The sequence below is a fragment of the Pseudescherichia sp. L3 genome (genome assembly GCF_024656065.1).
Taxonomy (GTDB): Bacteria; Pseudomonadota; Gammaproteobacteria; order Enterobacterales; family Enterobacteriaceae; genus Pseudescherichia.
The window spans coordinates 1-56778 of the sequence record NZ_JANKYC010000006.1 but is presented as its reverse complement, the minus strand read 5'-3'; the positions used below and the strand labels follow the sequence as shown (position 1 = coordinate 56778).

Genomic DNA, 56778 nt, shown 5'->3' with positions numbered 1-56778 from the left:
TCTGGGGCAATGTAGAGCAGGCGGATCTGGCCGCTGCGACAGCCCGCCATAATGCCCTGCTGCTCCTCCCGGCTCTGGGTGGAGTTGAGGCAGGCGGCCGCCACACCGTTCGCCAGCAGCTGATCGACCTGATCTTTCATCAGTGATATCAGCGGCGATACCACCACCGTCAGACCGCTTTGTACCAGCGCCGGAATTTGATAGCAGAGGGATTTCCCGCCGCCGGTCGGCATGACCACCAGACAGTCGCGCCCAGCGAGCACGGTCTCAATGATGGTCTGCTGGCCCGGACGGAACTGCTGGTAGCCGAAGGTGTCCCGCAAAACCTGCCCTGCCCCCGACTCCAGATTCAATACTTCCGCCTGCGCCACGTTAACCCCATCTGCCTTCAAAAAATGACTCTGCCTTAAAAAAGATCGTTAAGCATAACGCCCACGCCTACGCGTGTCTGGTTAAAGTTGTAATCAATTAATGATTCACCGTAACCGCTGTAAACCTGGGTATACAGACGCACGTGCCTCGTGACTGGATAGCTCAGACCCAGCTCGGCGCCGCCGTAGCCGGTGTTCCAGTTGTACTGTCCTTTAGCACTCAGAATGGCTTCACCCAGTTGGTAACCGACCTTGAGCTGGTAGTAGCCCATATACTTGGTGATATCCGGATTATCGTCGGTGTCGCCCACCACAAACCACGGTTTTACCTCTACCAGCCAGTTAGTATTCTGCGCCATCAGGCGGCTATAGATGCGGTTCCAGCTGCGGGAGGTCGGATCGGAGCGGCCGTTAGAGTCGTGATTGTACCCGAACTCGACGTCGCGCAGCGTCCAGCCTGCCAGTTCATAGTCGGTAGCGAAGCCGAGGAACAGCTGCGGCTCGTAGTTGGTTTCACGAAACGGCGAAGATTCATCGCTGTTAGAGAGCTGCCACCAGGACTTCTGCGTATAGGACGCGCCCAGCACCGAGTTTGGCCCAATGATACCGCGCCAGAACGGGAATGCCAGGCTGAGCTGGAATTTTACCTCATCTTTGCGCGCGTTATCGGACCAGTTGTAGGTGTTGATCGCCTCTTTGTTGAGATCGCTGGTCACCGTATAGAGCAGATAGTTAGACTCATACGGATAGAGCGTAAAGGGGTTATCGTGCTCCTGTAACATATTCGCGATGATGCTGCCGCGTACCGCTGGCGCATCGTGTACTGCTTTAACCGTGGCTTCCTGCGCTAATACTGTAAAAGGCAGTGCGATGGCTGACAAAAACCAGGGCAGATACGTCCGCATCGGTTTTGCTCTCCTGACCAAAATTGTTGAGATGGGTAATATTCAGACACCTATTTTACATCTTTCTATAAACGCTGCGCAGCTATCGTTTCCGAAAGTGGAAAACAACAATTAAGAAGCATAAAATCAACAACTCATTAACTACCGGACGCATAAAATAATGTCAGCCGTTCTTACCGCCGAAGAAGCGTTACAGCTGGTGGGCGAAATTTTTGTTTATCACATGCCGTTTAACCGCGCGCTGGGCCTGGAGCTGGATCGCTATGAAAAATCCTTCGCCCAACTCAGCTTTAACAACCAGCCGATGATGGTTGGCAACTGGGCGCAAAGTATTCTTCACGGCGGCGTCATCGCCTCTGCGCTGGATGTTGCGGCAGGGCTGGTCTGCGTCGGCAGCACGCTCACTCGCCATGACACCATTGCTGAAGAAGAGCTGCGTACGCGCCTCGCAAAGATGGGTACCATCGATCTACGCGTCGACTATCTGCGTCCTGGGCGGGGCAATCGCTTTACCGCGACCAGCAGCCTGTTGCGGGCGGGTAATAAAGTTGCCGTGGCCCGGGTTGAGCTGCATAACGAAGAGCAGCTCTATATCGCCAGCGCCACGGCAACCTACATGGTAGGTTGAGACGGTGAAATCGTTTAACATGCTGTTACTTTTTGATGACGGATTTGGATGTTCCGATGGATGCTAAGCAGACGCGGCAGGGTGTATTACTCGCTCTTGCCGCTTATTTTATTTGGGGTATCGCACCGGCGTACTTCAAGCTAATCGACTATGTTCCCGCCAACGAGATCTTTACCCACCGCGTTATCTGGTCGTTCTTTTTTATGGTGGCGCTGATCAGCGTGAGCCGCCAGTGGTCACGGCTGAAAAACCTGCTGCGCACGCCGAAGAAGATCCTGCTGCTGGCCCTCTCGGCACTCTTGATTGGCGGTAACTGGCTGCTGTTTATCTGGGCGGTCAATAACCATCACATGCTGGAAGCCAGCCTCGGCTACTTTATCAACCCGCTGGTCAATATTGTGCTGGGTATGATCTTCCTCGGCGAACGCTTTCGTCGCATGCAGTGGCTGGCGGTGATCCTTGCCGGCTGCGGCGTGCTGGTGCAGCTCTGGACCTTTGGCTCACTGCCGATCATCGCCCTGGCGCTGGCGTTCAGCTTTGCCTTCTACGGCCTGGTGCGTAAGAAAATTGCCGTCGATGCCCAGACCGGTATGCTGATCGAGACCCTGTGGCTGCTGCCGGTCGCCGCCGTCTGGCTGTTCGGCATCGCTGACAGCCCAACCAGCCATATGGGCAGTAACCCCTGGTCGCTCAACGTGCTGCTGATGGCAGCGGGCGTGGTAACCACCATCCCACTGCTCTGCTTTACCGGCGCAGCCACCCGTCTGCGCCTCTCGACGCTCGGCTTTTTCCAGTACATCGGCCCGACGCTGATGTTCCTGCTGGCGGTCACCTTCTACGGTGAAATACCGGGCATGGACAAGATGGTGACCTTTGGCTTCATCTGGGTAGCGCTGGCCGTATTCGTGATGGATGCTCTCTACACCCAGCGCCGGATGCGTAAAATATAACCTGTCTTCCCCTCTTCACAGGAAGAGGGGAAGGCGCTTTCAACGTCATTTTATCCCTACCAAAGTTCGTAGTTCACAATTAACAAACACTTCTCGTTTTAATACTATCCTTAATACCTTTCAGACAAAGCGTTATTACATGCTCTATAAACTATTCGTTCCTACTAATAGTGGTAGGATTTCACGCGGCCTCTATATCGCGGCCTTTTTAGTTATTAATATCCTCGCGCTATTTTTATATGCCGAGGTCGAAAACGCTATGGTACTCATAGCGGCAACACTTTTCTTTCAGTACCTTGTGATTAACCTTAATTGCTGCCGACTGCGTGACAGCGGCTTCAAAAAAATAGTGTGGTATGTCTTACTTACCATTGTCGTATTTATCGTTGCTCTGTTAGCCGACATGAATGAAGAGTATGACGTGACAGGCAGCGGCTTTAGGATCTATGTGGCGTGGTATTTTATCTGCTTTATTGCGCTGATTTTGGCCCCCACAGAGGGAAAGGATCCTGCACCACATAGCGATACTCATAGCAAGGAATAACATTATGAAACACGACTATATGAACGACCCTTCCATTAGTGATAAATGGAAATTCCGCTTCTCATTTCTGGACAAAAACGGTGTGCCGGGCTTCTGGGGAAATACCCCTGAATGGAAAGCGGCTTATAAGAAGTTGACCTTTGGCCAGCGCCTGAAAGTGGCAATGAACTTTTATGCCCTCTTTTTCTCTGTCATCTATTTGCTGATTCTGGGTCTGTGGAAAAAAGCAGTCGTCGTAATCTTATTACAAATTTTAGTCGGCTTTATTGTGTTCCTGACCGATTTTGGCTGGCTGGGATCGGTGGTGTCGTTATGGGTCGCCTTCCGCACCAACATTTGGTATTACCAGAAAGTAGTGCTTAAACAGCAGGACTGGGGCCTCTAAGAGAGTTACGGCGGTTCAGCGTGAACCGCCGTGACATTTACAGCCAGTTTTTACGTTTGAAGTAGAGATAGGGTGCCAGCCCGGCGAGCATCATAAAGACGATCGCGCCCGGATAGCCGAAGCTCCAGTGCAGCTCTGGCATAAACTCAAAGTTCATCCCGTAGCTGGAAGCCACCAGCGTCGGCGGCAGGAACACCACCGAGACCACCGAGAAGATCTTGATGATTCGGTTCTGCTCGATATTGATAAAGCCCATCGCCGCCTGCATCAGGAAGTTGACCTTCTGAAACAGGGATTCATTATGCGGCAGCAGGGATTCGATATCGCGTAGGATCTCCCGAGCCTGCTCCAGCTGACTGCCCGGCAGACGCGCCTTACGTACCAGGAAGTTAAGGGCACGTTGGGTATCCATCAGGCACAAACGCACCTTCCAGCCGATATCCTCCTGCTCCGCCAGCGCAGAGAGCGCTTCGTCATACTCATCGCCCTGCTGGCCTTCCATAATGACGCGGCTCAGCTTCTCCAGATCGCTGTAGATGTTCTCGATCTCGTCCGCCAGCTGTTCGATTTTGGTCTCAAAGAGATCGAGCAGCAGCTCGTAGGCGTTACCGTCAACCATCGCCTGGCTGCGGGCGCGCATCCGATAGAGGCGGAATGCCGGCAGTTCACGCTCGCGCAGGGTAAACAGGCGACCGTCACGAATGGTGAACGCCACCGTCGAGTTACCGGCGTGATCCTCTGCATCTTCAAAAAAGAAGAAGGAGTGGATATGCAGCCCGTCCTCATCCTCAAAGAAACGCGCGGAGGCTTCGATATCCTCCAGCTCAGGACGCGTCGCAAGGCTCTGGCCAAGATCCGTCTGCACACGGTTACGTTCATCATCGTCCGGCTCGACCAGATCCACCCACACGGCATCGATCAGGGTAGGTGCCTCTTCAACCTCGAGACGGGTCAGACGGTTATTTTCCAGTTGAAATGCGCTCAACATGACCGGGACTCCCAATACAAAAATTATCGGACAGTTCGGTGGGCACACAGAAACAAATTGGGTTTCAGACCATTAAACAGCCTGACTCAGCGCGACGGGAATTATTGTCGCTGACAACCACTAAGGCCATCAGCGCGAGGAGATAGCCTTAGGAGTTGTTCCTGAATGACAGGGAATTGAGCCAGCATCTACTGGGTGTGTCCAAGGCGAATGTCCTCTTAGCGTGATCGTGCGCGCATGTTACGCCAGCTAAAATATGGCGTCAACACGCAACGGAACGCTGAAGAGCAATAATTGGCCTTCAGCGTTTAAGGGTAGCAGAGTATTACAAAATAATGATATTTTTCTGAACGTTACACTTCTTCCAGCCGCGCATAAGCGGCTACCAGCCATTTGATCCCCTGGCCCTGGAAGGCCACCTGCAGACGGCTGTGCTCACCGCTGCCCTCAAGGTTGACGATGGTGCCTTCACCAAATTTCGGATGACGCACCCGCTGACCGAGCTTGTAGCCAGAGTCGTTCTGCGTCACCGGTGTCCCCATACGCTGATGGTTCACCGGGCGGCTGATGCTGGCGCGCAGGCGCACCTCTTCCACACAGTTTTCCGGCAGCTCGCCGATAAAGCGTGATGGACGGTGGTAAACCTCTTTGCCATACAGACGGCGGGTTTCAGCATAGGTCAGCGTCAGCTTCTGCATGGCACGGGTCACGCCGACGTAGGCCAGACGGCGCTCCTCCTCCAGCCTGCCGCCCTCATCAAGGGACATCTGGCTGGGGAACATCCCCTCTTCCATGCCGACGATAAAGACCTGCGGAAACTCCAGACCCTTCGCCGAGTGCAGGGTCATCAGCTGCACCGCATCCTGCCAGGTATCGGCCTGCCCCTCGCCCGCTTCCAGCGCCGCGTGGGAGAGAAACGCCTGCAGCGGCATCAGATCTGCGTCTTCGTCGTTGTAGCTAAACTGGCGCGTTGCCGTCACCAGCTCCTCTAAGTTTTCGATACGTGCCTGGCCCTTTTCGCCTTTCTCCTGCTCGTACATCATCCACAGGCCGGAGTCTTTGATCACCCGATCGGTCTGCACGTGCAGCGGCATATCGGCTGTCTCCTGGGCCAGGGCGTCGATGAGCTCAAGGAAACGCTGGAGCGCATTGGCGGCGCGGCCGGCCAGCGCCCGCTCCTGCAACAGCTCCCGGCTGGCCTGCCACAGAGTCAGCTGGCGATCGCGCGACGCCTGGCGCACCACGTCCAGGGTGCGATCGCCAATGCCGCGCGTCGGCGTATTCACCACGCGCTCAAAGGCCGCATCGTCGTTGCGATTGGCAATCAGGCGCAGATAGGAGAGGGAATCTTTGATCTCCTGGCGTTCGAAGAAGCGCATGCCGCCATAGATACGGTACGGCATACTTACCTGCAGCAGCGCCTCTTCCAGCACGCGCGACTGGGCGTTGCTGCGGTAGAGGATCGCGCACTGCTCCAGCGCGCCGCCGCTCTCTTGCCAGGTCTTGATGCGATTCACCACGAAGCGTGCCTCGTCGAGTTCGTTGAACGCGCAGTAGAGCGAAATCAGCTCGCCGTCGAGGCCATCGGTCCAGAGCTTTTTCCCGAGGCGACCGTTGTTGTTCTCAATCAGGGCGTTAGCCGCGCTGAGAATGTTACTGGTCGAGCGGTAGTTCTGCTCCAGGCGGATGGTCTCTGCGCCGGGGAAGTCGTTGAGGAAGCGCTGGATGTTTTCAACCTGTGCGCCGCGCCAGCCATAGATAGACTGGTCGTCGTCGCCCACGATCATCACCTTGCCGGTATCCCCCGCCAGCAGACGGATCCAGGCGTATTGAATATTGTTGGTATCCTGGAATTCATCCACAAGGATGTTGGTAAAGCGCTCGCGGTAGTGGTTGAGAATATGCGGCTTGTTGAGCCACAGCTCGTGAGCGCGCAGCAGCAGCTCGGCGAAGTCCACCAGCCCGGCGCGATCGCACGCCTCCTGGTAGGCCTGATAGACCTTCTGCCAGGTCTGCTCAACCGGGTTACCAAAGCTCTGAATATGGTGCGGGCGGATGCCTTCGTCTTTCTGGCCGTTGATGTACCACATCGCCTGCCGCGGCGGCCACTGCTTCTCGTCGAGGTTCATGGCCTTGATCAGACGACGCAGCAGGCGCAGCTGATCCTCGCTGTCGAGGATCTGAAAATCCTGCGGCAGGTTGGCGTCCAGATGATGGGCGCGCAGCAAGCGGTGCGCCAGCCCGTGGAAGGTACCGACCCACATGCCGCCCTGGGTGTTGCCCATCAGCTGGCCGATACGGTGGCGCATCTCTGCCGCCGCTTTGTTGGTAAAGGTCACGGCCATAATCGAGTACGGCGAGCAGTTCTCTACGCTCAGCAGCCAGGCGATACGGTGAACCAGCACGCGCGTCTTACCGCTGCCTGCGCCCGCCAGCACCAGCATGTTGCTGCGCGACGCGGCTACGGCGTCACGCTGTTTGTCATTAAGGCTGTCGAGCAGGTAAGAAACGTCCATTGGCACCGCCGGGAGAGAGGGGCCGTACAGACCCCTGTTAATATATACAGATTATCTGGTGATTATATCAGCGAGGTCAGAGATGCCAACCGGGAAATTTCAACGTGGGGTAATAAGCGACTGTCGGTCGCGGTCAGCAGGCTAACGCCTTCCGGTTTGATCCAGCAGGCCTGCATCCCGCAGCGGATCGCGCCCGCCACGTCGGTGGTGAGGTCATCGCCCACGTGCAGGATCTCGCCCAGCGGCAGGGAGAGCTTCTCCGCCGCCCGATGATACATATCCTGATGCGGCTTCGAACGCCCGTCCGGGCCAGCGCGCAGGACAAACTCAAAGTAGTCGCCGAGGCCAAAGCGCTCCGGCTGCGCATTACCGTTGGTGATCGCTACCAGCGGCCACTTTTTGGCCAGCGCCGCCAGCGTATCGTGCGTCGCCTGCGGGACGTCGATCCGGCTGCGCCAGATAGCAAAGTTTGCCATCGCCGCCGTGGCCCCCTCTTGCGCCTCTTCCGCGCTCAGGCCAGCATCCAGCATGGCGCGCTCTACCGACCGCCGCCGCCACTCTGTGACGTCATGGTAGATATCCGGCTCGCTTTCACGCAGCGCCTGCCGCAGCCGATGGAAATCGGTATTCTGCAGATGGTTAAGCGAGGGGTGATAGTTTTGCACAAAGGTCAGCGACTCGTGCTCGGTCCGCAGGATCACCTCACGGTTATCGTACAGGGTGTCATCAAGGTCAAAGGTCAGGGCCGAGATCTGACCCAGTGGACGATAAAAACGCATTATTTCCCCCGTTTGGCGCGTGGATGCGCCGCGTCGTACACCGAGGCAAGGTGTTGAAAATCAAGATGGGTATAGATTTGCGTGGTGGATAAGTTCGCGTGGCCCAGCAGCTCCTGCACGCCGCGCAGGTCGCCGCTCGACTCCAGCATGTGGGTGGCAAAGGAGTGGCGCAGCTTATGCGGATGCACGTGGCTGTTCAGCCCCTGCTTAATGCCCCACTCGGCAAACCGCTTCTGCACGTTGCGCGCCGAAATACGCTTGCCGAGCTTCGACAGAAACAGCGCGTCTTCATCCGTACCAAACAGCCCGCGCAGATCCAGCCAGTGTTCAACCCAGATGACCGCGTTGCGGCCTATCGGCAGACGACGCTCCTTGCTGCCTTTGCCCAGCACCCACACCTCACCGGTGTCGAGATCGAGATGGCGGATGTCCAGGTTTACCAGCTCAGACAGACGCAGACCCGCGCCGTACATCACCTCCAGCATCGCCCGGTCGCGCACGGCCAGCGGATCGTTAAGATCGATATTCAGCAGACGGTTAACGTCATCAACGTCGATATTTTTCGGCAGGTGGCGCGGCGCTTTCGGGGCAGATATCCCCTTCGCCGGGTTGGCCACCAGCTCGCCCTGGCTCACCAGCCAGTCAAAAAAGCTGCGCAGGGCCGAGAGCCGCAGCGCAAGGCTTGCTGCGCCCAGACCCTTACGTCGGCTCTTCACCGCAAAGCTGCGCACTACAGCGGCATCGCATTCCGGCCAGCTCTTCACGCCGCTCTCGTCCGCCAGCGTAATAATGGCAGCGAGCTGGCGCTCATAGTTCAGCAGAGTGATGGGACTCAGCTGCCGCTCAACGCTCAGGTAGCGCAGAAAACGGGCGACCAGCGGCTGCAGCGGCGAGTCGATCATATGCGTTCAATCCAGCGCGCCAGCAGCTCCGGCAGCATGGCCGCCACCTCTTGCAGCAGCTGGGTGCCCTGATCCGGGTGGTAGTGGGTCACATCCCGGCTACTGAAAATAATCACGCCGAGATCGCCGTCGCGGCCCATCATGGAGAGCGCCACGGAGCCGATAGCACGTGCCTCGGGCAGCAGCAGCAGCAGCTCAGGTCCGTTAAGCGGCCCCAGATAGTGGTTCTCATGGCCCAGGCGCTGAATACGCAGCGGCTCAAACGCCTGCCGGCTCAGCGCCAGATGGGTAAAGTCAGAGGGCGCGCCGATGCGCCAGCGATCGGAGAACAGACGGATGCTGGCACCGGCCAGACCCATCTCTTTTGCCCAGCGCTGGAAACGCACCAGCAGATCCTCAAGGCTGCTGGCCGAAGCCATCTGCCCCTGCAGACGCAGCAGGCAGGAGAAGAGATCTTCATTACTGCTCGCCTGCTCCATCAGCAGGGTCATGTTCTCTTCCAGCAGGTTAATATGATTGCGCGCGCGCATCATCTGCCACTCAACCAGCGATACCGCGCCACGCACCGGGTGCGGGACCTCGATCATCTGGACCGCATGGGCATTGCGAATAAAAAACTCAGGATTGCGCAGCAGGTAATCCACGACCTCACGATCGGTTAGTTCGGCCAGGGCCGCCTGCTGCTCTTCCTCAATGTGCTTCATAGATGAATAAATCCGTCGTAGACGTGTGTTGCCGGGCCGGTCATAAACAGCGGCTGGCCCGGACCCTTCCAGGCAATATCAAGACGGCCGCCTGGAAGCTCCACGCGTACCTCTTCTGCCAGTAAACCTTGCTGGATCCCTACGGCCACTGCCGCACAGGCACCGCTGCCGCAGGCCTGGGTTTCGCCCGCGCCGCGTTCAAAGACGCGCAGGCGAATATGTTCGCGCTTAACGACCTGCATAAAGCCGATATTGGCGCGCTCCGGGAAGCGCTCGTGGCTCTCCAGCACCGGACCCAGGGTTTCAACCGGGGCGGTGTCAACATTGTCCACCTGAATCACGCAGTGCGGATTCCCCATCGAAACGACGCCGCACAGAATGGTCTGTTCAGCGACGCGCATGATATAGGTTTTTTCCGCTTTGTTCGCACGGAACGGCACGGCAGAGGGATCAAAATTGGGCTCGCCCATATTCACCCGTACCAGCTCATCTTCCGTGACGCTCAGCACCATACGCCCGTTGGCGGTGCTGACGCGGATATCACGCTTGTTGGTCAGCCCTTTCAGACGGACAAAACGGGCGAAGCAGCGTGCACCGTTGCCGCACTGCGACACTTCGCTGCCATCGGCGTTGTAGATCCGGTAGTGAAAGTCGAGATCCGGATCGTAAGGCGGCTCGACGATCAGCAGCTGATCGAAGCCAACGCCCAGATGGCGATCCGCCAGCCGGCGGATCAGCTCTGGCGAAAAGAAGACATTCTGCGTTACCGCGTCGACGACCATAAAGTCGTTGCCAAGGCCATGCATTTTAGAGAACTGCATCATTGACTCCATTGCACAGAAACAGAATGTTACCGTCAGTAAATCACCTGGGTTGGGCCATCGGCGGTCCCGCGATCGTTACGCGTCGGCGTGCCCGTCTGGGCCGGGTTATCCACTTTCTTGGTTGGCGGCGGAGCAGATTTGTCAGCGGGCGGGAAATAGAGAGGTCCCTTCAAACCGCAGCCCGTCAGGCTAAAGAGGGTCAGAAGTACCGCCAGCGAACGAAAAACGTTTTTCATTATGGTTGCCTGTAAGTTCATGCTTTATGTTTTCTATCATCGCAGGAGAGGGCACAAAAGCAAGAGTTTGCACGCCGCCTGCAATGGGAATTATTTCGCGTTATACTGCCGCCATCACGATCAGAAGGAAAAAAAATGAACGACTCTGAGTTTCACCGCCTTGCCGATGGCCTGTGGCAGAACATTGAAGAGCGCCTGGATAGCTGGGACGGCGACAGCGATATCGACTGCGAGATCAACGGTGGCGTGCTGACCCTAACCTTTGAAAACGGCAGCAAAATCATCATTAACCGTCAGGAGCCACTGCACCAGGTGTGGCTGGCAACGAAACAGGGCGGCTACCACTTCGACCTGAAAGGCGACGCGTGGATCTGCGATCGCACCGGCGACGAGTTTTGGGATGTGCTGGAGCAGGCAGCAACGCAGCAGGCCGGGGAGCCGGTGAGCTTCCGTTAATAACGGTTACGCGCCCTCGTAGGCCCGGTAAGCGCAGCGCCACCGGGCGTTACCTTAAGAGAACTGTCCTCAGGAAAAATAGTGCTGCAGCAGTGGCGCGTCGCTGTTTGGACTGGCCGGCGGCACTACGCCAATCGCCTGGTTGCGGAACGGGATCACCTGCGCACGCCCGTCAACTTTTACAATCTGATAGAACTGCGGCAAATTGAAGTTGATAAAGCTGGAGCCGTAGGTAAAGCGATCGTGGGATGAAGAGTAGAAGCGGCTTACGTCGCGCACCAGCTCCTCTTTGCTGCCCTCGCAGTGGTGATACACCTCTGCCCGGTTGCTCTCGTCCAGGATATAAATATTAAAGCCCGCCTCGTCACCCGACTCTTCAAAGAAGAACTGGATAATCCCTTCGCTGGCAAACCCATCCACCACCGGCGGCAGTTTGACCTGATTGGTCTCTACCTGCACCGACAGGCCGTGCAGCTTGTTGTGGGAGATCGCGCCATAGAACTCAATAGCATTCTCCAGCTTCTGCACCGAGACGTTCAGACGCTCAAAGAAGAGGCCCCACGTCTGCCCGGCGACGCGTAGCGCTTTAAAGCGTCCGGTCTCCTGGCGGGTGCTGGAGAGGCGCAGTTCGATACACTCTGACACCAGCTGCTGCACGCGAGTACGAATCAATCCACGCAGGTGTTGGCTATAGCAGAACACCTCCACGCTATCCGGCGGCGCGGCGTCCTGATGCATCTTGCCGAGAATCGTCTTCAGCGCCTCGATCATCGCCTGCTCGCCGTTAAAGTGCAGGGTACGCACCTCGTTCCACGAGTTGCGATAGAGCAGATCAACGCTGCCTACCAGACAGTTTTGCTGCTCGCCGAAGCTAAACACGTCCAGCTTGCGGAAGTCAAAATGGACCACCTGATTGCGGAACGCCGCCGTCGGGTCGTACTCCAGATTCACAATGATCGCCAGGTGACGAATTTCACACGGACTGTAGAGCGCCTTCGGCGTCGGTGCAGGCAGACGTAGCGGGAAGTGGTGCGACACGTCGGCCACCATCTCCTGCAGCTTCGCCAGATCGACAATGCCGTTGCCCTTAATAAACAGATGCGTGCGCGACGTCAGCAGGCCGTTAAACCATGCCCACGCCACCAGCTTGTTCAGATAGCGGTTATACTCCAGCGGCTGCTGGCTGATAATCGAATCCATGCTCGGGGCGCGGTTATAGAGATACCAGCCAGAGCGGTTGGCCCGGCCAGGCGGCACATGAATAAAGGTCAGATTCGGCTCAGAGAGATCCGGCGAAATCTGCGGGTTGACCAGCGTCACTTTCCCCGGCAGCGCTTCAAACGCGGCATACAGCTTACGGGTCAGGACGCCGATATCCTGCGGACTGGCGGAGACGCTAAGATTGTTACGGCGTGCAAAGCGGATCAGGTTACGATAGCTCTGCATCATGGCATCAAGCAGTTCGTTATGCGCCTCGCGCACCTGCCCGATTTTCCAGTTGGCACGGTTATCGAGCATGGCGAGACGCGCTTCGTCCCAGCCCCACTCCTTCACCAGCGAGCTCACCACTTCGCGTCGCCAGCCAACGCAGGCGCGCTCGCGGCTCAGCTTTTCACACACTTTTAGGTAAAAACAGCGACGCACCAGATCAAGGCGCGTGAAGTCTTCGATCGCCGTCAGATAGTGAGTGACCCGCTCCAGCATCATGCAGTAGTGATCGAGCCCAAAGGAGACGATCTCCCCGTCGTGCAGCCGCTGTTTGATATCTTTTGCCAGCAGGCGCGTGTTCGGGTACTCCCAGGAGTAGGCCTCCAGCAGCAGCGTTTTCAGCACCGCTTTATAAGGAGAGTCGATACTTTTATAGAGCTGCCACAGGCTAGCCCCGAAGTACTCCTCCGCCGACAGCGAGCTCAGCCCGCCGAGATCCAACCATTCGTTTGGCGTCAGCACGCCCTGGGCATACAGCGACATCACATAGTCGTCGTAGTTGGCCTCTTCATCGCCGGGAACCATATTCCACAGAATACGTTTCCCCGCCAGCCGTACGGCGGTACGGTAGAACTCATCAAGCAGTAGGATGTGCTGAGTAGAGCCGCAGTCCTCCCCGCCGAGGCTGCCGCTTTCGTTATGGCGGAAGCGGTTTTCGTCGATCAGGAAGAAGCTCACCTCTACGCCGAGCGAGGCGGCCCAGCTCTCCAGCAGGCTGCATTTACGTTGTAATAGCTGGCGCTCATCGCTGTCGAGCCACGACTGATGACACACCCAGATATCAAGATCGGAAGAGCTGCTCTGTCCGACCGATGAGGTGCTGCCCATAGTATAGAGGCCAGTGATCGGCAGTTCGCCCTTAAGCGACTCCTGCACCGGCAGGCCGCGACTTAGCTCCAGCTCGTTAAGGTAGTGGAGCTGGTTTTCATCGGGCGTGTAGAGGCAGATGCCACAGGGAACGCTACCTTCAAGGTAACCCGGCATCAGCGGATGATGATAATGCAACAATGTAGGCAGCAGACTGTATACCTGCTGGAAAGCAGGCCCCATAGCGGCCAACGCGCGATCGACACGCAGTTGGTTTATGGCATCCAGTCTCTGTTTCAGAGTCTCAATATAGAGGTACAAGACGTATCGCCTGATGTTTTAAACCTTTCCGTAGCGCCATGCTGACAGCAACGTCGGCAATCGCGGTCCGGTTCAGATTTTTAGTATTACAAAGATACCCGTCACCCTTTTTCGTCCTTATGATTATGTGAGGACAGACGAAAAAATGGTCTAAAACGTGATCAATTTAACACCTTGCCGATTGACCGTAAAGAAAGATGCGCTACATACAAGTGTAGCATCGTTCGTTACGTGTAAATCTCAGAATACGGCCACTTCGCCCTCCTGCGCAATCACCCGTGAAAACTGACACCCTAAGACAACAGTGTTAGGATGGTCAATGGACGACAATGACGGTAACAAGCATGCCAGACACTATTTTAAGAATCGCCACACGCCAAAGCCCTCTTGCGCTCTGGCAGGCACACTATGTTCAGCAGCGCCTGATGGCCTGCCATCCAGGGCTCAACGTTGAGCTGGTGCCGATGGTTACGCGTGGCGATGTGATCCTCGATACCCCCCTCGCGAAAGTCGGCGGTAAAGGGCTGTTCGTTAAAGAGTTGGAGCTGGCCCTGATTGAGAACCGCGCCGATCTGGCCGTCCACTCGATGAAAGATGTGCCGGTTGAATTCCCGCAAGGGCTAGGCCTGGTCACCATCTGCGAGCGGGAAGATCCCCGCGATGCCTTTGTCTCTAATCACTACGAGAGCCTGGACGCCCTGCCTGCGGGCAGCGTGGTTGGCACGTCAAGTTTACGCCGCCAGTGTCAGCTGGCCGAACGCCGCCCGGATCTGCAGATCCGTTCGCTACGCGGCAACGTCGGCACCCGGCTGGGCAAGCTCGATAACGGCGACTACGACGCCATCATTCTTGCCGTTGCCGGGCTCAAACGTCTCGATCTCGAATCGCGCATTCGCGTGGCGCTGCCGCCGGAGCTCTCTCTGCCCGCCGTGGGCCAGGGTGCGGTAGGCATTGAATGCCGTCTGAACGATGAGCGCACCCGCGCGCTGCTGGCACCGCTTAACCATGATGATACGGCGCTGCGCGTCAAAGCCGAGCGGGCCATGAACATGCGGCTGGAAGGTGGCTGCCAGGTGCCTATCGGCAGCTATGCTGAACTGGTCGGCGGAGAGATCTGGCTGCGAGCGCTGGTGGGTGCACCGGATGGTTCGGTGATGGTTCGGGGCGAACGCCGTGGCAAGCCGGAAGAGGCGGAGCAGCTGGGCGTGTCTCTCGCTGAAGAGCTGCTGGCTAACGGCGCGCGTGAAATCCTGGCCGAGGTCTATAACGGAGAAGCGCCTGCATGAGTATCCTGGTCACCCGCCCCTCTCCCGCCGGGGAGGAATTAGTGAGCCGTCTGCGCGCACTGGGCAAGGTGGCCTGGAGCTTTCCGCTGATCGAATTTACCCCTGGCCGGGAGCTGGCTACGCTGCCCGACCGCCTTGCCGCATTTTCTGCTAACGACCTTATCTTTGTGCTGTCGCAGCATGCGGTGGCATTTGCTCACGCGCATCTCCAGCATCACGGCCTCCACTGGCCGCTTGCGCCCCGCTATTTTGCCATTGGGCGTACTACCGCCCTGGCACTTCATACCGTAAGCGGCATCAATGTACGCTATCCGTTGGATCGGGAAATTAGCGAAGTGTTGCTACAATTACCTGAATTACAAAATATTGCAGGTAAGCGTGCAATGCTGTTACGTGGCAACGGTGGACGCGAGCTGTTAGGCGACACGCTGGCGGCACGCGGTGCTGATGTTACATTTTGTGAATGTTATCAACGTAGTGCGAAGTATTATGACGGCGCGGAAGAGGCAATGCGCTGGCAGGCTCGCGGCGTCACCACCCTTGTGGTGACCAGCGGCGAGATGCTCCAGCAGCTTTTCTCATTGATTCCAGCCTGGTATCGCGAAAACTGGTTACTTCGCTGCCGTCTTTTGGTGGTAAGCGAACGTCTGGCGCACCTCGCCCGGGATCTGGGCTGGCAGGATATTCAGGTCGCTGATAACGCTGACAACGATGCGCTGCTGCGCGCATTACAATAACTCTCATAATGGGAAGCCATAATGACGGAACAAGAAAACACCTCTGCCGGGGTTGAAGAGACCAGGGAGGCCGTGGAGATGACGCCACAGCCAGAAAAAACTGAGAAGAGAGATCGCGCCATTAAGACCAGTCTCGCGCTGAGCGCGATTGCCATCGCCATTGCGCTGGCGGCGGGCGTAGGGCTTTATGGCTGGGTGAAACAGCAGACCTCAACGCAGTCCGCTAACAGCGACGCGCTGGTGAGCCAAATTACCGCCCTGCAAAAAGCGCAGGAGACGCAAAAAACGCAGTTTGAAGGCATTATCAAGCAGCAGAGCGATGCCCTGGCCGCCGCAGAGCGCCAGCAGGCCGAGCAGAACAAGCAGCTTGATGAGCTATCGCAGAAGGTCGCGACCATCTCCGGAACCGACGCCAAAACCTGGCTGCTGGCCCAGGCCGATTTCCTGGTGAAGCTGGCCGGTCGTAAGCTGTGGAGCGATGGCGACGTCACTACCGCTGCCGCGCTGCTGAAAAGCGCCGACGCGAGCCTGGCCGATATGAACGATCCCAGCCTGATCGCCGCCCGCCGCGCTATTACCGACGACGTGGCCAGCCTCTCCGGCGTGGCACAGGTGGATTACGATGGTATCATCCTCAAGGTTAACCAGCTCTCCAACCAGATCGACAATCTGCGCCTGGCGGATAACAACGACGACGATGCGCCGATGGATAACGACAGCAGCGAGCTCTCCAGTTCGCTGAGCGAGTGGCGGGTAAACCTGCAAAAGAGCTGGCACAACTTTATGGACAGCTTTATTACCGTTCGCCGCCGCGATGAGACCGCGGTCCCGCTGCTCGCTCCGAACCAGGATATCTACCTGCGCGAGAACATCCGCTCTCGTCTGCTGGTTGCCGCGCAGGCCGTGCCGCGTCATCAGGAAGAGACCTACAAGCAGGCGTTGGATAACGTCTCCAGCTGGGTACGCGCGTACTACGATACCGATGATGCGAGCACCAAAGCGTTCCTTGAAGAGGTCGATAAGCTCAGCCAGCAAAATATCACCATGGAGCTGCCGGATTCGCTGCAAAGCCAGCCGATTCTGGAGAAGCTGATGCAGACGCGCGTGCGTAACCTGCTGGCACAGCCAGTGGCAGCGGCGAATGAAGCTCCGCCAGCTCCGGCGGCGAATGAAGCAGCGCCTGCCGCTGCGCCGCAGCAGGGGGAATAATCATGCTAAAAGTATTGCTCCTCTTTGCACTGCTGCTTGCCGGGATCGTTGTCGGGCCTATGGTCGCCGGGCATCAGGGCTATGTGCTGATCCAGACCGATACCTACAATATTGAAACCAGCGTCACGGGTTTGGTGATTATCCTGATCCTCGCCATGGTGGTGCTGTTTGCCGTTGAGTGGCTGCTGCGCCGTATTTTCCATACCGGTGCGCGCACCCGCGGTTGGTTCACAGGCCGCAAACGCCGCCGCGCCCGCAAGCAGACCGAGCAGGCGCTGTTGAAGCTGGCTGAGGGTGATTATCAGCAGGTTGAAAAGCTGATGGCGAAGAACGCCGATCACGCCGAACAGCCGATGGTCAACTATCTGCTGGCCGCCGAGGCTGCCCAGCAGCGCGGCGATGAGGCCCGGGCTAATCAGCATTTGCAGCGCGCTACCGAGCTTGCTGGCCACGATCCAATTCCGGTTGAGATCACGCGCGTGCGTCTGCAGCTGGCGCGTAACGAAAACCACGCGGCGCGCCACGGCGTTGATAACCTGCTTGAGATTACGCCTCGCCACCCGGAAGTGCTGCGTCTGGCCGAGCAGGCCTATATTCGTACTGGAGCCTGGAATTCGCTGCTGGACTGTCTCCCCTCCATGGCGAAAGCGGGCGTCGGTGACGAAGCCCACCGCGAGGCGCTGGCCCAGCAGGCGTGGATTGGCATGATGGATCAGGCGCGGGCCGAAGGAGGCAGCGACGGCCTGAAGACCTGGTGGAAGCACCAGAGCCGCAAGACCCGTCATCAGGTTGCGCTCCAGGCGGCCATGGCCGAGCATCTTATTGAGTGTGACGATCATGATACCGCCCAGGCGATCCTGCTCGACGGGCTGAAGCGTCAGTATGACGACCGTCTGGTACTGCTGATCCCGCGTCTGAAAACCAACAACCCAGAGCAGGTAGAGAAGGCGCTGCGTCAGCAGATCAAAACCCAGGGCGATCGCCCGCTGTTATGGAGTACGCTTGGCCAGTCGCTGATGAAGCACGGTGAGTGGAAAGAGGCGAGCCTGGCGTTCCGCGCCGCGCTGAAGCAGCGCCCGGATCCGTTTGATTATGCCTGGCTGGCCGATACCCTTGATCGTCTGCAGCAGCCGGAAGAGGCAGCCGCCATGCGCCGCGACGGCCTGATGCATACCCTGCAGAACAATCCCCCGCAGTAAACCCGCCATAAAAAAACGCCCGCTCTGAAACCAGAGCGGGCATTAAACAGGTCTGCGTGACAACAAATTTGGTGCTTCACTCAACGTTGTGTCCATGGTGTTTGATGAGGCCGGAGCGACATCTGTCTGTGGACGATAAGCACCATTAAACGGCTCTGCGTCATTCCTGAGTTTATGAGGCCTTGCGGCGAGCATAAGAGATGGAATGAGCATCTACAGGTATATTATTGCACAAGCCGTGCCACTTTTTCACTCCTAAAACTAGCAGCCTGTATTCATTTAGGAATTATGGAAGGCGTCACGAAATTACGCTGAGAAGCAGGGTGAAGTGCGCATAAAATAGCAAAAGTGTCACCTTATGGCGACAAAAAAGACACTTCCATAATAAGATTACTTAAAACAATAAATTAAGTGTCTTTCATTAACGACACCTGACATAGCCTTCGTCTGCTTAATAGTTTTCAGCCTCTCTATTTTGCTCATTTCCACAGGCCTGGATGCTGTACCTTTTGTTTAATATTGCACCAGGTATGCTTAATAAAATAAAAAGGAATCGAAATGAGCAATCCAACCATTGCCATCGGCACGCCGATAGTCAACGTCACTGATAATCGGGGACTGACCGTGCGCACCCTCAACTGGAACCGAGGGCAGTCTGCGGACCCGCTACGCCTGCTGGTTGGTCATGCGTATGTGGATGACGCCAGCCGGGTAGCGGCGTATCGCGATCCGCGCCTGTTTACGGCCTGGACAACAGCCAGCGCGTCTCCGGCAAACTTGCGAACTATGGTTTCGCTGGCGGGCCAGGTGCTGCGGCGGGAGAGCAGCGACAGCGGCAGCCAGGTGACGCTGTTTGACTCAACGGACCGCCCGGCATGGGTCCAGGACGGGTGCAGCACAGTGCAGACCGTAGCGTACGATGAACTGGGACGACCTGAGTACGGCAGGGAGCAACCGGGTGGAAGTCATGACATTCGCGTCAGCTGGCGCAACGAATATGGTGACAGCGGTCCGGCGGATGACGGCTCGCAGGGGAACAACCAGCGCGGCGTCTGCGTAGCGCAGTATAACGATGGCGGCCTGGTACAGGTGAACGCGGTGGCGCTGAGCGGGGCGGTGCTCAGCCAAGGCCAGCGCTTCCTGGCGTCAGCGGAGGCGTTACCGGACTGGCCTGAGGATGAGGCCGGGCGGGAGGCGCTGCTGGAGGCGGAGACATACACCACGTCCGTCACCGCCGACGCCCGCGGCGCTGTCCTGAACCAGACGGATGCCGAAAGCCATATGCAGGCCTGGCGCTATAACGTTAGCGGCAACGTCTGTTATCAGGACGTTACCCCGGCAGGCGGAGTGACGCAGACTCTACTTAATAGCGTAACATGGAGCGCGGCGGGACGATTGCTGACGGAGTCTGCAGGGAACGGCGTGACAACCAGTTACGGCTATGACCTCCAGAATCAGTGGCTTTCCACCATCACGACGCAACGTGCGGATAAGACGACGCTTCAGGCCCTGAGCTACGGATATGACTCCACCGGCAACGTTACTTCCATTAGCGACGGTACCGTGACGTCGCGCTATTACCGTAACCAGGCCACTGACGGTTCGCGGCTGTTCACCTATGACGCCCTCTACCAGCTGCTGAGCGCCACCGGGCGCGAGAACGCGAATAACACCGGGATGCAATACAGCAGCCTGCCAGCGATGTCAGACGGCAGCCAGTATGTGAACTACAGCCGCAGCTATGCGTATGACGACAGCGGCAATCTGTCCACCCTGAAGCATACCGGTGCGGGAAGTTTCACCCGCATCATGACCACGGAGAGCACCTCCAACCGCAGCGTGCAACAGAGCGATGGCGGGCCGCAGACGCCGGATGAGGTCGTGGACTGGTTTGACGGTAACGGCAATCTGTTAAAACTCCAGGCCAGCGCCGCAGGCAGCGACGGCCTGACGTGGGACGGCAGCAACAACCTGCAGTCGGTGACCCTCGTCAGCCGCAGCACCGACATTACGCAGAACGACCGGGAGCTATATCAGTACAGCGGCCGCCAGCGGGTGCGTAAACAGACCCGGACTCTGGTGAACAGCAGTAGTGGGCTGTGGAACGTGGACGAGGTACGCTACCTGCCGGGACTGGAGCTGCGTAAGAGCTGGCAGGAGACGGCGGAGAGTGATAGTGCGTTGTCAGAGGAGTTGCACGTAATTACCGGTCAGGCGGGACGGGCAGGTATCCGGGTCCTGCACTGGGAAACCGGACAACCGAGCGGTATCGAGAATAACCAGGTGCGCTGGAGCGTGGATGATAACATCGGCTCGCTGTCGCTGGAGTTAGATGCCGAAGGCCAGCTTATCAGCCGGGAGGAGTATTACCCGTTCGGCGGCACAGCGGTATGGACGGGGCGCAGTGAAACCGAAGCCAGCTACAAGACCGTGCGCTACTCGGGCAAGGAGCGGGACGGCACCGGGCTGTACTACTACGGCCACCGCTACTATGCCCCGTGGCTGTGCCGGTGGATGAGCGCCGACCCGGCAGGCGAGGTGGATGGTCTGAATCTGTTTCGGATGGTAGGTAATAATCCGGTAACGCTCAAAGATAGTACTGGCCTCTATACAAACGAAGAGTGGTCCAGTCATATGCTCGAAGTAATGAATGCGTTTAATCTCAGACCATTACCTGAAAATTTCACCCATTTTTTTGGTACTAATTTAATGGAGCAATTTGCTGCGATGTTCCCCATCGTCGCCGGGGTTATGAATCCTCATCAGTTAAACCAGAATTGTTATTACTGCACGATAGCAGCGTTAATAAATACAGATGTAAATAATATTGTTAACCATACGGAGACCATGCAACAGGACTCTGCTTCACTGGATGAAATTGACTTACTATTTAACCAAGTAGGCGTACACGTTAGTGCGCAGAATTTTAATGACCATATGGGTTCTCCTCAAGATCGCTGGCAGGCAACGTATGATTATTTGAATAGAGAATTAGCCAACAATGAAGCCGTTGGGTTAGCTTATCGACGACCGGCCAACGTTCAGCAGAACGTTTTTTCTCCCGGAGGGGGGCATGTCGTTACAGTGACAAGAAGCAATGAAAATATTTATGTTCTGGATTATCAGTCAGGCCAAATCAGCTTAATAGACAGAAACACGCCGCCTGAAAGTCTGCCACATGAAAGTTATCATGTTTTTCAGCAGGTTACGAGAGCAGCCGCAACAGATAGCTGGCAAGAAGCCTATGATTTTATAACAATCCAATTTCTGCGAGGTCGTTCTCAATTAGGATTAATAGGCCTGGAGATAAATGGTCGTATGGAAACGTCCAGATATGAAATGACATCATCTGGAGAGTTAATTATAGAAGTCGCTCATCAACCGCACACCGTATCGCGAGACATTGTTTTGCAGAATGCGCTGGGAGCAAGTAATGAAATGATAAGGTTATGGCCTGCCGCTGCCACAGACGCACGATGAGTCGGAAATTGTCAGGCATGTGGTCGGCGAGAGAGGATGACTCGCCACTTCGTGGCTTCGCCCTGCGGGTCGTTGCTGAAGCAACGCTCTCTCGCTTCGCTCGAGTCGAACCTCCTGCCCCGGAGGTTCTCATCCTCTGTGAAATTTGGGCGAAAAAAAACCCCGCTATAAAGCGGGGTTTCTAAATGTGGTCGGCGAGAGAGGATTCGAACCTCCGACCCACTGGTCCCAAACCAGTTGCGCTACCAAGCTGCGCTACTCGCCGATGTACTGCTTTTTGAATTTTTAGTTCAATTCATTTTAAGTCGTGGTGCGAGGGGGGGGACTCGAACCCCCACATCCAAAGGACACTAACACCTGAAGCTAGCGCGTCTACCAATTCCGCCACCTTCGCATTTCACAACTTTAAATAATGGGGTGGCTAATGGGATTCGAACCCACGACAACTGGAATCACAATCCAGGGCTCTACCAACTGAGCTATAGCCACCACTACAAATTCTTTTACGCGGTCCTGTTAACTTCACAGTCCACCGCAGCTCCAGCACCGGGTAAAATGGTGCGCCCGACAGGATTCGAACCTGAGACCTCTGCCTCCGGAGGGCAGCGCTCTATCCAGCTGAGCTACGGGCGCTTAGCGCCGTTGCGGGGCTGGATATTACGGACTTCCCCCCCCGCTGTCTAGTGCCTTTTTAAATAAAATGCGCGTTTGGTTACGCTTTGTGCATTTTGTCTTTTATTTCTCCGCTTTTTGCGCTGCAGTATGCTGATTGAGACGTAAAACCTTGTAGACCAGCGATACCACAGCCAAAAAGATGATGCCGACAAACAGCGACATACGGGTGTCGTCGTTAAAACCCATGCCGATTAATACGCAGATCAGGAACGCCATCGTTAAATAGTTCGCCCACGGGAAGAGGACCGAACGGAACGGATGCGTGGCAATCCTGGCTTTGTGAGCCTCGCGGAAACGCAGCTGGCTAATCAGAATGACAAACCACGGCACCATTCCCGGCAGTACGCTGGCGCTGTAGACGTAGACAAACACGCGCTGCGGGTTAGGAATGATGTAGTTGAGGCAGGAGCCCACTAGCAGAATAGCAATCGAAATAGCGACGCCTACTACCGGCACGCCGTGGCGCGATACCTTTGCCACCGCAGCAGGCAGCTGACGGTTTTTGGCCAGCGCATAGAGCATGCGTCCGCAGCTGTACATTCCGCTGTTGCAGCCCGAGAGCGCAGCGGTGAGTACCACAAAGTTAATGATCCCTGCCGCTGCGGTAATACCGATCTTAGCGAAGGTCAGCACAAACGGGCTGCCGTTGCTGCCGATCTCATTCCACGGGAAGATGGTGACGATAACGAAAATCGCCCCTACGTAGAAGATCAGAATACGCCACAGCACCTTGCCCAACGCGCTGCGCAGCGTGACCTGCGGGTTTTTCGCCTCACCGGCGGTAATGCCGATCAGCTCGACGCCCTGATACGAGGCGACAACAATACAGAGCGCGGTCAGGAAGCCTTTCCAGCCGCCGGCAAAGAAGCCGCCGTGCTCGGTGAGGTTACCGAAGCCAATGGCCTGCCCGCCGTTGCCGAAGCCATAGAAGATCACGCCAAGTCCGACAATAATCATTACCACGATAGTGGTGACTTTGATCATCGCAAACCAAAACTCAATCTCGCCATACAGCCGCACAGCAGCCAGATTAGCGAGCGCCACCAGCCCAACGGCAATCAGGGCCGGTATCCACTGCGCCATCTCCGGGAACCAGAACTGAACGTAGACGCCAATCGCGGTGATCTCTGATATCCCTACCGCCATCCACATAAACCAGTATGACCAGGCGGTGAGATAGCCAAAGAACGGGCTCATATAGCGGTGGGCATAGACGGCGAACGACCCGGCTACCGGCTCAAGAAAGAGCATTTCGCCCATTGAGCGCATGATGAAGAAAACAAAAAGCCCGGCCACAATATAGGCCAGTAATACTGACGGCCCTGCCCATTTCAGGGTGCTTGCCGCCCCCATAAACAGGCCAACGCCTATTGTACCGCCCAGGGCGATAAGTTCGATATGTCGTGCTTCCAGCCCACGCTGAAGCTCCGGTTTACTCTCGGCCATAAATCCTCTGTCGTGTTTACTACTGTCCCGACGCTGCGGGTTATCGTTATGAGTGCAATCTCAGCTCACTGCGGTCGCGGGGCGATGCAAATAGCACTGCCGGGCCGCGTTGAGTGAGCGAATGGTTTCTTAATTTCGCTAAAATGGCAAACGATGCATAAGAAAAATCAGTAGAAAGCACAATAAAGCAGCAAACAGAGGGCAGGTACAGCGCAGCAGAATCGCTGCGCCGTCACAGGGTTAGAGCTGGCCGCGATAGTGCCAGGCGAGGTAGCGCAGCAGTCGCAGCTGGCGCGTGATGCGGCTGGGCTGTGATAGCAGGCGATAGAGCCACTCCAGGCCCATCCGCTGCCACACCTTCGGCGCACGCTTAACGTGGCCGGTAAAGACGTCATAGGTACCGCCAACGCCCATATAGAGCGCGTGAGGATAAACTTCCCGACAGTCACGCATCAGCAGCTCCTGACGCGGGGAGCCCATCGCTACGGTGACAATCTTCGCCCCGCTGTCGCGGACGCGTTCAAACAGCGCCTGGCGCTGCTCGGGCTGGAAATAGCCATCCTGGCCGCCGACAATGTTTACCTGCCAGCGGTCGCGCAGCTGCTGCTGCGTCTGGGCCAGCACGCCAGGCTTGCCGCCGATCAGGAAAACCGGCGTCCCCTCTTTCCCGGCGCGCTCCATGAGCGCTTCCCAGAGATCGGCCCCCGCCACCCGCTCAACCACCGCCTGCGGGTACTTTTTGCGCATTGAGCGCACCACACTGATGCCGTCCGCATACTTAAACTCTGCCGCCTCAATCAGGGCCCGAACCTGGGCGTCATCCTCAAGGGTCAGCATCTTCTCGGCGTTAATCGCCACCAGCGTGCCCTGCTTAAGCTCGCCACCGGCAAAGAGGAAATCCAGCGCGTGGGCCATGTTACGCCAGCCAATCAGCTTCAGACCGCGCAGCGTATAGGTTGGCGCAGTAGTGGTGTCCGTCATGATGATATCCTTGTCAGGCTTGCGAGAGCGGTTGCGGTAATCGCCCGGCACGTTTGTGAATCAGCCCCGCGCTATCGAACAGCCAGTAGAGCAGCTTCGCCATCAGCAGGCAGGCGCCAAAGACCACGAGGAAAAAGACAACGCGAGAAACAAAGGCATCCAGCCCCTCGCGCGCCAGCACGATCATATTGAAGATGGCACCAAAACAGAAACTGTGCAAAATCGCTGCCTTATAGCGGTTGCTCTCCCGGTTGCCCAGCTCATAAAGCCAGTCAAACCACTTAATGATCAGTCCGACCACGACCGCCCCCAGCGGAATAAACCAGACGCCGCCCATCACCACCAGGGAGCCGATCAGCGTCGGCGAGATCGCCAGCCCGGAGTGGTTGTTCAGCACTTCCCAGGTAAAGTAGTTCGCCGTGTTCAGCACAATACCAGGTCTGTCCGGCCACAGCCAGGTGGGAATAAAGACGTAGAAATCGCGCACGATGGGCGCAAGCCCCTGGAAGTCAATTTTGTCGTAGTTTTGCAGCAGGAGAGAGAGGTTCTCCCACGGCGAGAAGGTGTCGCGGGTGAGATAGAGGAAGGTGTAAAACGCTTCGTCACCGCTCACCTGCAATCCGTAACGCTTCAGCGCCAGCCAGAACATTCCGACGATGCCCAGCACGCCCGCCGCCGCCAGCATCCACAGCGAGATCCAGCCGCGAATAATGCCAATAAACAGGAAAATAGCGAAGGCGATGATGATGTTAGCCCGCGTGCCGCCCACAATCATGTAGGTCAGTAGGCCAAAGGCAACGGTGCTCACCAGGAAAAAGATCCAGCCCCGGCCATCCTGGCGCAGGAAATAGACCACCAGCATGGCGGGAATAAAGAAGTAGAAGAAACGCTTAAGCGCCACGCCAGAGACTTCACTCGAAAAGATCTGGCTGTAGGAGTGCAGCCGGAACAGCAGGAAGCCGTTATGCATAAAGAAGATGCTGACGCTTACTAAAGCGATGAGCATCAGCATTACCCACGCCAGATGCGTTTCCACTCGGTTCATGGTGAACAGAGGACGGCGTGGCGTGACCGCGGACGAGGGCCGCAGGCGCGTTTTATAGGTGACGTAGTAGATAGCGTAAAAGCAGACCGCGGCTAGCAGGGACTGCATCATCACCTCTGGCGGCGCGACGCCGACGTTGAAGCGGAAGACCAGAATGCTGGTGAGCGGAAAGCCAAAGAAAAACGTCAGCAAGAACAGCAGCGAGAAGAAGACGTTAAAGTTAAAACGTACCCGGCGGAATTCAAACCAGGTCAGCGTGGCGATAAACAGCGATGCCAGTAGCCAGATGGCCAGCAGACCCGAGAACGCAAGCTGGCTCATTGCGCGCCTCCTGCAGCAATACGTAACGCCTCGTGCCAGGGCGCAAGGTAGTTGGGGCTAAAGAAGGTGATAGCGTTTTTATCCACCGCCGCCAGCTGCCGCTGGGCCTCGCGGACGACCGCCTCATCGAGCCGGTCGCCGGTAAACAGCACCGGAATGTGCTGCTCAACCATATCCTGCCAGAAAGGGTTCTCCCGGTTTAACACGCAGGGGATGCCTGCCTGGATCAGCAAGCAGAGCGTGCCGATCCCCTGCTGGCGGGCAAAGATAAAGTAGCCAAGATCGCACCGGCGCAGCAGCGCCAGGTAGTCGTCAAATTCTAGCTTATCGGCCAGGATGCGCAGATTCTCCGCGCTAAAGAGCGCCAGACCCGCCTGGCGCACCTCGTCAATATACGCTTCATTATTGGCCGGGTAGCCCATCGGCACGATGACGTTGACCGTATCACCGAACTGCTGATGAACCGCCTTCAGGGCGGCAATATGCTCGTTGCTGCGATCGCCGGAGTTGCCGACCAGTACCGTCAGCTTGCCCGCGCGCTGCGTCTCCTGCGCCATCGTGTTGAGCGCGGGATCCATTCGCGTCGGGAAGTAGAGCAGCTCGCCGCGCACCTGCGGATGGCGGCGGGCAAAAAAGTGTAGATCGCCACGGGTGGCAAAGATACAGCCGACTCGCCGCTGGGCGAGACGCCGCAGCGGATAGAAAAGACGAAACTTCAGGCTTTGGGAAACCTCGTAGAGATCGGCTCCCCAGGCGTGCCAGTTAAACTGCTGAGGCTTGATGGATCCGCGTAGCAGGGCCAGCCAAAGGTCGGTATTGAACTGGCCGTGAAAAAAGAAGCGCTGCAGGCGATCGGCTTTGGCAAGGGCAATCACCGCCTGGGCCAGCGCCTTCTTATTGCTAAAGAAGCGCAGCGTAAGTGCAGGGAACTGCGTGCGCCAGCGCTCGTCGTCGCCGCAGATCATAAATTCGCGAGCGTGCTCGCCCGTTGCCGCAAGGCTGTCGTTGAAAAAACGCAGCACGGTCAGGTTATGGTGTGGGATATCCGATCCCAGAACGTGAATCAGTGTAGTCATACCCTTTTACGCCAGAGTAGAAATACGCCACAACAGGTGGCGAAATAAACGATATAGGTAGCCATGTAGGCCTGTGACGCACCTAACGCACCGTGCGCCGGAATGAGCCAGCGGGAGAAGGCCGTCAGCAGCATAAACTGGCTCACTTCCGCCAGGATATAGAAGCTTAACGAGGCCCGGGCAATCACCAGATAGCCAAAAACGTATGCGCCGACTTTCAGTACGTCACCGACCAGCTGCCAGGCAAAGAGATCGCGCATGGCGATAAACTTCTCTGAAAAGAGCAGCCAGATTGCAACGTCACGCAGCAGCCAGACGGTAAAACTTGCCGCCGCCACCGCAGGCAGTACAAACCGCAGCGACTTGACGATCTCGCGGCTTATTGCCTGCTTCTCCGTCAGCCGCGACAGGGTAGGCAGCAGATAGACGCTGAACGAGGCGGTGATAAATTGCAGATAGGCATCGGAGATGCTGCTCACCCCCTGCCAGATCCCGACCTCATCCCAGCCGTAGTGCGTCGCCAGCAGATTTCGCATCATCACGTAGGCGACGGGCAGGGTCACGGAGGTGATTAGCGCCATCAGGGTAAACTTGCCCAGCTGCCCGGCCAGCGCGCCGCTCCACCGTGGCTTAAGATAGCCTAACGGCACGGTTTTACGGCGGATAAACAGCAGCAGCGCCGGGACGACGACCAGCGCCGGAACCAGCGCCAGGCCCAGCAGCGCGCCCTGGTAACCGCCCAACCGGTAGCAGGCGTAGTAGGCGATAACCCCGATAATACTGCCGCTAATCAGCGACAGCGCATTCCCGGCGGCGTCGCGAAAACCTTTCATGACTGCCAGTAGGAAGTTGGCCCACGCGATGCCCATCTGCACCAGCGCCACCAGCCTTACCAGCCCCTGAAAATGGGTATGCCCGAATAGCCCCTGACTGATGGGCGCAGCGGCCAGCAGAAAAACGATAGCCAACAGCGTCGAGAACCCCAGCACCATGGCGGATGAGGTGCCTACGACGGTGCGCAGCTGCGCCGGATCGTCGTGGTGCTGGGCGACAAATTTGGTGACGCCGTTAAAGATGCCAGCCCCGGCCAGCACGCCCAGTACCGTCACCAGCTGGCGGAAGTTACCCGCCTGCCCTACGCCCGAGGGACCAAAGGAGACGGCCAGCAGCTTAACCACCAGCAGTCCCGCGCCGATTTTGACCAGCGTGCTCGCCGCGGTCCACAGTGAAGCCTTTGCCAGCGACATCTTAGTTGAAGTAGCTCAGCAGCGTATTGATCACCGTGCGCTGGTTAACAGGCGAGAGATTGTAGAACAGCGGCAGGCGAAGCAAGCGCTCGCTCTCTTTCGTGGTATGGATATCTTCGCTGAAGAACTCACCAAAGCGCTCACCGGCCGGGCTGGAGTGCAGCGGGATATAGTGGAACACCGCCAGGATCTCCGCCTCCTTGAGGAAAGCGATCAGCTTACTGCGATCCTCATCGTCACGCAGCTTGATATAAAACATATGCGCGTTGTGTTCACACTCGGCAGGAATCGACGGCAGCTCAATACGCCCGGCACGAGCCAGCGGCGTCAGGGCGTCAAAGTAGGTCTGCCACAGCGAGAGACGCTGCTGGTTGATACGATCCGCCGCTTCCAGCTGCGCCCACAGATAGGCTGCCTGCAGATCCGACATCAGATAGCTGGAGCCAATATCGCGCCAGGTGTATTTATCAACCTGACCGCGGAAGAACTGGCTGCGGTTGGTGCCCTTCTCGCGAATAACCTCGGCGCGTTCAACCAGCGCACGGTCGTTGATCAGCGTCGCGCCGCCTTCGCCGCCGGCGGTATAGTTTTTGGTTTCATGGAAGCTAAAGCAGCCGATATGGCCGATGGTGCCGAGCGCGCGCCCTTTGTAGGTCGACATTACCCCCTGCGCGGCATCCTCTACCACGTACAGGTTATGATGTTTCGCGATAGCCATAATGGTGTCCATCTCACAGGCTACGCCCGCATAGTGGACCGGCACAATGGCGCGAGTGTTCTCGGTGATCGCCGCCTCGATAAGCCGTTCATCAATGTTCATGGTGTCCGGACGGACATCAACAAAGACGATTTTCGCTCCGCGCAGCACAAAGGCGTTGGCGGTAGAGACGAAGGTGTAGCTGGGCATGATCACTTCATCGCCGGGCTGGATATCCAGCAGCAGCGCCGCCATCTCCAACGAGGCGGTACAGGAGGGGGTCAACAGCACTTTGGCGCTGCCGAAACGTTGCTCCATCCACTGCTGGCAGCGGCGCGTATAGCCGCCGTCGCCGCACAGCTTGCCGCTGCCCATCGCCGACTGCATGTAATCGAGTTCTGTACCCACAACCGGGGGCGCGTTAAAAGGGATCATAGAGTCACCTGTATAGCCAGTAGGCAGTGCTTTCCACGTTGGCACCGCTCTGAATGTAACGTTTAAGCGCCGCGGTATTCCCCACCTGGGTCGCGACGCGCAGAACCGAAAGCTGACGCCGCTGCGCCCAGAGAAGCGCCGCCTGCATCAGGGCCTCCCCCGCACCGCGTCCGGCCAGCAGGCCAATACGCGCCTCGCTGTCGTTCAGCTGGCGCAGCGAAACAAAGGCGCGGATCTCGCCGCTGGCGGCGCGTAAGACCAGGCACTCATGGTCGAATGCGCCGTTAACGGCGTTTTCAATCCACTGGGCGTAGAAACGCCCGCTGGCGTCCGCAGAGTACCAGGGTGTACGAAACCGGCTCTGCGCAAAGGCAGTGGCGGCCTGCTGGCGCAGCGGGGCGATATCCGTTGCGGTCGCCACCTGCGCGCCGGGGTCGGTTATCGTTGCCGGTACGGTCAGAGCCAGATCTACCTCACCCTCTACCAGCTGGAAACCCAGCTGCTGGAGCGCATCCAGCCGCGCGGTATCCGTCGCCGGGATCTTGACCTGCACCCGCTGCCAGGCCGCAAGCTGCGTCTCGTTCAGCGGTGCGGCACTGTCACTCAGGCGCACGATGGCGCTGGAGATACCAAAGAACTGGTTCTCCCAGGTTAAAGCTTCAACCGTCCCGCGTACCGTCATGTTGTCGCCTTAGCGCCAGACGCCTTTGGTATCAATAATGTATTGCTGGGTAACCTGCTCACCGGCAATGGCTTTAAATTCACGGTGATCCACCAGCATCACCAGCACATCCGCGTCGGCCAGCGCCGCCTCCAGACCGACCAGCTGGCAGCTGTCCGCCAGCTTCTTCGGCAGCTGCTGAATGTTAGGCTCTACCACCAGCGTCTCGCCGCTGTGCCACTGGGCAATGCTGTGGGCAATCTCCATCGCCGGGCTTTCCCGCAGATCGTCGATATTGGGCTTAAAGGCGAGGCCAAAGCAGGCGATTTTAATTTCGCTGGCCCGCTTGTCGTTAGCCGTGAGGCAGTCTGCCACCGTTGCTTTAACTTGATTAAGCACCCAGTGCGGTTTGCTATCGTTAACTTCACGAGCGGTACGGATCAGCCGCGCCTGCTGCGGGTTTTGCGCCACGATAAACCACGGGTCGACCGCGATACAGTGACCGCCTACGCCCGGCCCCGGCTGTAAGATATTGACGCGCGGGTGGCGGTTAGCGAGGCGGATCAGCTCCCAGACGTTGATGCCCTGGTCGGCACAGATCAGCGACAGCTCGTTAGCAAAAGCGATATTCACGTCGCGGAAACTGTTCTCGGTCAGCTTGCACATCTCAGCGGTGCGGGCGTTAGTAACCACACACTCGCCCTCAAGGAAGATCTTATACAGTTCGCTGGCGCGGGCAGAGCACACCGGCGTCATACCGCCAATGACCCTATCGTTTTTAATCAGCTCAACCATCACCTGGCCTGGCAGTACGCGCTCCGGGCAGTAGGCAACGTTGATATCTGCCTGCTCGCCGGCCTGCTGGGGGAAGGTGAGATCCGGGCGCAGATCCGCCAGCCACTGTGCCATCTGCTCGGTCGCGCCTACCGGTGAGGTCGACTCAAGGATCACCAGCGCACCTTTTTTCAGGACGGGAGCAATAGATTTTGCTGCCGCCTCGACATAGGCCATATCCGGCTCGTGATCGCCTTTGAATGGCGTCGGCACGGCAATCAGGTAAGCATCCGCCTCGACCGGCGTGGTGCTGGCGTGCAGATAGCCGCCCTCTACCGCGGCTTTCACCACCCGATCCAGCTCGGGTTCAACGATATGAATTTGCCCACGGTTAATGGTATCTACCGCGTGCTGATTGATATCAACGCCGACGACGCGCTTCTGGCGGGAGGCGAAAGCTGCTGCGGTGGGCAGTCCGATATAGCCCAGGCCAATAACGGAGAGGGTTGCAAAGCTCATAGTGTTACCTGATTATTTTTAAGTGCGTGCAGAATACGTTCACAGGCTTGCCCGTCGCCGTAAGGGTTATGTGCCCGGCTCATCGCCTGCCAGGCGTCATTGTCCTGCAGCAGGTGCGTCACCTCTTCAACGATACGCTGGCGATCGGTACCCACCAGCCTTACCGTTCCGGCTTCGATAGCCTCTGGTCGCTCGGTGGTTTCACGCATCACCAGCACCGGCTTGCCTAACGACGGCGCCTCTTCCTGAATACCACCTGAATCCGTCAGGATCAGCCAGGCATGGGTCATCAGCCAGAGGAACGGCAGGTAGTCCTGCGGCTCAATTAAGATAATGTTTTTAACATGCCCAAGGATACGGTTCACCGGCTCGCTGACGTTGGGGTTCAGGTGTACCGGATAGACGATCTGGACATCCTGATGTTTCGCCGCAATGTCGACCAGCGCATGGCAGATCTGCTCAAAGCCCTGGCCAAAGCTTTCGCGACGATGGCCGGTGACCAGCACCAGCTTTTTAGATTCATCAAGGAATGGATATCGCGCTGCCAGCTCGCTGTGCAGGTTTTCGTTATTCAATACCGTATCGCGCACCCAGAACAGCGCATCGATCACCGTATTACCGGTGACAAAGATCTGCTTATCCAGAATATTTTCGCGCAGCAGATTCTGCCGGGCGTTCTGCGTCGGGGAGAAGTGATACATCGCCAGGTGGCCCGTCAGCGTGCGGTTTGCCTCCTCCGGCCAGGGCGAAGAGAGATCGCCCGTGCGCAGCCCGGCCTCGACGTGCCCAACGGGAATACGTTGGTAAAAGGCCGCCAGGCTGGCGGCAATCGTCGTTGTGGTATCACCGTGGACCAGCACGACGTCAGGCTTAAATGATTCGAGGATCGGCTTTAGCCCTTCGAGAATGCGGCAGGTTATCTCCGTCAGCCCCTGGCCCGGCTGCATAATATCCAGGTCATAATCCGGCACAATGGAAAACAGGTTCAAAACCTGGTCAAGCATCTCCCTGTGCTGCGCGGTCACGCAGACTTTGGCTTCAAAATAAGGGTCCTTTGCCAGCGCATGTACCAGAGGTGCCATCTTGATGGCTTCTGGTCGTGTGCCAAATACGGTAAGTACTTTCACAACGATTCTCTTCGATTAGATGATGAAGGCCCAGTGGCCTTCATATCAGGCAGCGCTTACAGTGAACGACGGCGCGTTAACGCAACACCAGCACCTATCAACGCCCCTACCATTCCCCACATAATCATCAGGAAGGCACGGCGCGGGCTATCGCGTTTTACCGGCTCTTCAGGCGTCCGCAAATAACGATATGTCTGAAAACGGGGATCGAGCGTGGGGCCTACGTTGAGGGTGTTCAGCATGGCTCGATTTTGATCATAGTCCAGATCGAACTCGGGCCCCACTGCCTGCAGGTTTTCCAGTCGCGCCTGCAGCATCGGACGCCCTAACAGGAACATCTCTGAGTCGGGAAGCTCGTCAGGTGGGACCTCGGTCTCGCTGCGGGAGATATTGTGCTGCTCGGCCACTTTTAACGCCTGCTCAACGCTGTGCGCCCGACGTTTAAAAATCGCGTTCGCAACCTCTTCCTGACGTTTCACCTGCGCTTTCATCTGGATAGTGCGGGCCGCCCATGCGCCTTTCAGCTCATCGTTAAGATGGCTGGCCGCACGCTGGCTGGCGAAAGCAATATACTGGCGCAGCAGGTTATTTGAGTCAGGCGCGGTCTCTGCCGTCAGCTTAACGCTGTCGCTGAGGTTACGCTGCGCGTCGGCGGGGGTGTACTGAATATTATTAATCAGCTCATCCAGCAGCGCGGCGTCCGCCTTGCTGTTGCCCACCATCCGCTGCTTGTAGTAGTCAGTTTGCAGCCAAAAGTCACGGCGCGTATCCCATGATGCCAGCTGCATAATGAACTCTTTATACGCTTCGTCCATGACCGAGGGCTGATCGACCGGTGCCAGGTTAGCTTTGACGTCAAGATTGCGTAGAAACTGCTGCTGGGAGTAGAACCCGCCCAGCATGTTTACCGTTGGACGATCGGTGATGGCCGTTGCGCCCCACTCCTGCCTGGCGAAAAAGGTGTAGGCCAGCGCGATAAGCGCGAAGGCCAGCGCCACGCCGACAATCCACAATTTCCCCGCCCATAAAGTACGAAATAAACCGCGAATATCCAGTTCATTCTCCATACTTCCTGTATGTTTTCCCGCCAATGGTTGAGTCATCGCTATCCCAGAATTACTTGGTTAGAGTTGGTTTATGTCCACTATTACGACGCATTTTACGTTTGACGCGTTTGATAAAGCGCGCCACTTTCCATGCACGTTTAATGCACCAGCCGTACAGGAAGAAAGCTAGCACAAACAGTGCCAACATCACCCATTCGGGAATAAAATGCAGATATTCTGTCACGACACCCACCGCAGCCAGCAGCGCGGCGGCCAGCGTAATCAGCACAAAGGCCTGACGGGAGGTAAACCCGGCGCGCATGATCAGGTGGTGAATGTGCTGACGGTCAGGCGAGAAAGGACTCATCCCTTTGCGCAGGCGGCGGTACATGATGGCAACCATGTCCATCAGCGGAATAGCAATGATCCACAGTGCCGTCACCGGGCTAATCGGGTGCGTCTGGCCCTGGGTCGTTTCCAGCAGGATCCAAATTACCGTAAAGCCAATCAGCGTACTGCCCGCATCGCCCATAAAGACCTTATAGCGGCGACCGAGGATACCCAGGTTAAGCAGGATATAGGGGAGAATGGCGGCAATCATGGCAAAACACCACATCGCCAGGCTCAGCTGACCGTCAAACCACAGAATGATGCCGATAGCGGCGAAGGAGACGCAGGAGAGCCCACCCAGCAGACCATCAATACCGTCAACCATATTAAAGGCGTTGATGGCAGCCCAGACGGCAAACAGCGTCAGGAAGAAGCCAAACGGCCCGAGAACCATCTCCCAGGTGCCAAAAATGTAGCCGAGACTGCTGAGATAGAGTTTACCCACCACCATCATGATAATAGCGATGACCGCCTGTACGGTGGCACGAATTTTTACGCTGATATCAAAGCGGTCGTCCAGCGCCCCAATGAAAACCAGAACCCCGGCACACATCAGGTAGAGTGCAGCATGCGGAATATAGTAGTCAGCAATAGCAAACGTATAGCAGATCCCCGCATAGACAGAGATACCGCCCACTAAGGGAATCAGTCCCTGGTGACGTTTACGAAAATTTGGTTTATCGACCAACCCTATCTTTTTTGCCACCTTGCGGGCAAAAAAGAGAAAGATAAACGTGAGTAAAAAAATACTGAATAACTCAGTAACCGCAGTGAGTAAATTCACAATGCATGCTCTCAGCAAATGTTGATCCCGGAAGTATAACGACGATGCCCCCTCTCCAAAAGAGATAAAGCAGGTCACAAACGGGCTCTATTGTATATTTTTCATTCAATTAGAACATAATCAGCTTGAATGCTTTGCATTACCACCGCCAGCCATGGCCGACAGCGGATCCCCTGGCTATAGCCTATATTCCATAAATAAAAAACGCCACGTAAAAACGTGGCGTTTACAGGCTTTATTTAAGTTACGAGCGCTTCATCATATCGAAGAAGTCGTCGTTGGTTTTGGTCATCGCCAGTTTATTGATGAGGAACTCCATTGCGTCAATCTCTCCCATCGGGTGAATGATTTTGCGCAGGATCCACATTTTCTGCAGCTCTTCCTGAGTGGTGAGCAGCTCTTCTTTACGCGTACCGGAGCGGTTGTAATCGATAGCCGGGAAGACGCGTTTCTCAGCGATTTTACGCGCGAGGTGCAGCTCCATGTTACCGGTACCTTTAAACTCTTCGTAGATAACTTCATCCATTTTAGAGCCGGTATCCACCAGCGCAGTAGCGATGATGGTCAGGCTACCGCCCTCTTCCACGTTACGTGCAGCACCGAAGAAACGTTTCGGACGGTGCAGGGCGTTGGCATCCACACCACCGGTCAGCACCTTGCCAGAAGCCGGCACGACGGTGTTATAAGCACGCGCCAGACGGGTGATGGAGTCGAGCAGAATGATAACGTCTTTTTTATGCTCAACCAGACGCTTCGCTTTCTCGATAACCATCTCGGCAACCTGAACGTGGCGAGACGCTGGCTCATCAAAGGTAGAGGCAACCACTTCGCCTTTAACCAGACGCTGCATCTCGGTCACTTCTTCCGGACGTTCGTCGATCAGCAGCACCATCAGGACACAGTCCGGGTGGTTGTAGGCAATGCTCTGGGCGATGTTCTGCAGCAGCATGGTCTTACCCGCTTTCGGCGGTGCAACGATCAGGCCACGCTGGCCACGGCCAATCGGCGATGCCAGGTCCAGAACACGGGCGGTTAAATCTTCTGTTGAACCGTTACCACGCTCCATACGCAGACGTGAGTTAGCGTGCAGCGGGGTTAAGTTTTCAAACAGGATCTTATTGCGCGAGTTTTCCGGTTTGTCGTAGTTAACCTCATTAACCTTCAACAGCGCAAAGTAACGTTCACCCTCTTTCGGAGGACGAATCTTACCTGAAATGGTGTCACCAGTGCGGAGGTTGAAACGGCGGATTTGGCTAGGGGATACGTAGATGTCATCAGGACCGGCGAGGTAGGAGCTGTCTGCAGAACGGAGGAAACCAAATCCGTCCTGCAATATCTCTAACACACCGTCGCCAAAGATATCTTCGCCACTCTTAGCATGCTGCTTCAGGATGGCAAAAATGATGTCCTGCTTGCGCATACGAGCCTGGTTTTCCAGACCCATATTTTCGCCGAGAGTAATCAGCTCAGAAACCGGCGTATTCTTTAATTCGGTAAGATTCATAGTGGTGTGGGTTCTTAAACTCGGGGTAAATCTCGAACTTAATTTGTGAATGGTATGGCAGGGTCATCCATGCCTGTTTTAGCGGCCATCAACTCATGTCTGTTCGCTGCCTGCTTACAGGAAGAACACAGAACTGAAACGACAAGACGGATTGAGTGACGAGCCCGGAATCTATCCACTTCTCTCGCGGCGCGGTGGCTGGCGGGAAGCATCGGGTACAACACGGTTCAAACTGACAAGGTCCAAACGACAAAGATATGTTTATTTCGAAGTCAAAACTAACTTAGCACGACTAAAGCCGGGCGTCCAGCAATCCACTAAAATTAGGAGAGCCAGACGCCAGGTGGGGAGAGCCCTTACGCCAGGTTAGCGTCGAGGAACTCTTTCAGCTGCCCTTTAGAGAGCGCGCCTACCTTGGTGGCCGCCACTTCGCCGTTTTTGAACAGCAGCAGGGTCGGGATACCGCGGATGCCGTATTTCGGCGCGGTGCCTGGGTTCTGGTCGATGTTCAGCTTCGCTACGGTCAGCTTGCCCTGGTACTCGTCAGCGATCTCATCCAGAATCGGGGCGATCATTTTGCACGGACCACACCACTCTGCCCAGAAATCGACGAGGGTCAGCCCTTCCGCTTTGAGTACGTCCGTGTCAAAACTGTCGTCGGTCAGGTGAATAATTTTATCGCTCATATTTACTCCACAGGATTATGTCTACCTTATTAAGGTCTGTAGCATAGCCTGGCTAAAGGTTGACGTTATTTCACCCCGTTTATTTGAACGGATGTGCTTTCGTAAAGCAATAGTAAACTGATATTCTACCACACTATGAGCAAAACACATTTAACAGAACAGAAGTTTTCCGACTTCGCCCTGCACCCGAAGGTGATTGAAGCCCTTGAAAATAAAGGCTTTCATAACTGCACCCCCATCCAGGCACTCGCCCTTCCGCTGACGTTGGCGGGTCGGGATGTAGCGGGACAGGCGCAAACCGGTACCGGCAAAACGATGGCGTTTCTGACGTCAACGTTTCATTATCTTCTCTCTCACCCGGCGATCGAAGACCGCAAGGTGAACCAACCGCGCGCGCTGATCATGGCTCCAACCCGTGAACTGGCGGTGCAAATTCATGCCGATGCTGAGCCGCTGGCCCAGACTACCGGCCTGAAACTGGGCCTCGCCTACGGCGGCGACGGCTATGATAAACAGCTTAAGGTGCTGGAGAGCGGCGTTGATATTCTTATCGGCACCACCGGACGCCTGATCGATTACGCGAAACAGAACCATATCAACCTGGGCGCGATCCAGGTCGTGGTGCTGGACGAAGCCGATCGCATGTACGATCTCGGCTTTATTAAAGACATCCGCTGGCTGTTCCGTCGCATGCCTGCGACAAACCAGCGCCTGAACATGCTCTTCTCGGCGACGCTCTCTTACCGCGTGCGTGAGCTGGCGTTTGAGCAGATGAACAACGCTGAGTATGTGGAAGTGGAACCGGAACAGAAAACCGGCCACCGTATTAAAGAAGAGCTTTTCTATCCGTCCAACGAAGAGAAAATGCGTCTGCTGCAAACGCTGATCGAAGAGGAGTGGCCGGATCGCGCCATCATCTTCGCCAATACCAAGCACCGCTGTGAAGATATCTGGGGCCACCTGGCTGCCGATGGTCACCGCGTTGGCCTGCTGACCGGCGACGTGGCGCAGAAAAAACGCCTGCGCATTCTCGAAGAGTTTACCAGTGGTGATATAGACATTCTGGTAGCGACCGACGTTGCCGCGCGTGGCCTGCATATTCCGGCCGTGACCCACGTCTTTAACTACGATCTGCCAGACGACTGCGAAGACTATGTTCACCGTATTGGCCGTACCGGTCGTGCGGGCGCAAGCGGCAATTCAATCAGCCTTGCCTGTGAAGAGTATGCCCTGAACCTGCCGGCTATCGAGACCTACATCGGTCACTCGATTCCAGTCAGTAAATACAATCCGGATGCGCTCCTGAGCGAGCTGCCACCGCCGAAGCGCCTGCCTCGCGCGCGTCCAGGCAATGGCCCACGCCGCACCGGTGGTGGTGCACCACGTAACAGACGTCGTTCAGGTTAATGCCTTATGCTCACCTCTAACTCGCTCTACGCCGCTATTGATTTAGGTTCGAACAGTTTTCATATGCTGGTAGTGCGCGAGGTAGCGGGGAGTATACAGACCCTGACCCGCATCAAACGTAAAGTACGCCTGGCGGCAGGGCTGGACCGCGATAACCGGCTCTCTCCGGATGCCATGGCGCGTGGCTGGCAGTGTCTGCGCCTGTTTGCTGAACGGCTACAGGATATCCCACCCATGCAGATCCGGGTGGTCGCCACGGCAACGCTGCGCCTGGCCGTTAATGCCGGGGAGTTTCTTGCCACCGCGCAGGAGATTTTAGGCACGACTGTCCAGGTGATTAGCGGTGAAGATGAGGCGCGGCTTATCTATCAGGGCGTGGCCCATACGACTGGCGGGGACGATCGCCGCCTGGTCGTCGATATCGGCGGGGCCAGCACCGAGCTGGTCACCGGCACCGGCGCGCACGCTACCTCCCTCTTTAGCCTGTCGATGGGCTGTGTTACCTGGCTCGAACGCTTCTTCGCCGATCGCAACCTGGCTCAGGAAAATTTCGACGCGGCGGAAAAGGCAGCGCGGGAGGTTCTGCTGCCGGTAGCCGATGCGCTGCGTCTTCACGGCTGGAAAATCTGCGTAGGGGCCTCCGGCACCGTTCAGGCGTTGCAGGAGATCATGATGGCGCAGGGCATGGATGAGTGCATCACCCTTGCCAAACTGCAGCAGCTAAAGCAGCGCGCTATTCAGTGCGGCCGTCTGGAAGAGCTGGAGATTGAAGGGCTAACGCTTGAGCGGGCGCTGGTCTTCCCCAGCGGCCTGGCCATTCTGATCGCTATCTTTAGCGAGCTGGAGGTTCAGGGCATGACCCTGGCCGGCGGCGCGCTGCGTGAAGGGCTGGTTTATGGCATGCTGCATCTGCCCGTCGATCACGATATTCGCAGCCGCACGCTGCGCAATCTTCAGCGCCGTTTTATGGTCGACTCCGGTCAGGCCCAGCGCGTGGCTCAACTGGCCTCCCGTTTTGCGGAGCAGGTTCAGGCTGAATGGCAGCTGGAGTCGTTAAGCCGCGAGCTGCTGATGGGTGCCTGCCATCTGCATGAGATTGGCCTGAGCGTCGATTTTAAGCACGCTTCCCAGCACGCCGCCTACCTGGTGCGTAACCTGGATCTGCCCGGCTTCACGCCTGCGCAGAAGAAGCTGCTGGCCACCCTCCTGCTCAATCAGACTAACCCGGTCGATCTCTCTTCGCTGCATCAGCAAAACGCTGTGCCGCCGCGTACCGCGGAGCACCTCTGTCGTCTGCTGCGCCTGGCGATCATCTTTGCCAGCCGTCGCCGGGATGAGTTTTTACCCGATGTCTCTTTGGCCGCTCACGGTGAGGCGATAACGCTGACGCTGCCGGAGGGCTGGCTGGCGACGCACCCGCTGGGTGCTGAGACACTCGTTCAGGAGTGCCAGTGGCAGAGCTACGTTCACTGGGCGCTGGCGGTCAATTAGTCAGTTGTGCCGGGTGGCACTGCGCTTACCCGACCCACCGGTTCCATCACTATTTAGCTTTGGCTTTCGCCATCATCGCCCGAATATTGGCAATACTCGCCTGCCCCTTGTGCATCCGCTCTTCTGCACTCACCACTTTACGCTCCTGCTCCCAGAGCAGATCGTCCTGCGGCAGTTCCAGCAGGAAGCGACTCGGCTCGGGACGCACCAGCTCGCCATACTGACGACGCTCTTTACACAGGGTAAAGTTGAGCTCTTTTTGCGCCCGGGTGATGCCGACATAGGCCAGCCGACGCTCTTCGTCGATGTTCTCTTCATCGATGCTGCTCTGGTGAGGCAGCAGCCCCTCTTCCATGCCGACCAGGAAAACGTAAGGGAACTCCAGTCCCTTGGAGGCGTGCAGGGTCATGAGTTGAACCTGATCCGACTCCTCATCGCTTTCACCCCGCTCCATCATGTCGCGCAGGGTAAAGCGCGTCACCACCTGAGTAAGGGTCATCGGCTCGTCGATCTCCGACCCTTCCAGCATCTCGGTCATCCAGCTAAAGAGCGTGTTGACGTTTTTCATCCGCATCTCCGCTGCTTTGGGGCTGGGCGACGTTTCAAACAGCCAGGATTCGTAGTCGATACCATGGATTAGGTCGCGCACTGCGGCAATCGGCTCCCGTTCAGCGAGACGCTGTACTTCGCTTAGCCAGTGGGTAAAGCGGGTCAGCGACTCGTATCCGCGCCCGCTCAGCGTCTGGGTAAGGCCCATGTCAAAGCTGGCAGCAAACAGACCTTTGTTGCGCGAGTTGGCCCACTCCCCCAGCTTTTGCAGCGTCGCTGGCCCAATCTCGCGCTTAGGCGTGTTAACGATACGCAGGAAGGCGCTGTCGTCGTCCGGATTGGTCAGCACCCGCAGGTAGGCCAGCAGGTCTTTGATTTCCGGACGGGAGAAGAACGAGGTTCCGCCCGAAATACGGTACGGAATACGGTTCTGCATCAGGAATTTTTCAAATACCCGCGACTGATGGTTCCCGCGATAGAGAATGGCGTAATCTTTGTACTGGGTCTTATTAATAAAGTGGTGCGCAATCAGCTCGCCCGTGACGCGCTCGGCCTCATGCTCTTCATGGTTAGCGCTGATCACCTTCAGCTCTGGCCCGTAGCCCAGCTCTGAAAAGAGCTTTTTTTCAAAAACGTGTGGATTGTTGGCGATCAGAATGTTGGCCGCCTTCAGGATACGCCCCGATGAACGATAGTTCTGCTCCAGCTTGATCACCTGCAATGCCGGGAAATCCTGGCTAAGCAGGACCAGGTTCTGTGGACGTGCCCCGCGCCAGGAGTAGATCGACTGATCGTCATCGCCTACCACCGTAAAGCGCGCCCGGGCACCCACCAGCAGCTTAACCAGCTCGTACTGGCTGGTGTTGGTATCCTGATACTCATCCACCAGCAGATAGCGGATCTTGTTCTGCCAGCGCTCGCGCACCTCTTCATTGCGCTGGAGCAGCAGGGTCGGGAGGAGGATCAGGTCATCGAAGTCCAGCACGTTGCAGGCCTTCATATGGGCGTCATACAGGCTGTAGCAGTGGGCAAAAATGCGGTCCCGCTCGCCCCTGGCCTGCGCTGCTGCCTGCGCCGGGGTCATCAGATCGTTTTTCCAGTTAGAGATCGTCGAGATCAGCTGCTGAAGGATCGTTTTCTCATCTTCGATCAACCCTTCGGTAAGATCCTTGAGCAGTGCGACCTGATCGGTATCGTCAAAAAGCGAAAAGTTAGATTTCATGCCCAACGCGGCATACTCGCGCTTGATGATATCCAGCCCCAGGGTGTGGAAAGTGGAGATCATCAGCCCGCGCGCCTCTTTGCGTCCCAGCGTCTGGCCCACGCGCTCTTTCATCTCGCGTGCGGCTTTGTTGGTAAAGGTGACCGCCGCGATATGCCGGGCCTGGTAGCCGCAGCCGCGGATCAGGTGCGCTATCTTGTTGGTAATGACGCGGGTTTTACCGGATCCAGCTCCTGCCAGTACCAGGCAGGGTCCGGTGACGAATTCGACGGCTTGCTGTTGCCCTGGATTTAGACGCATGGGATCACTCAATGAAAGTCGGGAGAGGAGAAAAAACGCGTGGTAGTATAGCCAGCCTAATCCATACCACTCAAGGCACGATCATGGCAAAAACAGCGGCAGCGATGCATATCCTTGTTAAAGAAGAGAAACTGGCTCTGGATCTTCTGGAGCAGATCAAAAACGGCGGCGATTTCGAGAAGCTGGCGAAGAAACACTCTACCTGCCCGTCGGGCAAAAAGGGCGGTCACCTGGGTGAATTCCGCCAGGGCCAGATGGTGCCAGCCTTCGATAAAGTGGTGTTCTCCTGCCCGGTGCTGGAGCCGACCGGCCCGCTGCACACCCAGTTCGGTTACCACATTATCAAAGTGTTGTACCGTAACTAATTATCCGTGTGGCGGCATTGCCCTGCCGCCACCGATAAAAAAGCCTTTTTTATTTCTGCGATTGCAACGTCTGCTGCGCATTGTGCTTCATCACGTGCGTACTAATTGCTGCCTGAAACACTTTAAACATCAGGCCATTAATCAGCGTTGTGATAGTGATGGTGATGAATGCCGTCATGACCCAGTCAATCAGCACAAAACCGCTGCTGAGCAGCGCCGGGCGGTATACTGCCATTCCGCCAAACACCACCCAGTGGCTCAAGCAGTAAAAGCACTGAAACAGGTGGCCTATCAGCGCGTTTTTCTTTACCGTCCATTCGCGAAACGCGGCGAATAGTTCGGTCTGCGTCACCGTCATAGAAATACTGCTGGCCGCCAGGGCAATCATCAGGCAGGTGGTTAAGGTAGTCATCATAGGTCATGGCCTTTGTCGTTGAAGTAGCTGATAAATTCGCTGCCGATATCCTGCAACGTCAGGCTTTTGAAGCGGTCAAGTATTAGCGTTTGTGCGTCGGCAAGTGTCGCTGACATGACCCTATTTACCCCCTGCTCCACCAGACACTGCGGGTTTTCGCTGCGGTTACCTAGCGCAAACAGCGTCGGCTCGCCCAGCGCCTTATAGATATCGTAAAGCGTAATATCCCCAACTGGACGGCACAGCCGCCAGCCGCCGTGATGCCCCTTAGTGGCACAGACAATATTGTTTTCCCGAAGTCCGGCAAGCAGCTTGCGGATGAACGCCGGATTTCCGTCGATAAAGGCAGCCATCTGTTCTGACGTCAGAGGTTTATCCATCTGCTCCAGGTGAAGCAGGATATGTAGCGTCGCGGAGAATGAGTTATTTGTTTTCATGTAATTTACAATATTACATAAGAGTAGCCAACGACAATCCCCAAACGCATAATCATACCAACAAAAAAATATATCATTGATATTTATGGTTAATTATTTTTTTCCTCGTAGTCATTGATCAAATATCATCTTATGTTACTTTAAATATTACATGATATTTAACACTAACAACGAGGCCGTTATGCACAACGCTGAACAAACGCCGGAATGCTTCTGGGAGTCGCACTACGATGCCATGTCCCCTGTGTCTAATGGTATTCCGGGAAAAATTCTGGTGCGCTTCACCGAAGGATTAACACCGGGTAACGCACTGGAACTGGGCTGCGGACGGGGAGATGATGCGGTCTGGCTAGCCAGGCGGGGCTGGCAGGTAACGGCGGTGGATCTTTCTCATCGGGCGCTTGAATATGCTTCGGCAAACGCCGAGCGCGCGGGCGTTCACATTACTTTCGAATGCCATGACCTCACGCAAAGCTTCCCGGCAGGTAAATATGACCTGATTGTCGCCTCCTTCCTGGAGTCACCGCTAGACTTCGATCGTGCCACCATTTTCCGTACCGCGTTGGATCATACTGCTCCAGGTGGTCTCCTCCTCATAACTTCACACGGTAAGGCTCCGAGCTGGTCCAAACACCCACGCCCGTTCCTTTCAGCCAGTGAGGTTCTCGCCACGCTGAAGCCACTGCCACAAGGTTGGAAAGTCGAATTTTGCGAAGAGGTTTCACGGGTGATGGCTGGGCCAGAAGGGCAGCAGGATGAAGTATCCGACTCAGTGGTGGCGCTGCGTCGCGAATAAAAAACGGCCCGGTAGCGAGATGCTTACCAGGCCTACGATTTTGCACTTCTGTAGGTCGGGTAAGCGTGGCGCCACCCGACCCTTTTTCGATCAACCCGCTACGGCGATACGCTTCATATCGGTCATATAGCCGCGCAGCTTCTGGCCCACCTTCTCGATCTCGTGGCTGCGGATTGCTTCGTTCACGTCACGCAGCTGGGCGTTGTCTACCGCCGTGCCCTCTACCGCTTTGCCCAGATCGCCTGCCTGCAGGGTGGTCATGAACTCTTTCAGCAGCGGTACGCAAGCGTAGGAGAAGAGGTAGTTACCGTACTCTGCGGTATCGGAGATCACCACGTTCATCTCATACAGACGCTTACGCGCGATGGTGTTGGCGATCAGCGGCAGCTCGTGCAGCGACTCGTAGTAGGCGGACTCTTCAATGATGCCGGAATCGACCATAGTTTCAAATGCCAGCTCAACGCCCGCTTTCACCATGGCGATCATCAGTACGCCCTTGTCGAAGTACTCCTGCTCGCTGATTTTGCCGTCAAACTGCGGGGCGGTCTCAAACGCGGTTTTGCCGGTCTCTTCGCGCCAGGTCAGCAGGTTCTTATCGTCGTTGGCCCAATCGGCCATCATGCCGGAGGAGAACTCGCCGGAGATGATGTCATCCATATGCTTCTGGAACAGCGGAGCCATGATCTCTTTCAGCTGTTCGGAGAGCGCATAGGCACGCAGCTTCGCCGGGTTAGAGAGGCGATCCATCATCAGGGTGATGCCGCCCTGCTTCAGCGCTTCGGTGATGGTTTCCCAGCCGAACTGAATCAGTTTCTCAGCGTAGGCCGGATCGGTACCCTCTTCCACCAGCTTGTCGAAGCACAGCAGCGAGCCCGCCTGCAGCATACCGCAGAGGATAGTCTGCTCACCCATCAGGTCAGATTTTACTTCGGCAACGAAGGAGGACTCCAGCACGCCCGCACGGTGGCCGCCGGTGGCCGCAGCCCAGGCTTTAGCGATCGCCATGCCTTCGCCTTTCGGATCGTTCTCCGGGTGCACGGCGATCAGCGTCGGCACACCAAAACCACGCTTGTACTCTTCACGTACTTCGGTGCCCGGACATTTCGGGGCAACCATCACCACGGTGATATCTTTACGGATCTGCTCGCCCACTTCCACGATGTTGAAGCCGTGGGAGTAGCCCAGCGCCGCGCCGTCTTTCATCAGCGGCTGTACGGTACGCACCACGTCAGAGTGCTGCTTGTCCGGCGTCAGGTTAACCACCAGGTCCGCCTGAGGGATCAGCTCTTCATAGGTGCCTACTTTAAAACCGTTTTCGGTAGCTTTACGCCATGACGCACGCTTCTCCGCAATCGCCTCTTTACGCAGCGCGTAGGCGATATCCAGACCGGAGTCACGCATGTTCAGGCCCTGGTTCAGGCCCTGAGCGCCACAGCCGACGATAACCACTTTTTTACCCTGCAGGTAGCTCGCGCCATCGGCGAATTCATCGCGTCCCATAAAGCGACATTTACCCAACTGGGCCAGCTGCTGGCGCAGGTTCAGTGTATTAAAGTAGTTAGCCATGGTGATACCTCGTGATGTTGTGTCGTGCTTATTGTTCGGGTCGCGTTCTCGCGAGAATGAATCCACTATATGACAGGAAATGCGTTGCTGAAATTGATATATTCACAATATGACATTGCACTTTCTGCAACGTAAACACAGAGGCTCTGCATATGGATCTGCGCGATCTAAAAATCTTTCTCCACCTGGCGGAGAGCCGCCACTTCGGCCGCAGCGCACGGGCGATGCACGTCAGCCCGTCGACGCTGTCGCGTCAGATCCAGCGCCTGGAGGAAGATCTCGGCCAGCCGCTGTTTGTGCGAGACAATCGCACCGTTACCCTGACCGAGGCAGGTGACGAGCTGCGGACCTTCGCCCAGCAGACCCTGCTCCAGTATCAGCAGCTGCGTCACACCATTGACCAGAAGGGTCCTTCACTCTCCGGAGAGCTGCGGCTGTTCTGCTCGGTAACCGCCGCCTACAGCCATCTGCCACCGATCCTTGACCGTTTCCGCGCCGAGCACCCCTCGGTTGAGATCAAACTCACCACCGGCGATGCCGCCGATGCGGTAGAGCGCGTGGTCACCGGCGAAGCGGATCTGGCGATTGCAGGTAAGCCAGAGGCGCTGCCCGGCGCGGTGGCCTTTTCGATGCTGGAAAACCTGGCGGTGGTGCTGATTGCCCCGGCGCTGCCCTGCCCGGTACGCAGCCAAATTTCGGTGCCGGAACCTGACTGGTCAACGGTGCCCTTTATCATGGCCGATCAGGGGCCGGTACGAAAACGCATTGAGCTGTGGTTCCGGCGGCAGAAGATCAGTAATCCATCGATCTATGCCACCGTCGGCGGCCATGAGGCGATGGTCTCAATGGTAGCCCTCGGCTGCGGCGTGGCGCTGATCCCGGAAGTAGTGCTGGAAAACAGCCCCGAGCCGGTGCGCAACCGCGTGATGATTTTAGAGCGCAGCGATGAGAAGACGCCGTTCGAGCTTGGCGTCTGCGCACAAAAAAAGCGGCTGCATGAGCCGCTTATTAGCGCGTTCTGGGAGATCCTGCCGAACCCTTAACCGGCGAGGAAGAAGCGGAACGCCGGGTTATCGCTCTCGTTATGACAGTAGTAACCCAGTTCGCTTAGCCGGGTTTCGAAATCCGGCTCGTGTTCCCCCAGCTCAAAGGCGGCCAGCACGCGGCCATAGTCCGTACCGTGGCTGCGGTAGTGGAACAGGGAGATGTTCCAGTGGGTGCCCAGCGTATGCAGGAACTTCAGCAGCGCACCGGGAGACTCAGGGAACTCAAAGCTGTAGAGACGCTCCTTAAGCGGCTTCGACGGACGCCCCCCCACCATGTAGCGCACGTGCAGCTTGGCCATCTCATCGTCGGAGAGATCGACCACGCTGTAGCCCCCCTCGCTGAGCAGAGCAAGGATCTCTTTACGCTCCTCCAGCCCGCGGCTCAGGCGCACACCGACAAAGATGCAGGCGTCGTGGGCATCGGCAAAGCGGTAGTTGAACTCGGTCACCGAGCGGCCGCCCAGCAGCTGGCAGAACTTCAGGAAGCTGCCCTTCTCTTCGGGAATGGTGACCGCCAGCAGCGCTTCACGCTGTTCACCCAGCTCGCAGCGTTCGGAAACGTAGCGCAGACCGTGGAAGTTGACGTTCGCCCCGGAGAGCACGTGCGCCAGCCGTTCACCGCGGATGTTGTGCTGGGCGATGTACTTCTTCATGCCCGCCAGAGCCAGTGCGCCGGAAGGTTCCGCTACCGCCCGCACATCCTCGAACAGATCCTTCATGGCGGCGCAGATCGCGTCGCTGTCGACGGTAATGATATCGTCGAGATACTCCCGGCAGAGGCGGAAGGTCTCGTCGCCGATGCGTTTAACCGCCACCCCTTCGGCAAATAGCCCAACCCGGGGCAGATCCACCGGCTGCCCGGCGTCCAGCGCGGCCTTCAGACAGGCAGAGTCTTCCGCTTCCACTGCAATCACTTTAATCTGCGGCATCAGCTGTTTGATAAGCACCGCCACGCCTGCCGCCAGGCCACCGCCGCCAACCGGCACAAAGACGCGGTCAATGTGTGCGTCCTGCTGGAGCAGCTCCAGCGCCAGCGTACCCTGTCCGGCAATCACCATCGGGTGATCGAACGGCGGCACCCAGGTAAAGCCTTGCTGCTGGGCCAGCTCGATAGCCTTCGCTTTTGCCTCATCGAAGTTAGCGCCGTAGAGCAGCACTTCGCCGCCAAAGTTGCGTACCGCATCGACTTTAATATCGGCGGTGGCTACCGGCATGACGATCAGCGCCTTCACCCCAAGACGCGCGGCAGAGAACGCGACGCCCTGGGCGTGGTTGCCCGCCGACGCGGTGATCGCGCCCCGCGCCTTCTGCTCGTCGGTGAGCCCGGCCATCATGGCGTAGGCACCGCGCAGCTTGAAGCTGTGTACCGGCTGGCGATCTTCACGCTTCACCAGGATCACGTTATCCAGCCGCGACGAGAGCTTCTCCATCTTTTGCAGCGGCGTGACCTGCACCGCTTCATAGACCGGCGCGCGCAGTACCGCCCGCAGATACTCCGCCCCCTCGGGGGCGGCGGACAAGGGTTGGGATTCGGCCACGGTTAGCCTCCCAGTTTGGATTTATCGCGTACCGCGCCTTTGTCTGCGCTGGTTGCGAGGCTGGCATAGGCGCGCAGCGCGAAGGAGACCTGGCGCTCACGCGCTTTCGGCGTCCACGCTGCCGCACCGCGTGCGTCCTGTGCTTCCCGACGTGCGGCCAGCTCCTGATCGCTTACCTGCAGCTGAATGCCACGGTTTGGGATATCGATGGCAATCATATCGCCATCTTCAATCAGCGCGATGTTGCCGCCGCTGGCGGCTTCCGGGGAGACGTGGCCAATAGAGAGGCCAGAGGTGCCGCCAGAGAAACGTCCGTCGGTGATCAGCGCGCAGGCTTTGCCGAGGCCCATTGATTTCAGGAAGGTGGTTGGGTAGAGCATCTCCTGCATTCCCGGCCCGCCTTTTGGCCCTTCGTAGCGGATCACTACCACGTCGCCCGCCACAACTTTACCGCCGAGAATGGCTTCTACCGCATCGTCCTGGCTCTCGTATACTTTCGCCGGGCCGGTAAATTTCAAGATGCTGTCGTCCACGCCGGCGGTTTTAACGATGCAGCCGTTTTCGGCAAAGTTGCCGTACAGCACCGCCAGCCCACCGTCTTTGCTGTAGGCGTGTTCCAGCGAGCGGATACAGCCTTCAGCGCGATCGTCATCCAGCGTGTCCCAGCGGCAATCCTGCGAGAATGCCTGGGTAGTACGAATGCCCGCCGGACCCGCGCGGAACATCTTTTTCACCGCCTCGTCCTGGGTCAGCATCACGTCATACTGCTCCAGCGTCTGCGGCAGCGTCAGGCCAAGTATGTTTTTCACTTCACGGTTCAACAATCCCGCACGATCCAGCTCGCCCAGGATACCCAGAACGCCACCCGCACGGTGCACGTCTTCCATATGATATTTCTGGGTACTTGGTGCGACCTTACAGAGCTGCGGCACCTTGCGAGAGAGCTGGTCGATGTCGGTCATAGTGAAATCAATTTCTGCTTCCTGGGCCGCCGCCAGCAGGTGCAGCACGGTGTTGGTGGAGCCGCCCATGGCGATATCCAGCGTCATGGCATTTTCAAACGCGGCTTTGCTGGCGATGTTGCGCGGCAGCGCGCTCTCGTCGTCCTGCTCGTAATAACGTTTAGTGAGTTCAACAATACGTGACCCGGCATTGAGGAACAGCTGCTTACGATCGGCGTGGGTCGCCAGCAGCGAGCCGTTGCCCGGCTGCGACAGGCCCAGCGCTTCCGTCAGACAGTTCATGGAGTTAGCCGTGAACATGCCGGAGCAGGAGCCACAGGTCGGGCAGGCGGAACGTTCTACCTGCTCGCTCTGCTCGTCGGACACTTTCGGGTCCGCGCCCTGGATCATGGCATCGACCAGGTCGAGCTTGATGATCTTGTCAGACAGCTTGGTTTTTCCGGCCTCCATCGGGCCGCCGGAGACAAAAATAACCGGAATGTTCAGGCGCAATGAGGCCATCAACATCCCCGGGGTGATCTTGTCGCAGTTGGAGATACAGACCATGGCGTCCGCGCAGTGGGCGTTGACCATGTACTCCACCGAGTCGGCGATCAGCTCGCGAGACGGCAGTGAATAGAGCATGCCTCCGTGGCCCATCGCGATGCCGTCATCGACCGCAATGGTATTGAACTCTTTCGCCACGCCGCCTGCGGCTTCAATCTGCTCGGCAACCAGCTTGCCCAGGTCGCGCAGGTGCACGTGGCCCGGCACAAACTGAGTAAATGAGTTCACCACGGCGATAATCGGCTTGCCGAAGTCGGCGTCGGTCATCCCAGTGGCGCGCCACAGCGCGCGGGCACCTGCCATGTTACGGCCGTGGGTGGTGGTAGCGGAACGGTACTTAGGCATGCTTTACTCCCAACTCTATTTAATAAATGGGACGGTGCGTGCCGTCCCATATTTATGCTTATTGGTTAACCTGATCCAACCAGCCGTACTTATCTTCTGTTTCGCCGGTGAACAGGCCGAAGAACGCTTGCTGGATGCGCTTGGTTACCGGACCACAGCGGCCTTCGCCCACCTGGATACCGTCTACGCTGCGCACCGGGGTGATCTCGGCTGCGGTACCTGACATGAACACTTCATCGGCCAGATAGAGGGATTCGCGGGAGAGCACCTGCTCGCGCACTTCGATACCCAGATCCTTCGCCAGCTTGATGATTGCGTCGCGGGTGATGCCCGGCAGCGCGGAAGAGGTGAATGGCGGGGTGAACAGAATGCCGTCTTTCACTTCAAACAGGTTTTCGCCAGCGCCTTCAGAGATGTAGCCGTTAACGTCCAGCGCAATCCCTTCCTGATAGCCATGGCGGCGTGCTTCGCTGCCCACCAGCAGGGAGGAGAGGTAGTTACCGCCGGCTTTCGCCGCGGTCGGGATGGTGTTTGGCGCAACGCGGTTCCAGGAGGAGACCATCGCATCGATACCCTGATCCAGCGCTTCCGCGCCCAGGTATGCGCCCCATGGGAAAGCGGCGATGATCACATCGGTGCCGTAACCCTCTGGTGGGTTCACGCCCATGCCCACGTCACCCACGAAGACCAGCGGACGAATATAGGCGCTGGTCAGGTTGTTTTTGCGGATCACCGCCCGGCAGGCTTCCATCAGGTCATCAACGCTTTGTGAAACCGGGAAACGATAGATTTTTGCTGAATCACGCAGACGCTGCATGTGTTCGCGATGGCGGAACACCACTGGTCCTTTGTGCGAGTCGTAGCAGCGGATGCCTTCAAATACAGACGTACCGTAGTGCAACGCATGGGACATCACGTGTACTTTCGCTTCACCCCACGGAACCATCTCGCCATTGAACCAAATGTAATCAGCTTTCTTCGTCGTCATTTTTCTTCCTTTTGCGCTCAGGCGCGGATTTGTTGTGTTGGGGTTGAACGTTGTTGGATCTCAACGCGCGCCACGTCGACCAGTTTGCTCAACTGGCTAAACAGTAATTCGACAGAGCGCGGGCTGGCAACGGTCAATTCAATATTTATGCTCTGCGCATCGGTGGCTGTCTCCATATTCATGGCGCAAATCTGAAAGCCACGGTGGCGAACCACGCGTAAAACACGCTCTAACGTTTCCGGATTGAAGCGGGCCTGAACGGCGACCTGATGTTGCATCATGATAATTTCTCCAGCATTTGTGCGTTGCTTGCACCGGGTGGCACCAGGGGCCAGACGTTCTCAAGCTCATCGATTGAGACATGAAGCAGGTAAGGCCCCTCGCTTGCGAGCATGGCGTCAAGTGCCGCTTCAACCTGGTCTTTACGGGTGATGTGCTGGCCGGGAATGCCGAAGGCACGAGCCAGCATCAGGAAATCGGGGTTATCGGTCAGGGTGGTTTCGCTATAGCGCTCCTGGAAGAAGAGCTGCTGCCACTGGCGAACCATGCCTAAGCGTTGGTTATCCAGCAGGACAATCTTCAGCGGCAGCTGCTTTCGCTTCACGGTGCCCAGCTCCTGCACGTTCATCATGAAGGAGCCGTCACCGGAGATACAGATTACGGTATCATCCGGGCGCGCCACCTGCGCGCCAACGGCGGCTGGCAGGCCAAAGCCCATCGTGCCTAAGCCGCTGGAGGTAATAAAGTTTTCCGGACGGCTGTAGGTCATGTGCTGCGCGGACCACATCTGATGCTGGCCCACGTCAGTGGTGACCACGCTATCCTGCGGCTTGCGGTCGGAGAGCTGTTTTAACAGCAGTGGTGCATAGATGGCGTCACCGGGGTGATCGTAACGCCACGCATATTCATGGCGCATCTCTGCCGCGTGCTGACGCCATCCATCAACCGCTAACGGCTGCTGCAGCGCGGGCAGCAGCGCATTAAGATCGCCCTGCAGCGCAACGTGTGCCTGGCGCAGTTTGTTCATCTCTGCCGGGTCGATATCCATATGGATCACGCTGGCGTGCGGTGCAAAGGTGTTCAGCTTGCCGGTCACCCGGTCGTCGAAGCGTGCGCCTACGGCGATAAGCAGATCGCACTCCTGTACCGCCAGGTTGGCAGCTTTGGTGCCGTGCATCCCCAGCATGCCTAAGTAGTACGGGTAATCGGCCTCAACCGCCCCCAGCCCTTTCAGCGTACAGGTGGCAGGGATCTGCGTCGCGGCGATAAACTCCCGCAGCGCCGGAACGGCCTGCGCCATACCCACGCCACCGCCCACGTACAGCATCGGCTTCTGTGCCCGGGCTAACATCTTGCGGGCTTCCGCAACGTCGGCGTGTGGGAAGGCGTCATCATCTGCAACAGTAGAGAAATGCGGCTCCAGCTCACCCACGGCAACCTGGATATCTTTTGGAATATCGACCAGCACTGGACCTGGACGGCCTGAGTTTGCCACCTGGAACGCTTCCGCCATTACGCGCGGCAGCTCCTCCAGCGACTGCACCAAAAAGCTATGCTTGGTGCAGGCCAGCGACAAACCGAGGACGTCCACTTCCTGAAATGCGTCGGTACCCATAAACGGCGAGGCAACCTGGCCGGTGATAGCCACAACGGGAACGGAGTCGAGCAGGGCATCGGCGAGTCCGGTGATCAGGTTGGTGGCACCGGGACCTGACGTAGCGATGCAGACGCCTGTTTTGCCGGTAGAGCGGGCATAGCCGATGGCCGCCATGGCCGCTCCCTGCTCGTGGCGACACAGCAGATGTTCCACGCCGCCGTCATACAACGCATCGTAAACCGGCATAATTGCGCCGCCTGGGTAACCGAAGACCGTTTCGACCCCCTGCGCTCGCAATGCATGTACTACCCATTGTGCCCCATTCATAGTCAGTTCCCCGTCGTAAATCGTGAGAAACAGAATTTTGTGCTACAACGCATTCTTTGCTCCTCGCTGTTGTTTTAAGGCCATAAAAAAACCCCCGGACCTTTCGGTGCGGGGGTCTTAGTTCGTTAAGGCTTGTTTTTTAAGCCTTTCCTCGTCCAAGTGCAGCCCCGCACGGTGGGATAATAATCACCACCACGCTAATCACGACCAGGCTAATCACTCGTAGAAGGGCTGTCATTTTCTATACTTTCTGGCTTCTTGTTCGAAGGAATACCTAAAGAGTTATCACAGTTTTTGCTAACGACACAAGATTTTTTTATAAGTTTTTTAGTGGCGTGACGGCAAGTATTCATAAAACGTATTGTTTTATATAAGAAAAAGATTAAGTGAAAATAATTCACCTGCGAACGATTTTTCGCGGCTGCGCACCTGCTTCCAGCGTTAAGCATGCGTTGCATCTCTGACACAATTAGTGCGGAACCCAGGCCGTAAAAACGCAGATGCGTAGCTGCCGGTGAAAAAACGCAGCGGCATAATCCTGCAGTCACAGGAGGAGCTATGTCACTGTCGGTTATCTATACCCGTGCGGCGTTGGGCGTCACCGCGCCGCTTATTACGGTTGAGGTGCATATTAGCGCCGGACTTCCCGGCCTTACCATCGTTGGGCTGCCAGAAACCACGGTCAAGGAGGCCCGCGATCGCGTGCGCAGCGCCATCATCAACAGTGGCTATACGTTCCCGGCAAAGAAGATCACTATTAACCTTGCCCCCGCCGATCTCCCTAAAGAGGGGGGACGCTATGACTTACCTATCGCTATTGCGCTTCTGGCGGCCTCTGAGCAGCTCAGTGCATCTCACTTAAGTCAGTATGAGTTTGTTGGCGAACTCGCGCTTACAGGCGCGCTCCGTGGCGTTCCCGGGGCGATCCCCAGCGCTCAGGAGGCCACGCGCGCCGGCAGACAAATTATCGTTGCCAGCGATAACGAAGCTGAAGTGGGACTCATCGAATCCGCCCACTGCCTGATCGCGGGACATCTGCAGGAGGTGTGTGCCTTTCTCGAAGGGAAACATCAGCTTCGGGAGGCCGTACCTGACATCGACGCCATTCCTGCAGCTGAAAACGATCTCAGCGACGTGATGGGTCAGGAGCAAGGTAAACGGGCGCTGGAGATCACGGCAGCAGGCGGGCATAACCTGTTACTGATTGGCCCACCCGGCACGGGTAAGACCATGCTGGCCAGCCGACTGAATAGCCTTTTGCCGCCTTTAGATAACCGTGAGGCGCTTGAGAGCGCGGCGATCCTAAGCTTGATCAATACCGCCATGCTAAAAAAACAGTGGCGGCGCAGACCCTTTCGCTCACCGCATCACAGTGCATCCCTGACCGCTATGGTAGGCGGGGGGGCAATTCCCGGGCCCGGCGAAATTTCGTTGGCGCATAACGGCATCCTGTTTCTGGATGAGCTGCCAGAGTTTGAACGGCGCGTGCTTGATGCTCTGCGCGAACCCATTGAGTCCGGACAGATCCATATTTCCCGAACCCGCGCCAAGGTGACCTACCCCGCCCGCTTCCAGCTGATAGCCGCGATGAACCCCAGCCCTACTGGCCACTATCAGGGGAACCATAATCGTGCAACGCCAGAGCAGACGCTGCGCTACCTGAGCAAGCTCTCCGGACCGTTTCTCGATCGCTTCGATCTCTCTCTGGAGATCCCCCTTCCCCCGCCGGGTCTACTGCGCCAGACGGATAATCGTAGCGAACCTGGCGAGGCGGTACGCGCCCGTGTGCTTGCTGCACAGGCGATCCAGTACCAACGGCAGCAGACGCTTAACGCCCGGCTTGAAAGCGCCGCTATACGCGATTACTGTCAGCTGGTGCCCGAGGATGCCGACTGGCTTGAAGAGACGCTTACGCAGCTTGGGCTATCGATACGCGCCTGGCAGCGCCTGCTTAAGGTGGCACGTACCATTGCCGATCTGGAAGAGAGTGAGACGATACGCAGAGAGCATCTCCAGGAGGCGCTGGGCTATCGCGCTATTGACCGCCTGCTCATTCACCTGCAGAAGATGATGGGATAAAAAAACAGGGGCCGTAGCCCCTGCATCTTAATCGTCGGATTCGGTGTAATCTTCCGCACCTTCCATCTGCGGCTTACCGCCGGAGAGGGTATGGAAGCGCTTCGGACGTTTAATGCGCGTCATGTACTTACTCCAGACGCGTTCCGCTTCGGTGACGGGCTCGCGTTGACCACGGCAGACGGCGACAAACAGCTCTTCCTCTTCGGTCATCGGCTCACGTTTACCGAGATCGAGTTCATTGAAAGCATAACCGTGCCGCTCCAGCAGCTGCGCCTCTTTGATGGTGAAATCACCATGACGAGAGAACCCGCGCGGGTAGTATTTGTTGTCGAAAAAACGATTAGTCGTCGTAAAGCTTTCCGCCATCCTACACACTCCTAATTCTTTGGCCGAGCTATTTATGGCGCGGAGTATTAGTTACGCTTGACAGAGTGTAAAACAAAACATTTAAATCATAACGACAAATAATTTTGCGGAGAAAGCTGTGGATACGGAATTGCTAAAAACTTTCCTGGAAGTAAGCAGGACTCGTCACTTTGGACGCGCTGCAGAAGCGCTCTATCTGACACAATCAGCGGTCAGTTTTCGTATTCGCCAGCTTGAGAACCAGCTTGGGGTAAACCTGTTCACCCGCCACCGGAATAATATTCGTCTTACGGTGGCAGGTGAGAAACTTCTTCCTTATGCAGAGATGCTAATGAATACCTGGCAAGCAGCGCGCAAGGAGGTAGCGCACAGTTCGCAGCACAATGAGTTCTCTATTGGTGCCAGCGCATCGCTATGGGAGTGTATGCTGAACGGCTGGCTGGGTCGGCTCTATCAGACACATAAAAGCTTACAGTTTGAGGCTCGTATCGCACAGCGGCAATCGCTGGTAAAACAGTTGCATGAGCGGCAGCTGGATCTGCTGATTACCACTGAAGCTCCTAAAATGGATGAGTTCAGTAGCCAACTGCTGGGGCATTTTGCCCTTGCGCTCTACTGTACCGTACCGTCGCGCCTGAAATCGACTCTGAACTACCTGCGGCTCGAATGGGGCCCTGATTTTCAACAGCATGAGTCTGGCCTGATTGCCAGCGATGAGATCCCGCTCCTGACAACCAGCTCTGCCGAAATTGCACGCCAGCAGCTAGGAGCGCTTGATGGCTGCACGTGGTTGCCAGTCTCCTGGGCTAAGGATAAGGCCGATCTGCATATGGTGGCTGATACGCTGACGCTCTCACGCCCGCTTTACGCTATCTGGCTGCAAAACAGCGACAAACAGAGCCAGATTAAAGATCTTTTAAAAAACAGTGTGATGGAATGATTCAAGGATACGGTGCAGGGACGCATCGTAGAGATGAGTTTGACAAGAGAGAGTGATAAGGGAGGGAACCCCAAATTGCAGGCAAAAAAAATCCTTTGCCTAAGCAAAGGATCTTAATATGGCAGGGGCGGAGAGACTCGAACTCGCGACACCCGGTTTTGGAGACCGGTGCTCTACCAACTGAGCTACGCCCCTAAATTTTCTTACTATTAAGCCTGCTATAACTGAGCAGGCTTAATTTTATAATAAGTGGCGGAACGGACGGGACTCGAACCCGCGACCCCCTGCGTGACAGGCAGGTATTCTAACCGACTGAACTACCGCTCCACCGAATTTCTTTGTCACTAACCGGGTATTGTGTCCCGGT

The 56778-nt window shown here is 56.9% G+C and carries 53 protein-coding genes, 6 tRNA genes and 1 other RNA gene (1 of these 60 only partly in view); 17 read left to right on the top strand and 43 right to left on the bottom strand.

Going from position 1 to position 56778, the window contains the following annotated elements; genetic code table 11:
* Positions 1-371, bottom strand: partial view of an ATP-dependent DNA helicase RecQ gene (gene recQ / locus NR795_RS20225; protein WP_222890676.1) — the 5' portion only. Its footprint begins 1456 nt before the window's first position; the window shows 371 of its 1827 coding nt (coding positions 1-371); its start codon is at positions 369-371; its stop codon lies beyond the left edge, outside the window.
* 35 nt (positions 372-406) lie between these two features.
* Positions 407-1276: a phospholipase A gene (gene pldA, locus NR795_RS20220; protein WP_257759179.1), complete on the bottom strand. Its 870-nt coding sequence runs from the start codon at positions 1274-1276 to the stop codon at positions 407-409.
* A 160-nt stretch (positions 1277-1436) separates the two neighbouring features.
* Between pldA and yigI the strand changes: the two genes are divergently transcribed.
* From yigI to NR795_RS20200, 4 genes are all read left to right on the top strand, one after another.
* Positions 1437-1904 carry an acyl-CoA thioesterase YigI gene (gene yigI / locus NR795_RS20215; RefSeq protein ID WP_144819182.1) on the top strand — a complete coding sequence of 156 codons (468 nt, stop codon included), beginning with the start codon at positions 1437-1439 and terminating at the stop codon, positions 1902-1904.
* 56 nt (positions 1905-1960) lie between these two features.
* Positions 1961-2854, top strand: coding sequence for an EamA family transporter RarD (rarD, locus tag NR795_RS20210; protein ID WP_257759178.1), 894 nt, complete (start codon positions 1961-1963; stop codon positions 2852-2854).
* Positions 2855-2993: 139 nt separating this feature from the next.
* On the top strand, positions 2994-3398 hold the full coding sequence (locus NR795_RS20205; protein WP_257759177.1) for a hypothetical protein: 405 nt from the start codon (positions 2994-2996) through the stop codon (positions 3396-3398).
* A gap of 4 nt (positions 3399-3402) precedes the next feature.
* On the top strand, positions 3403-3783 hold the full coding sequence (locus tag NR795_RS20200) for a DUF2628 domain-containing protein (RefSeq protein WP_042394921.1): 381 nt from the start codon (positions 3403-3405) through the stop codon (positions 3781-3783).
* A 37-nt stretch (positions 3784-3820) separates the two neighbouring features.
* Here the strand turns inward: NR795_RS20200 and corA are convergent, their stop codons facing one another.
* From corA to NR795_RS20165, 8 genes are all read right to left on the bottom strand, one after another.
* On the bottom strand, positions 3821-4771 hold the full coding sequence (gene corA, locus NR795_RS20195; protein ID WP_222889085.1) for a magnesium/cobalt transporter CorA: 951 nt from the start codon (positions 4769-4771) through the stop codon (positions 3821-3823).
* Positions 4772-4919: 148 nt separating this feature from the next.
* Positions 4920-4976 carry a YsgD/CorL family protein gene (gene ysgD / locus NR795_RS20765; RefSeq protein ID WP_353621329.1) on the bottom strand — a complete coding sequence of 19 codons (57 nt, stop codon included), beginning with the start codon at positions 4974-4976 and terminating at the stop codon, positions 4920-4922.
* A 148-nt stretch (positions 4977-5124) separates the two neighbouring features.
* Positions 5125-7287, bottom strand: a complete 2163-nt coding sequence (uvrD, locus tag NR795_RS20190) for a DNA helicase II (RefSeq protein ID WP_144819162.1) — start codon at positions 7285-7287, stop codon at positions 5125-5127.
* A gap of 62 nt (positions 7288-7349) precedes the next feature.
* Positions 7350-8066, bottom strand: coding sequence for a 5-amino-6-(5-phospho-D-ribitylamino)uracil phosphatase YigB (gene yigB, locus NR795_RS20185; protein WP_257759176.1), 717 nt, complete (start codon positions 8064-8066; stop codon positions 7350-7352).
* Positions 8066-8968, bottom strand: a complete 903-nt coding sequence (xerC, locus tag NR795_RS20180) for a tyrosine recombinase XerC (protein WP_257759175.1) — start codon at positions 8966-8968, stop codon at positions 8066-8068. Before xerC ends, yigB begins: the two co-directional genes overlap by 1 nt.
* Positions 8965-9672 carry a DUF484 domain-containing protein gene (locus NR795_RS20175; RefSeq protein ID WP_144819156.1) on the bottom strand — a complete coding sequence of 236 codons (708 nt, stop codon included), beginning with the start codon at positions 9670-9672 and terminating at the stop codon, positions 8965-8967. The genes xerC and NR795_RS20175 overlap by 4 nt, the downstream gene beginning before the upstream one ends.
* On the bottom strand, positions 9669-10493 hold the full coding sequence (dapF, locus tag NR795_RS20170; protein ID WP_238085499.1) for a diaminopimelate epimerase: 825 nt from the start codon (positions 10491-10493) through the stop codon (positions 9669-9671). Before dapF ends, NR795_RS20175 begins: the two co-directional genes overlap by 4 nt.
* 35 nt (positions 10494-10528) lie before the next feature.
* On the bottom strand, positions 10529-10732 hold the full coding sequence (locus tag NR795_RS20165) for a lipoprotein (protein WP_042394934.1): 204 nt from the start codon (positions 10730-10732) through the stop codon (positions 10529-10531).
* A 135-nt stretch (positions 10733-10867) separates the two neighbouring features.
* On the opposite strand from NR795_RS20165, the gene cyaY reads away from it, so the two are divergent.
* Complete coding sequence (gene cyaY / locus NR795_RS20160; RefSeq protein ID WP_144819150.1) at positions 10868-11188, top strand: iron donor protein CyaY; 321 nt, start codon at positions 10868-10870, stop codon at positions 11186-11188.
* A 69-nt stretch (positions 11189-11257) separates the two neighbouring features.
* Here the strand turns inward: cyaY and cyaA are convergent, their stop codons facing one another.
* On the bottom strand, positions 11258-13804 hold the full coding sequence (gene cyaA / locus NR795_RS20155; protein WP_257759174.1) for a class I adenylate cyclase: 2547 nt from the start codon (positions 13802-13804) through the stop codon (positions 11258-11260).
* Between the two features lie 344 nt (positions 13805-14148).
* Here cyaA and hemC point away from each other — a divergent pair, with 344 nt between their 5' ends.
* From hemC to NR795_RS20130, 5 genes are all read left to right on the top strand, one after another.
* On the top strand, positions 14149-15090 hold the full coding sequence (gene hemC, locus NR795_RS20150) for a hydroxymethylbilane synthase (protein WP_257759173.1): 942 nt from the start codon (positions 14149-14151) through the stop codon (positions 15088-15090).
* A complete protein-coding gene (hemD, locus tag NR795_RS20145) occupies positions 15087-15827 on the top strand; it encodes a uroporphyrinogen-III synthase (protein WP_257759172.1) in 741 nt (246 codons plus the stop codon). The genes hemC and hemD overlap by 4 nt, the downstream gene beginning before the upstream one ends.
* Positions 15828-15848: 21 nt before the next feature.
* A complete protein-coding gene (hemX, locus tag NR795_RS20140) occupies positions 15849-17036 on the top strand; it encodes a uroporphyrinogen-III C-methyltransferase (RefSeq protein ID WP_144819142.1) in 1188 nt (395 codons plus the stop codon).
* Positions 17037-17038: 2 nt separating this feature from the next.
* Positions 17039-18235: a protoheme IX biogenesis protein HemY gene (gene hemY, locus NR795_RS20135; RefSeq protein WP_257759171.1), complete on the top strand. Its 1197-nt coding sequence runs from the start codon at positions 17039-17041 to the stop codon at positions 18233-18235.
* A 558-nt stretch (positions 18236-18793) separates the two neighbouring features.
* A complete protein-coding gene (locus NR795_RS20130) occupies positions 18794-21715 on the top strand; it encodes an RHS repeat-associated core domain-containing protein (protein WP_257759170.1) in 2922 nt (973 codons plus the stop codon).
* Positions 21716-21735: 20 nt separating this feature from the next.
* Here NR795_RS20130 and NR795_RS20125 read toward each other — a convergent pair.
* From NR795_RS20125 to trxA, 18 genes are all read right to left on the bottom strand, one after another.
* Positions 21736-21869: non-coding RNA, RtT sRNA (locus NR795_RS20125), on the bottom strand.
* 34 nt (positions 21870-21903) lie between these two features.
* A tRNA-Pro gene (locus NR795_RS20120) sits at positions 21904-21980 on the bottom strand.
* A 43-nt stretch (positions 21981-22023) separates the two neighbouring features.
* A tRNA-Leu gene (locus NR795_RS20115) sits at positions 22024-22109 on the bottom strand.
* A gap of 19 nt (positions 22110-22128) precedes the next feature.
* Positions 22129-22204, bottom strand: a tRNA-His gene (locus NR795_RS20110).
* Positions 22205-22271: 67 nt separating this feature from the next.
* Positions 22272-22348: transfer RNA gene (locus tag NR795_RS20105), tRNA-Arg, on the bottom strand.
* 102 nt (positions 22349-22450) lie between these two features.
* Positions 22451-23836, bottom strand: a complete 1386-nt coding sequence (locus NR795_RS20100; RefSeq protein ID WP_257759169.1) for an amino acid permease — start codon at positions 23834-23836, stop codon at positions 22451-22453.
* Positions 23837-24076: 240 nt separating this feature from the next.
* Complete coding sequence (gene wecG / locus NR795_RS20095) at positions 24077-24817, bottom strand: lipopolysaccharide N-acetylmannosaminouronosyltransferase (RefSeq protein ID WP_144819134.1); 741 nt, start codon at positions 24815-24817, stop codon at positions 24077-24079.
* 13 nt (positions 24818-24830) lie between these two features.
* Positions 24831-26183 (bottom strand): ECA oligosaccharide polymerase, encoded by a 1353-nt coding sequence (wzyE, locus tag NR795_RS20090; protein WP_222889099.1) that lies wholly within the window; start codon positions 26181-26183, stop codon positions 24831-24833.
* A complete protein-coding gene (locus NR795_RS20085) occupies positions 26180-27259 on the bottom strand; it encodes a TDP-N-acetylfucosamine:lipid II N-acetylfucosaminyltransferase (protein WP_257759168.1) in 1080 nt (359 codons plus the stop codon). Before NR795_RS20085 ends, wzyE begins: the two co-directional genes overlap by 4 nt.
* Complete coding sequence (wzxE, locus tag NR795_RS20080) at positions 27256-28506, bottom strand: lipid III flippase WzxE (protein ID WP_257759167.1); 1251 nt, start codon at positions 28504-28506, stop codon at positions 27256-27258. Before wzxE ends, NR795_RS20085 begins: the two co-directional genes overlap by 4 nt.
* Position 28507: 1 nt before the next feature.
* Positions 28508-29638 carry a dTDP-4-amino-4,6-dideoxygalactose transaminase gene (gene rffA, locus NR795_RS20075; protein ID WP_144819126.1) on the bottom strand — a complete coding sequence of 377 codons (1131 nt, stop codon included), beginning with the start codon at positions 29636-29638 and terminating at the stop codon, positions 28508-28510.
* A 4-nt stretch (positions 29639-29642) separates the two neighbouring features.
* Positions 29643-30320: a dTDP-4-amino-4,6-dideoxy-D-galactose acyltransferase gene (rffC, locus tag NR795_RS20070; protein ID WP_257759166.1), complete on the bottom strand. Its 678-nt coding sequence runs from the start codon at positions 30318-30320 to the stop codon at positions 29643-29645.
* A 9-nt stretch (positions 30321-30329) separates the two neighbouring features.
* Positions 30330-31592, bottom strand: a complete 1263-nt coding sequence (gene wecC, locus NR795_RS20065; protein ID WP_144819122.1) for a UDP-N-acetyl-D-mannosamine dehydrogenase — start codon at positions 31590-31592, stop codon at positions 30330-30332.
* Entirely contained in the window at positions 31589-32719 is a 1131-nt protein-coding gene (gene wecB, locus NR795_RS20060; protein ID WP_144819120.1) for a non-hydrolyzing UDP-N-acetylglucosamine 2-epimerase, read from the bottom strand. The genes wecC and wecB overlap by 4 nt, the downstream gene beginning before the upstream one ends.
* Positions 32720-32775: 56 nt before the next feature.
* Positions 32776-33822: an ECA polysaccharide chain length modulation protein gene (gene wzzE / locus NR795_RS20055; RefSeq protein ID WP_144819118.1), complete on the bottom strand. Its 1047-nt coding sequence runs from the start codon at positions 33820-33822 to the stop codon at positions 32776-32778.
* Positions 33823-33835: 13 nt separating this feature from the next.
* Positions 33836-34939: a UDP-N-acetylglucosamine--undecaprenyl-phosphate N-acetylglucosaminephosphotransferase gene (wecA, locus tag NR795_RS20050; RefSeq protein ID WP_144819116.1), complete on the bottom strand. Its 1104-nt coding sequence runs from the start codon at positions 34937-34939 to the stop codon at positions 33836-33838.
* Between the two features lie 244 nt (positions 34940-35183).
* Positions 35184-36443, bottom strand: a complete 1260-nt coding sequence (gene rho, locus NR795_RS20045; RefSeq protein WP_042394994.1) for a transcription termination factor Rho — start codon at positions 36441-36443, stop codon at positions 35184-35186.
* 356 nt (positions 36444-36799) lie between these two features.
* The gene (gene trxA, locus NR795_RS20040) at positions 36800-37129 is read right to left on the bottom strand and encodes a thioredoxin TrxA (RefSeq protein ID WP_042394997.1); all 330 of its coding nucleotides are present in this window, start codon (positions 37127-37129) and stop codon (positions 36800-36802) included.
* Positions 37130-37264: 135 nt separating this feature from the next.
* Here trxA and rhlB point away from each other — a divergent pair, with 135 nt between their 5' ends.
* Both rhlB and gppA read left to right on the top strand, forming a co-directional pair.
* A complete protein-coding gene (rhlB, locus tag NR795_RS20035) occupies positions 37265-38536 on the top strand; it encodes an ATP-dependent RNA helicase RhlB (protein WP_144819114.1) in 1272 nt (423 codons plus the stop codon).
* A gap of 6 nt (positions 38537-38542) precedes the next feature.
* The gene (gene gppA, locus NR795_RS20030) at positions 38543-40027 is read left to right on the top strand and encodes a guanosine-5'-triphosphate,3'-diphosphate diphosphatase (RefSeq protein WP_257759165.1); all 1485 of its coding nucleotides are present in this window, start codon (positions 38543-38545) and stop codon (positions 40025-40027) included.
* Between the two features lie 49 nt (positions 40028-40076).
* Here the strand turns inward: gppA and rep are convergent, their stop codons facing one another.
* Entirely contained in the window at positions 40077-42098 is a 2022-nt protein-coding gene (gene rep / locus NR795_RS20025; protein ID WP_144819110.1) for a DNA helicase Rep, read from the bottom strand.
* An 83-nt stretch (positions 42099-42181) separates the two neighbouring features.
* On the opposite strand from rep, the gene ppiC reads away from it, so the two are divergent.
* Positions 42182-42463: a peptidylprolyl isomerase PpiC gene (gene ppiC / locus NR795_RS20020; RefSeq protein WP_024555327.1), complete on the top strand. Its 282-nt coding sequence runs from the start codon at positions 42182-42184 to the stop codon at positions 42461-42463.
* A 49-nt stretch (positions 42464-42512) separates the two neighbouring features.
* Here the strand turns inward: ppiC and NR795_RS20015 are convergent, their stop codons facing one another.
* Complete coding sequence (locus NR795_RS20015; protein ID WP_222889108.1) at positions 42513-42878, bottom strand: DUF1360 domain-containing protein; 366 nt, start codon at positions 42876-42878, stop codon at positions 42513-42515.
* Entirely contained in the window at positions 42875-43315 is a 441-nt protein-coding gene (locus tag NR795_RS20010; RefSeq protein WP_257759164.1) for an Rrf2 family transcriptional regulator, read from the bottom strand. Before NR795_RS20010 ends, NR795_RS20015 begins: the two co-directional genes overlap by 4 nt.
* 181 nt (positions 43316-43496) lie before the next feature.
* Between NR795_RS20010 and NR795_RS20005 the strand changes: the two genes are divergently transcribed.
* Entirely contained in the window at positions 43497-44111 is a 615-nt protein-coding gene (locus tag NR795_RS20005) for a bifunctional 2-polyprenyl-6-hydroxyphenol methylase/3-demethylubiquinol 3-O-methyltransferase UbiG (RefSeq protein WP_257759163.1), read from the top strand.
* A 90-nt stretch (positions 44112-44201) separates the two neighbouring features.
* On the opposite strand, the gene ilvC is transcribed toward NR795_RS20005, so the two are convergent.
* Complete coding sequence (gene ilvC / locus NR795_RS20000; protein WP_222889110.1) at positions 44202-45677, bottom strand: ketol-acid reductoisomerase; 1476 nt, start codon at positions 45675-45677, stop codon at positions 44202-44204.
* A 152-nt stretch (positions 45678-45829) separates the two neighbouring features.
* Between ilvC and ilvY the strand changes: the two genes are divergently transcribed.
* The gene (ilvY, locus tag NR795_RS19995) at positions 45830-46720 is read left to right on the top strand and encodes an HTH-type transcriptional activator IlvY (protein WP_144819102.1); all 891 of its coding nucleotides are present in this window, start codon (positions 45830-45832) and stop codon (positions 46718-46720) included.
* Here the strand turns inward: ilvY and ilvA are convergent.
* The 7 genes from ilvA to ilvL all read right to left on the bottom strand — a co-directional run bounded on the left by ilvA (position 46717) and on the right by ilvL (position 53264).
* Positions 46717-48261, bottom strand: a complete 1545-nt coding sequence (gene ilvA / locus NR795_RS19990; RefSeq protein WP_257759162.1) for a threonine ammonia-lyase, biosynthetic — start codon at positions 48259-48261, stop codon at positions 46717-46719. The genes ilvY and ilvA overlap by 4 nt on opposite strands.
* Positions 48262-48263: 2 nt before the next feature.
* Positions 48264-50114 (bottom strand): dihydroxy-acid dehydratase, encoded by a 1851-nt coding sequence (gene ilvD, locus NR795_RS19985; protein WP_144819098.1) that lies wholly within the window; start codon positions 50112-50114, stop codon positions 48264-48266.
* A gap of 58 nt (positions 50115-50172) precedes the next feature.
* On the bottom strand, positions 50173-51102 hold the full coding sequence (locus NR795_RS19980; RefSeq protein WP_257759161.1) for a branched-chain amino acid transaminase: 930 nt from the start codon (positions 51100-51102) through the stop codon (positions 50173-50175).
* A 17-nt stretch (positions 51103-51119) separates the two neighbouring features.
* The gene (gene ilvM, locus NR795_RS19975) at positions 51120-51383 is read right to left on the bottom strand and encodes an acetolactate synthase 2 small subunit (RefSeq protein ID WP_042395027.1); all 264 of its coding nucleotides are present in this window, start codon (positions 51381-51383) and stop codon (positions 51120-51122) included.
* Positions 51380-53026: an acetolactate synthase 2 catalytic subunit gene (gene ilvG, locus NR795_RS19970; RefSeq protein WP_257759160.1), complete on the bottom strand. Its 1647-nt coding sequence runs from the start codon at positions 53024-53026 to the stop codon at positions 51380-51382. The genes ilvM and ilvG overlap by 4 nt, the downstream gene beginning before the upstream one ends.
* A gap of 2 nt (positions 53027-53028) precedes the next feature.
* The gene (gene ilvX, locus NR795_RS19965; RefSeq protein ID WP_208674148.1) at positions 53029-53079 is read right to left on the bottom strand and encodes a peptide IlvX; all 51 of its coding nucleotides are present in this window, start codon (positions 53077-53079) and stop codon (positions 53029-53031) included.
* Positions 53080-53165: 86 nt separating this feature from the next.
* Positions 53166-53264 (bottom strand): ilv operon leader peptide, encoded by a 99-nt coding sequence (gene ilvL, locus NR795_RS19960; protein ID WP_001311244.1) that lies wholly within the window; start codon positions 53262-53264, stop codon positions 53166-53168.
* A 320-nt stretch (positions 53265-53584) separates the two neighbouring features.
* Here ilvL and NR795_RS19955 point away from each other — a divergent pair, with 320 nt between their 5' ends.
* Positions 53585-55105, top strand: a complete 1521-nt coding sequence (locus NR795_RS19955) for a YifB family Mg chelatase-like AAA ATPase (protein ID WP_238082114.1) — start codon at positions 53585-53587, stop codon at positions 55103-55105.
* Positions 55106-55132: 27 nt separating this feature from the next.
* Here NR795_RS19955 and NR795_RS19950 read toward each other — a convergent pair whose 3' ends face one another.
* Positions 55133-55471 (bottom strand): DUF413 domain-containing protein, encoded by a 339-nt coding sequence (locus tag NR795_RS19950; RefSeq protein ID WP_144819090.1) that lies wholly within the window; start codon positions 55469-55471, stop codon positions 55133-55135.
* Positions 55472-55589: 118 nt separating this feature from the next.
* On the opposite strand from NR795_RS19950, the gene hdfR reads away from it, so the two are divergent.
* Positions 55590-56411 (top strand): HTH-type transcriptional regulator HdfR, encoded by an 822-nt coding sequence (gene hdfR / locus NR795_RS19945; protein WP_257759158.1) that lies wholly within the window; start codon positions 55590-55592, stop codon positions 56409-56411.
* 119 nt (positions 56412-56530) lie between these two features.
* Here the strand turns inward: hdfR and NR795_RS19940 are convergent.
* Both NR795_RS19940 and NR795_RS19935 read right to left on the bottom strand, forming a co-directional pair.
* A tRNA-Trp gene (locus NR795_RS19940) sits at positions 56531-56606 on the bottom strand.
* 55 nt (positions 56607-56661) lie between these two features.
* Positions 56662-56738, bottom strand: a tRNA-Asp gene (locus NR795_RS19935).
* Positions 56739-56778 lie beyond the last annotated feature (40 nt).

Excerpts from the sequence above, each read along its gene's own strand:
- NR795_RS20010 (WP_257759164.1), bottom strand. The coding sequence starts at position 43,315 with ATGAAAACAAATAACTCATTCTCCGCGACGCTACATATCCTGCTTCAC.
- NR795_RS20165 (WP_042394934.1), bottom strand. The coding sequence starts at position 10,732 with ATGAAAAACGTTTTTCGTTCGCTGGCGGTACTTCTGACCCTCTTTAGC.
- trxA (WP_042394997.1), bottom strand. The coding sequence starts at position 37,129 with ATGAGCGATAAAATTATTCACCTGACCGACGACAGTTTTGACACGGAC.
- hemX (WP_144819142.1), top strand. The coding sequence starts at position 15,849 with ATGACGGAACAAGAAAACACCTCTGCCGGGGTTGAAGAGACCAGGGAG.
- wzyE (WP_222889099.1), bottom strand. The coding sequence starts at position 26,183 with ATGAGCCAGCTTGCGTTCTCGGGTCTGCTGGCCATCTGGCTACTGGCA.
- NR795_RS20175 (WP_144819156.1), bottom strand. The coding sequence starts at position 9,672 with ATGAAGCACATTGAGGAAGAGCAGCAGGCGGCCCTGGCCGAACTAACC.
- rarD (WP_257759178.1), top strand. The coding sequence starts at position 1,961 with ATGGATGCTAAGCAGACGCGGCAGGGTGTATTACTCGCTCTTGCCGCT.
- hemC (WP_257759173.1), top strand. The coding sequence starts at position 14,149 with ATGCCAGACACTATTTTAAGAATCGCCACACGCCAAAGCCCTCTTGCG.
- NR795_RS20130 (WP_257759170.1), top strand. The coding sequence starts at position 18,794 with ATGAGCAATCCAACCATTGCCATCGGCACGCCGATAGTCAACGTCACT.
- ilvG (WP_257759160.1), bottom strand. The coding sequence starts at position 53,026 with ATGAATGGGGCACAATGGGTAGTACATGCATTGCGAGCGCAGGGGGTC.
- wecC (WP_144819122.1), bottom strand. The coding sequence starts at position 31,592 with ATGAGCTTTGCAACCCTCTCCGTTATTGGCCTGGGCTATATCGGACTG.
- ilvL (WP_001311244.1), bottom strand. The coding sequence starts at position 53,264 with ATGACAGCCCTTCTACGAGTGATTAGCCTGGTCGTGATTAGCGTGGTG.
- NR795_RS20085 (WP_257759168.1), bottom strand. The coding sequence starts at position 27,259 with ATGACTACACTGATTCACGTTCTGGGATCGGATATCCCACACCATAAC.
- NR795_RS19980 (WP_257759161.1), bottom strand. The coding sequence starts at position 51,102 with ATGACGACGAAGAAAGCTGATTACATTTGGTTCAATGGCGAGATGGTT.
- uvrD (WP_144819162.1), bottom strand. The coding sequence starts at position 7,287 with ATGGACGTTTCTTACCTGCTCGACAGCCTTAATGACAAACAGCGTGAC.
- NR795_RS20200 (WP_042394921.1), top strand. The coding sequence starts at position 3,403 with ATGAAACACGACTATATGAACGACCCTTCCATTAGTGATAAATGGAAA.
- gppA (WP_257759165.1), top strand. The coding sequence starts at position 38,543 with ATGCTCACCTCTAACTCGCTCTACGCCGCTATTGATTTAGGTTCGAAC.
- ilvC (WP_222889110.1), bottom strand. The coding sequence starts at position 45,677 with ATGGCTAACTACTTTAATACACTGAACCTGCGCCAGCAGCTGGCCCAG.
- rep (WP_144819110.1), bottom strand. The coding sequence starts at position 42,098 with ATGCGTCTAAATCCAGGGCAACAGCAAGCCGTCGAATTCGTCACCGGA.
- NR795_RS20015 (WP_222889108.1), bottom strand. The coding sequence starts at position 42,878 with ATGATGACTACCTTAACCACCTGCCTGATGATTGCCCTGGCGGCCAGC.
- ppiC (WP_024555327.1), top strand. The coding sequence starts at position 42,182 with ATGGCAAAAACAGCGGCAGCGATGCATATCCTTGTTAAAGAAGAGAAA.
- rho (WP_042394994.1), bottom strand. The coding sequence starts at position 36,443 with ATGAATCTTACCGAATTAAAGAATACGCCGGTTTCTGAGCTGATTACT.
- NR795_RS20205 (WP_257759177.1), top strand. The coding sequence starts at position 2,994 with ATGCTCTATAAACTATTCGTTCCTACTAATAGTGGTAGGATTTCACGC.
- ilvY (WP_144819102.1), top strand. The coding sequence starts at position 45,830 with ATGGATCTGCGCGATCTAAAAATCTTTCTCCACCTGGCGGAGAGCCGC.
- NR795_RS19950 (WP_144819090.1), bottom strand. The coding sequence starts at position 55,471 with ATGGCGGAAAGCTTTACGACGACTAATCGTTTTTTCGACAACAAATAC.
- wecG (WP_144819134.1), bottom strand. The coding sequence starts at position 24,817 with ATGACGGACACCACTACTGCGCCAACCTATACGCTGCGCGGTCTGAAG.
- hemD (WP_257759172.1), top strand. The coding sequence starts at position 15,087 with ATGAGTATCCTGGTCACCCGCCCCTCTCCCGCCGGGGAGGAATTAGTG.
- pldA (WP_257759179.1), bottom strand. The coding sequence starts at position 1,276 with ATGCGGACGTATCTGCCCTGGTTTTTGTCAGCCATCGCACTGCCTTTT.
- NR795_RS19955 (WP_238082114.1), top strand. The coding sequence starts at position 53,585 with ATGTCACTGTCGGTTATCTATACCCGTGCGGCGTTGGGCGTCACCGCG.
- corA (WP_222889085.1), bottom strand. The coding sequence starts at position 4,771 with ATGTTGAGCGCATTTCAACTGGAAAATAACCGTCTGACCCGTCTCGAG.
- NR795_RS20005 (WP_257759163.1), top strand. The coding sequence starts at position 43,497 with ATGCACAACGCTGAACAAACGCCGGAATGCTTCTGGGAGTCGCACTAC.
- yigI (WP_144819182.1), top strand. The coding sequence starts at position 1,437 with ATGTCAGCCGTTCTTACCGCCGAAGAAGCGTTACAGCTGGTGGGCGAA.
- rffA (WP_144819126.1), bottom strand. The coding sequence starts at position 29,638 with ATGATCCCTTTTAACGCGCCCCCGGTTGTGGGTACAGAACTCGATTAC.
- rhlB (WP_144819114.1), top strand. The coding sequence starts at position 37,265 with ATGAGCAAAACACATTTAACAGAACAGAAGTTTTCCGACTTCGCCCTG.
- hemY (WP_257759171.1), top strand. The coding sequence starts at position 17,039 with ATGCTAAAAGTATTGCTCCTCTTTGCACTGCTGCTTGCCGGGATCGTT.
- cyaY (WP_144819150.1), top strand. The coding sequence starts at position 10,868 with ATGAACGACTCTGAGTTTCACCGCCTTGCCGATGGCCTGTGGCAGAAC.
- xerC (WP_257759175.1), bottom strand. The coding sequence starts at position 8,968 with ATGATCGACTCGCCGCTGCAGCCGCTGGTCGCCCGTTTTCTGCGCTAC.
- wzzE (WP_144819118.1), bottom strand. The coding sequence starts at position 33,822 with ATGACTCAACCATTGGCGGGAAAACATACAGGAAGTATGGAGAATGAA.
- NR795_RS20100 (WP_257759169.1), bottom strand. The coding sequence starts at position 23,836 with ATGGCCGAGAGTAAACCGGAGCTTCAGCGTGGGCTGGAAGCACGACAT.
- ilvM (WP_042395027.1), bottom strand. The coding sequence starts at position 51,383 with ATGATGCAACATCAGGTCGCCGTTCAGGCCCGCTTCAATCCGGAAACG.
- dapF (WP_238085499.1), bottom strand. The coding sequence starts at position 10,493 with ATGCAGTTCTCTAAAATGCATGGCCTTGGCAACGACTTTATGGTCGTC.
- ilvD (WP_144819098.1), bottom strand. The coding sequence starts at position 50,114 with ATGCCTAAGTACCGTTCCGCTACCACCACCCACGGCCGTAACATGGCA.
- wzxE (WP_257759167.1), bottom strand. The coding sequence starts at position 28,506 with ATGTCGCTGGCAAAGGCTTCACTGTGGACCGCGGCGAGCACGCTGGTC.
- rffC (WP_257759166.1), bottom strand. The coding sequence starts at position 30,320 with ATGACGGTACGCGGGACGGTTGAAGCTTTAACCTGGGAGAACCAGTTC.
- yigB (WP_257759176.1), bottom strand. The coding sequence starts at position 8,066 with ATGCGTTTTTATCGTCCACTGGGTCAGATCTCGGCCCTGACCTTTGAC.